The organism is Ochrobactrum sp. 19YEA23 (assembly GCF_029909865.1).
GTDB classification, from domain to species: Bacteria; Pseudomonadota; Alphaproteobacteria; order Rhizobiales; family Rhizobiaceae; genus Brucella; species Brucella gambitense.
The window spans coordinates 343,808-389,439 of the sequence record NZ_JASAMQ010000005.1 but is presented as its reverse complement, the minus strand read 5'-3'; the positions used below and the strand labels follow the sequence as shown (position 1 = coordinate 389,439).

Genomic DNA, 45,632 nt, shown 5'->3' with positions numbered 1-45,632 from the left:
AGCGCCCCGCCTCAGCGGTGTCGGGCTTCTAGTCCAGACCGTTCAGCCTGTCAACCCGTTTTTTTCAAGAAAATCACAATCTTATCAACCGTGCCCTCCTCAAATCCAAAACCAGATTTCCATCCGATCTTAGCCGCCCCACCTACTCACCTGCCAACACTAAGTCAACCGCTTTCACCGGAACTCAAGGACGAAGCAACCTGCCGCTAGCAGCGTCGCCGCCCTCGTTGTGGCGCTATATAGGCCCCCAACTCTCAAACTGTCAACACCACTTCCAACAAAAATCCGGTTTTCTTTTCCACAGGGATAAAGTCGGAAATTTACCACTTTTTAGCCCCGATGGGCACCCGATTCTGACACAGAGCGAACACGCCCGCAGAAAATGCGGCCCCGCGCTATCTATGGCCGGACCATTATAGAGTTGGCAGAGGATTGCATCTCTCTGCTAGCTTGGACCAGTTAGCGCTACACATTCTATATAAGGGGCTGCCTCATGTCCGAATTCACGCCAGTTATCGCATTGCACGGCGGCGCAGGTGTCATCCTCAAGTCCAAGATGACGCCGGAACGCGAAGCTGCCTTTCACACCAGTCTTAAAGCGTGCCTTCAAGCAGGTCTCGACATCCTGCAGAAAGACGGAACAGCGCTCGATGCTGTAACAGCGGCGGTCATGGCGCTTGAAGATGACCCTCTGTTCAATGCCGGACGGGGTGCCGTGTTTACCTCGGATGCGACTCACGAGATGGACGCGGCCATTATGGACGGCGCGACACGCAGCTGCGGTGCGATTTCCGGCATCTGCGGACCACGGCATCCGATTCTTGCAGCCCGCACGGTGATGGAGAAGACTGAACACGTTTTTCTCGCGGGCGAAGGCGCAAAGCAATTCTGCGAAACTGCCGGTCTTGAAATGATGTCTCCGGACTGGTTTTCGACCGAACCACGTCTGGCTGCGCTGAAGGCTGTCATGGACCGACGAAACCGGGGCCTGTCTGGTGATGACGATCCCGCCCGTAAGCACGGAACCGTCGGAGCAGTCGCTCTTGACCGCCAAGGCCATCTGGCGGCGGCAACATCCACAGGCGGCATGACTGCTAAAACACCGGGACGCGTCGGCGATAGCCCGATCATTGGCGCAGGAACGTGGGCCGACGATGCAACGGCGGCCATATCGGCGACAGGACATGGCGAATATTTCATTCGTTGGGCCGTCGGGCATGAGATTGACGCGCGCATGCGCTGGGCCAGTCAGCCCCTGCAACAAGCTGCGAATGATGTTGTGCGGGAACTGGGTGCAATCGGCGGCGAAGGTGGGCTGATTGCCGTGGATCGCAAAGGCAATATCAGCCTACCTATGAACAGCGAAGGCATGTATCGCGCCTGGTGCGGAGCGGACGGCGTCATTCACACCGCTATATATAAGGAAGAGCGGTACAATAGTGCCATATGATGTGAACGGATTCTCCTTGGAAGCCGAACGACGGGATATTTCACCCTGTCTTGTTCAGTGAAGAGCAAAATCCTACTCAGTTGTTCCCGAAGCGCGCAATTCATTATACTTTCGTCTGCATCCCGCCGATGCGCTTGCACCGAGTCTCTTTCTAACGGCTCGGAGCCAAGCCTGTAGATGCAGAAAATCGCCATGCCCAAAAGCGCCTCTCCGCTCAAATCCTTTCAGTCCCGGACTTTCCGCTCTCTCTGGTCGGCAACTCTGGTATCGAACCTGGGAGGACTGATCGAAGGTGTCGCCGCCGGTTGGTTGATGACCAGCTTGACCACCTCTCACGGGATGGTGGCGCTCGTTCAGGCATCCATGACCTTGCCGGTGATGATCTTCTCGCTCGCCGCCGGGGCATTGGCGGACAATTACGACCGCCGACGCATCATGCTGATCGCGCAGATGATGATGCTGTGCTTTTCCGCAATGCTGGCATTGTTCTCTTATTCCAATTTGTTGACGCCCTGGCTGCTGCTCAGCCTCACATTTCTGATCGGATGCGGCGGCGCGCTCTATAATCCGTCCTGGCAGGCATCGATGGGCGACATTGTTCCCCGCGAGCACTTGCCGGGGGCTGTTGCGCTCAACAGCATGAGCTATAATCTCATGCGCAGCATCGGCCCGGCTATTGGCGGCATCATCGTTGCGACGGCTGGCGCGGCCTTTGCCTTTCTCTTTAACGTATTCTGCTATTTCGCTCTGATCTTCGCGCTTTTCCGCTGGAAGAAAGTGACGCCGCGTAACCCGCTGCCGCGCGAATCCTTCGGCAGCGCCATGTCGGCAGGTTTTCGTTATGTAACCATGTCGCCCAATCTGTTGAAGGTTATGTTGCGTTCTTTCGCTTTCGGCTTCAGCGCCGTGGTGATTCTAGCGCTCCTGCCACTCGTTGCGCGCGATCAGGTGCAGGGCACCGCCATTACCTATGGCATTATGCTGGGCTTTTTCGGGTTCGGCGCGATCTGCGGAGCACTGCTGATCGGGCGGGTGCGCGATATTCTCAGCAATGAATGGGTGATCCGCGGCGCATTCTTTGCGCTCGCTGTCAGCTGTTTCTTCCTCGCCATGAGCAACCGGGTGTGGCTGAGCTGCCTTCTGCTGATGCCAGCAGGCATGGCCTGGGTGCAGGCCTTCTCGCTGTTCAATGTGACGGTCCAGCTTTCAACCCCCCGCTGGGTCGTTGGCCGCGCCTTGTCGCTATACCAGACGGCGACCTTCGGCGGCATGGCCTTGGGCAGCTGGGTCTGGGGTGAACTGGCCGATCTGCAAAGCGTATCGGGTGCGCTGTTTATCGCAAGCACCGTACTGATCGTCGGCGGGCTGCTCGGCTTCATCTTGCGCCAGCCCAATTTCGAATCGTTGAACCTCGATCCGACCAACGCCTTCAGCGAACCGCAGTTGCAGCTGGATCTGCGCGCGCGCAGCGGCCCAATCATGGTGATGGTCGATTATTTCATCGACCAGAAAGACGTGCCGGAGTTCCTTGCCACAATGGCGCTGCGGCGGCGCACCAGAATTCGTGACGGCGCCAAGCAGTGGGTGCTGCTGCGTGATCTGGAGAACCCGCGCATCTGGACGGAAAGCTACCATGTGCCCACCTGGATTGAATATATTCGCCACAGCCAGCGACTGACCCATGCGGATGCCGAGGTCGCAAAGCACCTTGATGAGCTGCATCGCGGCGACGGCCCTCCCCGTATTCACCACATGATCGAGCGGCAGACTGTCCCCACGCACGACGATATGCCCTTGAAGCCCTATCTTGATGCAACCTGACGAAGCATAACCGCAAACAAAAAGCCGCCCGATTGGGCGGCTTTTTTAATGCGATGCCACAAGGAAGCGATCATTCGCCCCACGGGCCGTGGAAATCGCCATCCTTGTCGATGCGCTTGAAACCATGCGAACCGAAGAAATCGCGCTGACCCTGAATGAGATTGGCAGTACCCAGCGACTGCGTGTAGCTATCGAAATAGTTGAGCGCCGATGCAAGTGCGGGAACCGGCAAGCCAGCAATCGCAGCTTTGGAAACGATGTTCCGCAAGCCCTTGGATGCCTTTTGCATACGCCCGACAAAAGCCGGAGCCAGCAGCAGGTTGCGGCTCTCATTGCCTTCGAAAGCCTGGGCGATATCATCCAACAGTTCCGAACGGATGATGCAGCCAGCGCGCCAGATGCGGGCCGTCGTGGCCAGCGGAATGTTCCAACCATGCTCTTTCGAGGCCGCTTCCATCACGGCAAAACCCTGCGCATAGGCCGCGATTTTGCCAGCAAGCAGTGCCTGCTCCAGATCGGCAAGGAACTTGGTGTGATCCGCAACATCAAGCGTGCGTGGCGCAGGCTTATAGATGCTTGCCGCTTCTTCACGCTCTGTCTTGAGCGACGAGAGCGAACGCGCCGCAACAGCAGCTTCGATTGCCGTTGCCGGAACGCCCAGCATCTGCGCTTCGATGGCGGCCCAGCGTCCGGTGCCCTTCTGTCCGGCTTCGTCGAGGATCATATCGACCATCGCTTTGCCGCTTTCCGGATCGGTGGTCTTCAAAACCTTGGCGGTGATCTCGATCAGATAGGAATCGAGCGGACCGGAATTCCATTTTTCGAACACATCGCCAATGGCCGGAGCCGACAGGCTGAGACCATCACGCAGGATGCCGTAGATTTCGGCGATCATCTGCATGTCGGCATATTCAATGCCATTATGGATCGTCTTGACGAAATGGCCCGCGCCGTCGGGACCGACCAGTGCACAGCACGGCTCGCCCTTATATTTCGCGGCGGCAGCGAGAAGGATGGGCGCGATGCGCTCATAGGCTTCCGGCGTTCCGCCCACCATCATCGATGGGCCATGGCGTGCGCCTTCCGCACCGCCGGAAACACCCATGCCCACAAAAGTCGGATCGTTCGGGCCAAGCGCCTTGAGGCGGCGGACCGTGTCGCGATAATCGGAATTGCCCGCGTCGATCATGATATCGCCCTTCTCGAGAAGAGCCTTGAGGCGGGTCGTTTCAGCATCGACGGGCGCGCCTGCCTTGATGAGGAAGATGAACGGGCGCGGCTTGCGCGTATTTTCCGCCAGTTCTTCGAAGGTGGCGCAAGGGATGATCTTGTCGCGCAGCGGACCAGCTTTATCGAGGAAAGCTTTCAGCACGGGCTCGTCACGATCATAGACAGCAATCGTGTAGCCTTTCTCGGCTATATTCAGCGCCAGGTTGGAACCCATCACGCCAAGACCGACCATTCCGATATCTGCTTTTTCCATTTTAGGCCCTTCAGAAATGCAACCAGCTGGCCTGTCGCGTGGCAATGGGGAGGCATCCACTGCAAACAGGCTGGAACCCGGCATATTTGGTTGTCGCGGCATTTCGACGACAACGGCTGATAATCTGTATCGTATTCCTTGATGATCTAGGGCAAATGACACAAAGTTGATAGACCCCGGCACCGGAAAAAATCCTTGTTCACTGCCGGTTGCCAACGCCACCGTGCTGCTGCAACAGTGGATTGAAACGAGAATTGCGGGCTGACCGCTTCTATCGGCGGTGGCGAACTTTCATCATGAGAATCAAATTGGGTATCGGTTCCAAACTTCTTCTGTCGAGCCTTGTCAGCCTGATCGGCTTGCTGGTCATGGCCGCCGTGACGGTGCATGCGCTGCGCGAACAGATGATCGATGACCGTGTCACCATGGTTCGCAACCTGACCGAAATCGGCCGCAAGATCATTCAGGAAGAATATGATCGCTTCCAAGGCGGCGAGATCAGCGAAGCTGCGGCCAAGCACAATGCCGTCGAAACGCTGCGCAAGCTGCGTTATGCCAATGACGAGTATTTCTTCATCGACGATTTCGACGGCAATTCCGTGCTTTTGCCGATCCGTCCGGATCTGGAAGGCACAGACGCGTCCACACTGGTCGATTCCGAAGGCCGCCATTACGTGCAGATGCAGATCGACACCGCCAAGTCCGGCGGCGGCGTGGTGCGTTATGAGTTCACCAAGCCCAATACAAATGTGAGCGGCGAGAAAATGGCCTATGTCATGCCGTTCGAGCCGTGGCAGTGGTTCATCGCGACCGGCATCTATCTGGAGGATGTGGATAGCGAAACCAAGGCAGTGCTTCTGCGCGCTGGCGGCATTCTCGCCACCATCGCCGTTGTCACCACAGCACTTCTGATACTCCTGTCGCGCAGCATCACGCGCCCGCTCGGGCGACTGACAGCGGTGATCGGGCAGCTGACCCGCCGCAAATACGATCTGACCGTCAAGGATCAGGATCGCCGCGACGAGATTGGCGATATTGCGCGCGCCGTGGAGATTTTCAAGAAAACTGGCCAGGAATTCGAGGTTCTGCAGGCGAAGATGCGCGAGCAGGAAGCCAAAGCACAAGCCGAACGCGAAGCCGCACTTGCCTTCGAGCGTGACAGCGCTCTGCGTCTCGAACAGACGGCGAGGCTGATTTCCATGGGTGAAATGGCCGTGAGCCTTGCCCATGAGCTGAATCAGCCGCTGGCGGCAGTCAGCAATTATTGCATGGGGTCGGTGCGGCGGCTGGAAGCAGGCACTGACGACCGCGCAGCGTTGCTCGACGCCATGAAGAAGGCGTCACGGCAGGCAAGCCGTGCATCCGGCATCGTGTCGCGTATCCGTGATTTTCTGCGTCGTAGCGAGCCGACCCCTCAGCCGCAAATCTTGCGGGAGATTGTCGAGGAGACCGCTTCCATCGCCGAGATCGAATCGCGCAGGCGCGGATTCAAGATCAAGGTCGACATTGCGAAAGACTTGCCCACTGTGCTGGCCGACCGCGTGATGATCGAGCAGGTTGTATTCAATCTTTTGCGAAATGCCATCGAGGCCACTTCAGCAATGCCCGCACCACGGCGCGATATCGTCGTTTCGGCCAGAATCAGTTCCGACGGGCAGGAAGTGGAAACAACTGTGCAGGACTTCGGGCAAGGCATTGCGGAAGACGAGCTCAGCAAAATATTCGACCCTTTTTATACGACCAAGGCCGAGGGCATGGGCGTTGGGCTCAATATCTGTCGCTCGATCATGGAGTTCCACCGTGGAAGGCTCTGGGCAGAGCCAAATCAAGGCCAAGCTCAAGGCCAGACTCAGGGCCAGACTCAGGGCCAAACCCAAGGAATGTCCTTTCATTTCACGCTGCCGGTAAGCGGCGCTCGTCAGGAAAATGCAGCATGAGTGAAGCGGTCTATGTCATCGATGACGATGAGGCCTTTCGGGATTCGCTCGTCTGGTTGCTGGAATCGAGTCAGTACACTGTCCGTGCTTTCGATTCGGCGGAAGCTTTTCTGGAGGTCGCATCACCAGACATGTCCGGCTGCGTGATCGCAGATGTGCGCATGTCGGGCATAACCGGCCTTGAACTGCACCGGCGCCTGCAGGCGCTTGGCGTCGATCTACCGACGATCATCGTCACTGGCCATGGCGACGTGCCGATGGCCGTCACAGCCTTTCGCGACGGCGTGGTGGATTTCATCGAAAAGCCGCTCGACGATCAATATGTTCTGGAGCGAATCGAGTTCTGTCTCGCCAAGGCGCGCGATAATGCGCGACTGCGCCAACAGGCGGATGATTTTGCCCGCCGTTACGAGAGCCTGACGCAGCGCGAAAAAGAAGTGCTGGAATATATTGTGGCAGGAAAGCTCAACAAACAGATCGCCGATCTGATGGATATCAGCATCAAGACGGTTGAGGTGCATCGCAGCCGCGTGATGGAAAAGATGCAGGTGACAAATGTGGCGGAGCTGGTTCGCCAGAAATTGTCATTCAGCGAAAGCGCAAAAAAGAAGCCGACGTAAGCCGGCTTCTTCAATTTTGCAGATCAGGATCAGTCGTCGAGCTGCTGACCGCTTCGGTCGGTCGTGCAGGCCACCGCAATCAGCGAGATGACGCCACAAGCCGCGATGAACACAGCAATCGGCAGATAGCTGCCATTATACTTGGCCAGCAGAGCCGTTGCGATCAGCGGCAGCGGACCGCCGACAATAGCTGCGCCCACCTGATAGCCGAGAGAAACGCCCGTATAGCGGACATCTGCCGGGAAGCTTTCAGCAAAGAATGTGCCAAGCACCGAACCGTAAGTCGACCAGATGATGGCGAAGCCGATCACGACGGCGAGCGTCGCCACGACCCACGAACCCTGATTGAGCAGCCAGAAGTAAGGCACCGTATAGATGACCATCGCGACTGTGCCGAGCAGGAAGACCTTCTTGCGGCCGATACGGTCGGACAGGCTGCCGAAATAGAGCATGACCGGAACAGCGATCAATGCGGCGATCAGCACCGAATTGAGAGCGTGAACGCGCTCGAAACCCAGTCCCACGAGATAGGAAACCGTGAAGGTTGCAAACAGGAAGAAGGTCGAGGTTTCGATGAACTTCGCACCGATGACGATGAGAACTGCGCGCCAATGCTTGGTCAGCGTTTCGAACAGCGGCACTTTCTTCGCGGTATTGGCAGCAGCCACGCGCTTGAAAGACGGGGTTTCATCAACGGTATTGCGGATCCACATGCCGATTGCGACCAGCACGATGGACAGCACGAACGGAATGCGCCAGCCATAGGACAGGAACGCTTCTTCCGTGAAGCCGAGAGCAAGGCCGGATGTCACCAGATTGCCGAGCGCCAAACCGAACAATGCGCCTGTCTGTGGCACTGCACCGTAGAAGCCGCGCCGGTTACGCGGGGAATATTCCACAGCCAGAAGCACGCCGCCGCCCCATTCGCCGCCAAGGGCGAGGCCCTGCAACAGACGCAAGAGCGTCAGGATGATCGGCGCCCATACGCCGATGGTGGCGTAGGTCGGCATCAGGCCGATCAAAACCGTCGATACGCCCATGATGGAAAGGGTGATGACCAGCGTCTTCTTGCGACCGATACGGTCGCCGATATGGCTGAACAGAATGCCGCCAATGGGGCGGATCAAGAAGGCCAGAGCGAAAGAGGCAAGCGCCAGAAGCTGGCTGGTGACCGGATCGTCGGACGGAAAGAACAGCTTTCCGAACACGATGGCCGACATGGTGCCATAAAGGAAGTAGTCATACCATTCGATGGTGCTGCCAACCGCGCTGCCAATCAGCGCGCGATGGCGGTCGCCATCGGTAATCAAAGTGTCTTTTTCTACGCGTGCAGAAGCCGCGCCCTCCAAGACGGTCATAGCATTTCCTCCTGAGTGGGCCGCTTACGCGGCCTTGTTTTTGAGAATGTCGAGCGCGACGTCGATGATCATGTCTTCCTGGCCGCCGACCATGCGGCGCTTGCCAAGTTCGATGAGGATTTCGCGCGTATCGACGCCATAGAGTTTCGAGGCGTTTTCCGCATGACGCAGGAAGCTCGAATAGACGCCCGCATAGCCGAGCGAGAGGCTTTCACGGTCCACCCGCACCGGACGGTCCTGCAACGGACGCACCAGATCGTCAGCTGCATCCATCAGGCCATAGAGGTCGCAACCCGTATCGATGCCCTTGCGGTTGAGAACAGCGATCAGACCTTCAAGCGGCGCATTACCGGCCCCTGCCCCCATGCCTGCCAGCGATGCATCGACGCGAACAGCGCCCGCTTCGATACCGGCAACGGCATTGGCAACGCCGAGCGTCAGATTGTGGTGGGTGTGAACGCCGATTTCAGTTTCCGGACGCAGCGCTTCGCGCAGCGCCTTGACGCGAAGCGTATATTGCTCCGGCAACAGCGCGCCTGCCGAGTCGGTTACATAGACGCATTCCGCGCCATAGCTTTCCATCAGCTTCGCCTGTTCGACCAGCTTTTCCGGCTCGGCCATATGCGACATCATCAGGAAGCCTATGGTGTCCATGCCCAGTTCACGCGCAGCCTCGATATGCTGGCGCGACACGTCGGCCTCGGTGCAATGGGTCGCAACACGAACCGAACGCGCACCGGCGTTGTAGGCTTCCTTCAGATCATGCACTGTGCCAATGCCCGGAATGAGCAACACGGTGACGCGGGCATACTCGCAGGCATCGGCAACTGCGCCGATCCATTCGACATCGTCATGCAGGCCAAAACCATAATTGAAAGTCGAACCGGCAAGGCCGTCGCCATGGGTGATTTCAATCGCGTCCACCTTGGCTGCATCCAGCGCCTTCGCAATGGCGACGACATCCTTCAGCGTGTATTGGTGGCGGATCGAATGCATGCCGTCGCGCAGCGTGACATCCTGAACATAGAGCTTATCGGGATTGGAGCGGGCCATTATGCAGCCTCCTTGGCAAGCGCTTTTGCTGCCCAATGATCGGCGGTGACCAATGCAGCGGATGTCATGATGTCGAGATTGCCGGCATAGGCAGGCAGATAATGTGCAGCGCCTTCCACCTCGAGCAGGATGGTCGTCTTCAGACCCGATACGAGCCCGATGCCCGGCACGCGAACCGGCGCATTATCGCCGATGACTTCGAACTGCACTTTCTGCTTCAGGCGATAGCCCGGCACATAGGCCTGAACCGTCTTAACCATTTCGGCAATCGAAGCCTCGATGGCTTCGCGGCTGCCGCCTTGCGACAAAACAAACACCGTATCGCGCATGATGAGCGGCGGTTCAGCAGGGTTGAGAATGATCAGCGCCTTGCCGCGTTCGGCACCGCCCAGATCACGGATCGCCTTCGACGTGGTTTCGGTAAATTCATCGATATTGGCGCGGGTGCCGGGACCAGCCGAACGCGACGAGATCGAAGCGACGATTTCGCCATAGACCACGCGGTCGGTTGCGCGCTTGACAGCATAGACCATCGGGATCGTCGCCTGACCGCCGCATGTGACCATGTTGACGTTGGGCTCGTCGATATTGGCATCGCCATTGATGGCGGGAATGGTGAAGGGGCCGATGGCGGCAGGCGTCAGGTCGATGACCTTCTTGCCGTCCTTCTGCAACAGCGCGTCATTATGCAGATGCGCTTTGGCCGAGGTTGCATCAAACACGATATCGATATCGCGATATTCCGGCATACGCATCAAGCCGTCGATGCCTTCATGGGTGACCGGCACGCCGAGCCGTGCGGCGCGTGCCAGACCATCCGAATTCGGATCGATGCCGACCATTGCGCCCATCTCGATATTCTTCGACGTGCGCATCACCTTGATCATCAAATCCGTGCCAATATTGCCGGAACCGATGATCGCGCATTTCTTCTTGGACATAGTGGGTCCTTTCTGATCTTCCTCAGGTCGCCACACCAGACGCCAAATGGGGAGGCTTGACCGGCGCGCGGATACGCGCGCTGCACGCCTTAAGCGGTGGTGTGGTGAGTCAGCTTGAAAGGACGCTGGACGGGGTGGGTCGTGGCTGAACGGATGCCAGAACCTGGCCCATCAGTTCGCACGTATCGCTCCTCCGGCAAATCCTCCCCATTTGCTTGACAGGGGGATAATAGGACGGAGGATACGGTCTAGATATTGGGGTTAACCCCTAGTGTTTGATCCAAAAGACGCCATGCCGGGCTGCAAATGGCAATTTCTGCGCTTCCGGTGCTCACGTACCTTTATGTACGCTGCGCTCCGGTTCTCGAAATCACCATTTTCGCCACGGCCTGCCACTTTTTGATGCAAACACTGCCACTCAGGCATTACTCGCATGGCGGTTGCGCCACAAATCGGCGGCCTTCTGGTGGAAGGCATCATAGCTGTCATTATCAGCGGCAGAAGCCGTCATCATGGCCATGGCCGCCGTCGCTATGACCGTGCCTTCGGCGCGCTTGTCGATAGCCGCGCCTGTCCAAACGCCGTGCCAATATTCAAACGAACTGAGGCTTGAATGCTTGTCGCTGCTTTCTTTGGAAAGCGTCGGCAGCTGCAAGGCGCTCGATTGCCCCTGCACGTAACGATATATGGTGTGCTTGCGATGCGGAACGAGTTCCGCCACATCGCGGCTGGTCGAGACGACCGAAACCGACTGCATGTCGAGCAGCCCAGCCGCATCTCGGTGCAGCTCGCGATAGGCAGGTTGCGACACGCCGAGAAACGACGATTTCAGCCCCATCGGGTTGAGAAGATGCACAAGACTGTTTACCGGCGAACGGGATTCGAACAGCGGATAAAGCGCCAGCAGCGCCTGCACTTGCGGTGCAAAACCGGCCATCGGCATGAAGCATATGCCATGTGCTCTCAGCGCGCCTTCCGCCATTTCATGCGATGTGGCAATGGGCAGATTGATCGCTTCCGCCGCAATCTCCAGCTTGCCCGCCAGTTCGCCCACACCACAACTGCCATGCATGAGCACCGGATAACCGGCGCGCGCGACAAGCAATGCAGCCAGCATGAACCAGGGCGACTGCGCGGAATTCGGAGACAGATAGGCGGGCCAGTCCAGCGCTGGCGTGTTGATGCTGGCATCGGCGGCATAGAATCGTCCCGATGCACGTGCCATGCCCGCAAGCTCCGGTGCGGTCAGCCCGCGGTAATGGATCAAGCGCAGAAGCGCGCTGATCTGCATCGGATCGGCTTCACCAGCAAAGATGGTTGTAAAGGCATCTTCCGCCTCATGCATTTCCAGCGGGCGGGTGTGTCCCACCTTGCGCCCAACGACGGCAATATATTTGGCCAACCGCCGTGTCGGGTCGTTTTCGCTCTGGATATCGGCAAACTGGGCGGCGGTATATTCCGCCGACGGATGGTTCTCCAAGTCCGTCACCTTGCGGATGGTCAATGGCGGCGGCGTCGCGATGGCGCTGCGATTCCATCCGTGATGGCCCGTACAGGCCGACACATGCGCGTTTTCAGAACCGGGCTTCATCAAGGCATCGGCTTCGTTGGCCAGACGGCGCAAGCGCCCGCGCAGAGCTTCAGCCTTCGGCGTAGCGATCATGGATCGACCGGAGCGGACAAAGATCGGATCGTCGAAATGTTCGCGAATCTGCCCAAGCAGGCGACTCATGGCAGGAATACTCAATCCCATCTGCTTGGCCGCGCCGCCGACGCTGCCTTCCACAAGAAGCGCATCAAGCGCAATCAGCAGTCGCAACTGGCCAAGACGAAGGTTCGCACCGTCATTGTCGGCCTTTTCCGCCGGCTTTGCGCTCTTTGCTCGCTTATCCGCCATCGCTTTTGCCTGCCCTCGCCAGTTGCGTTTTTTGAAACTTGGAACGCTTCTAAAACATGAAGATTGACGTCATCTTATTGCCATACATAAGGAGAGTAGAAAACTCAACTTTAGACGGTGGTGAAAAATGACCAGCTTGTTTTGGGGCTTGCGCGTCATCGGCGCGCAAGGCAGGCAGATGACCAGGGGAAAGCTAATATCCAGAGCGATCCTCGCTGGGACGTGTCTTTCAACCGCTCTCCTTGTAAGCGAGACCAACGCATTCGCGCAAGCAACCAGCGCCGCGACCAGCACGACCGAGGAAACCGAAGCCCAGAAGAAAAAGGCAGCGGAAAGCGAACAGGACACCGGCGTCGCATCCGACGGTACGGTCAAGCTGAACCAGATCGTGGTGACAGCGACAGGTTTCGAACAGAACATTACCGATGCCCCCGCCAGCATCACCGTTGTACCGGGCGAAGAGCTTGAAAAGGGCGCTTATCGCGACCTGACCGACGCATTGAAGGACGTGCAGGGTGTGGCCGTGACCGGTCCTGCCGCCGAGCGCGATATCTATATTCGCGGCCTTCCCGGCTCCTACACGCTGCTGCTCGTTGACGGCAAGCGTCAGAGCACCCGCGATGCCCGCACCAACGGCAATTCCGGCTTTGAACAGAGCTTCCTTCCGCCTGCAAACGCGATTGAGCGCATCGAGGTCATCCGTGGCCCGATGTCTTCGCTCTACGGTTCAGATGCGATGGGCGGCGTCATCAACATCATCACCAAGAAAGTGTCGGACAAGTGGAGCGGCTCGTTCACAGTGGACGGCATTGCCCAGCAGCACTCCAAGTTCGGAAACTCGCTTCAGGGCTCCTATTACATAACGGGTCCGCTGGTGCCGAACCTTGTCGGCGTTCAGCTCTGGGGACGCGGCCTGAAGCGCCAGGAAGACAAGATCGTCAGCGGCTCGCCCGAGCAGCAGGATGTCGATATTACGGGTCGCATCACCTGGACCCCGAACAAGGATCACGACGTTCAGCTGGAACTGGGCAAGACGCGTCTGCGCCGCGACAGCACTGTCGGCAATACGACGGAGAAGACCGCGACGGCTGTCGATTCCTACAACTATAATGACCGCGACCATTGGTCGATCAGCCATACCGGTCGCTGGGGTCCGACGACGTCGGAATTCTCCTTCATGCAGGAATGGTCCGAGCGGACCAACTTCAACTGGAGCAATGCGTCCAAGAGCTATGTCGAGAATCTTCGCTCTCCGCATGTGAAAAACTCGATCCTCGACGGCAAGTTCACCACGCCATTCGAACTTTACGGCGCTCACACGCTCGTCACCGGCGGCCAGTTCATGGATACGGTTCTCACCGACCAGAATCCGGGACGCCGTACGGGTCTGGACGAAGAATTCAGCGTGCGCCAATGGGCGCTCTTCGCCGAAGACGAATGGTGGCTGACGCCCGATTTCTCGCTGACCGGCGGTCTGCGCATGGATGATCACGAGGTCTATGGTTCGCATCTCAGCCCGCGCGGTTATGCGGTGTGGCACGCGACCGACCAGATCACCTTCAAGGGCGGCATTTCGACCGGCTTCAAGGCCCCCGATATCCGCACCATCGCGCCGGGTTATGCCTATACGACGGGCGGCGCCGGTTGCTCTTACGGTCCAACCGGCACGTGCGGCGTCATTATCGGCGATCCAAATCTGGAGCCTGAAAAGAGCACCAGCTACGAAGCCAGCGTGTTGTGGGACAATCAGGAAGGGCTGCGTCTCGGCGCGACCTATTTCTACACCAACTTCAAGGACAAGATTTCCAACGCGCTCGTTACCGACAGCAATGGCGATCCGGTTCGCTGGAGCGAAGATCCGAACTATCGCCTCTGGTATGCCTTCAACATCGATGAAGCCGTGCTTCAGGGCGTGGAGCTGACCTTCAACTGGGAAGCGACAGATACGATCACCCTTCGCGGTAACTACACCTATACGGACTCGGAACAGAAGACCGGCACCTATGCAGGCCTGCCGCTCGCCCGTACGCCGAAGCACATGGCGAGCCTGCGCGGCGACTGGGTCACTCCGGTTGACGGACTGAAGGCATGGGCCGCCGCCAATTATCATGGCGAGGAAACCAATGCCGGCGCTCGTATCGGATCGGCTGGAACACCGATCTATGCAGCGGACGGAAAGACCGTTCTGGCACGCAAATACAAGCCATATGCGACAGTCGATCTCGGCGGTTCCTATGACTTCAGCGAGAACGTGACGTTCAACGCAGCCGTCTACAACATCTTCGACAAGCAAATCGATGTCGACGAGTTCAACACGGTTGTTGACGGTCGCCGCCTTTGGGTCAGCATGACCTCCCGCTTCTGATCTGACGCAATATGACGCCAGCCGTTCATTAGGCTGGCGTCATTTTTTTGATTGAATGGATGCTCGATGAGCGCTCTGAAAAACATAAAGAAGAAGATGTGCCTGATGCTCGGCAGCATGCTTTTTGCCTCCACGGCCCAGACAGCGGAACCGGTGCGCGCTTTCTTCGATATGGAAGCCAACGGCATTTCCTATCGCATTTTCACCGCAGCGCCTGCCGAGGCGGCTCCCGTTGGCGGCTATCCCGTCATCTACATGGTCGACGGCAACCGCATGTTGCCGCTTGCCGCCGCAGAAATGGGCAAGGATGCAGAGCTGAAAGCCGTTCTGGTGGGTATCGGTTATCCGACCGATGTTCCGGAAGAAATCGTGCGTCTGCGCTATTTCGACCTGACCTCGGCGACCAGTGAACAGTTGACGCCCGATCCGGCCAACCAGCCAAAGACCGGCGGTCGCGATGCCTTCTTCGCCTTCATCGAAGGACAGGTGAAGCCCGAAATCGAAAAGCATTTCGTCATCGACAAGCGCAAGCAGGCGCTGTTCGGCCATTCACTGGGCGGGATGTTCACGCTCTATGCGCTATTCAATCACACCGATTCCTTCCAGACTTACAGCGCTGCCGATCCGTCGATCTGGTGGGATAATCATTCGATCCTGTCGGACAAGGATCGCTTCATCGCATCGTTCAAATTGGCTCCGCAGCCGCTGCGTCTGCTGATGGAAACCTCCGGCAAGCGCGGTTCCCGTCCCGGCCAATCGGCTAAGGACATTCAGCGCATGCGCAAGCTGCGCGGTGGGCCTTCGGGCGTGGATGTCTACAAGGAACTGGAACAACTGCCGCAGCTGGAAACAGCGTTCCACCGTTTCCCCGATGAGGGCCACGGCTCGATGATTCCGCTGACGGTGAAGGACAGTCTGGATTTCATTCTGCTCGACCGGAAGCCCGAACACACAGACAATTGAGCGTTTTTTATCCGTCGGGCTTTGACCTGCGGAAAACTGGACTATAAATCACAGGATTGACGAAAGGATTGTGCATCATGATGAATTTCGGCCAACATGTCGCCCGCCTCTGTGGCGCAGCCGTCATGGCTCTTTCTCTGGCATCCGTCGCCAGCGCTGCCGACATTACCGTCAAGCATGCGCAGGGTGAAACGGCAGTGCCTGCTTCCCCGGCCAAGGTAATCGTGCTCGATCTCGCGACGCTGGACAATCTCGACCGCCTCGGCGTCAAGGTTTCGGGTGTGCCGACACTGGTCACCGCTCCGGACTTCCTCAAGAAATACCAGTCCGACGATTATCCGAAAGTCGGCACGCTGTTCGAGCCGGACTATGAAGCCATCAATGCCGCCGAGCCGGATCTCATCATTGTCGGTGGTCGTTCGGCAGCCAAATATCCGGAACTCGCAAAGATTGCTCCGACCATCGATCTGACGGTTTCTGCAAAAGACCTCATCGGCGGCACCGAAGCCAATGTTGAAAAGCTTGGCCAGATTTTCGGCAAGGAAGCGGAAGCCAAGGCTGAGATCGAAAAGCTCAACGCCGATGTCGCCGCGCTGAAGCAGAAGACTGCTGGCAAGGGCACGGGTCTTCTGATCCTCACCACCGGCGGCAAGATGAGCGCCTATGGCCCCGGCTCGCGCTTTGGCATGCTGCATGACGCCTATGGCGTGACGCCTGCCGCAGCCGACCTGACCACCAAGGGTAATCACGGCCAGCCGATCAGCCAGGAATTCATTCTCAAGACCAACCCTGACTGGCTGTTCGTGATCGACCGCGACGCCGCTATCGGTCGCGAAGGCAATTCCGCCCAGCAGGTTCTCGACAATGATCTTGTTCGCCAGACCACGGCAGCGAAGAAAGACCAGATCGTCTATCTGAAGTCGCAGAACTGGTATCTCGTCGGCGGCGGCCTCAATGGGCTGCACGGCACCATCGACCAATTGTCGGAAGTCTTCGACAAGGCAAAGTAAAAGTCAGGCACTTTCTGACCCAGTCACCCAGGCTGTCCGCCATGCCGGACAGCCTGACGCATGACAAGGCAAGAGAACAGGACAAAGCGTGAAGGGACTAGCCGCAGCCATTGTTGTTGTCGCCGTGCTGGCTGTCATCAGCCTGTTTATCGGGGTCGGCGACGTCTCACTGCATGCACTGATTTACCCCGGTGAAAGCGCGAGCGACAGTCCCGGCAGTGCGCTTGAACTGCTGTTTGTCAGCCGCATTCCGCGTACCATCGCCATTGTGCTGGCGGGCATGTCGATGGCCGTTGCAGGCATGATCATGCAGATGCTGACCCGCAATCGTTTCGTCGAGCCTTCGACGGCGGGAACCGTCGAATCCGCCAGTCTCGGCATTCTTCTTGTCATTCTTTTCGCGCCGGAAGCGCCGGTCTTCGTCAAGATGCTGGTCGCTTCGGTAACCGCAGTGGCGGGAACGGCACTGTTTCTGCGCATCCTGCACAGTATCCCGCTTCGCTCCGTGCTTGTCGTCCCGCTCGTCGGCATCATGCTCGGCGGAGTTATCAGCGCGATCACCACCTTCATCGCCTATCGCTTCGATCTCTTGCAATCGCTGAATTCGTGGACGACTGGCGATTTTTCCGGCGTGCTACGCGGACGTTATGAACTGCTGTGGATCGCCTTCGCGCTCACCGTCGTCGCCTATATCGCCGCCGACCGGTTTACAGTTGCGGGGCTGGGCGAAGATTTTACCACCAATCTCGGCCTGAACTATCGTCGCGTGGTGACGCTCGGCCTCGTCATCGTATCGATGGTCAGCGCATCGGTGGTCGTCACGGTCGGCATGATTCCGTTTCTCGGCCTGATCGTGCCCAATGTCGTCAGCATGTTCATCGGCGACAATATGCGCCGCGCTTTGCCGTGGATCGCAGTTCTCGGCGCGGGCCTGGTGCTCGCCTGCGATATCGCCGGTCGCCTGATCCGCTTTCCCTATGAGATCCCCATCGGGACGATGATGGGCGTCGTGGGCAGCGTCATCTTCCTCTATCTTCTGTTGCGGCGGGGTTCGCGCCTTGCTTAAACGTCCTGCGATCCTCATCCCCGTTCTCGGTGTGATTGCCCTTCTTGCCGCCGTCGCCTTCATGACGATTGGCGCAAAGGGCAGTTGGTCTTTCATCCTGTCCTTCCGCGGCACAAAACTGGCCGCCATGGTGCTGGTGGCCTATGCAATCGCCGTTTCGACCGTGCTGTTTCAGACCGTCACCAACAATCGCATCCTGACGCCCTCCATCATGGGCTTTGATGCGCTCTATATCCTGATCCAGACCGTCATCGTCTTTTTCTTCGGGGCGGTGCATATCGACTGGATCGGGCCGAACATGCGCTTCGTCACCGAAACCGTGGTGATGGTGCTGTTTGCGGGTTCACTCTATTACTGGCTGTTTTCAGGCGCGGCGCGCAGCCTTCATCTGGTGATGCTGGTCGGCATTATTTGCGGCGTGTTCTTCCGCAGCCTGTCCAATCTCATGCAGCGGATGCTCGATCCCGACCTTTTCGCTGTCTTGCAGGACCGCTTCTTTGCCAGTTTCAACACGATCAACGCCGATATTCTGACGCTCTCGGCGATTATCGTCGCTGCCGTGTCGCTCTATGGCTGGCGGCTGTTGCATGTGTTCGACGTGCTGGCGCTTGGACGCGAGCCCGCAATCAATCTCGGCGTCGACCACCGCCGAGTGGTGCGGCTCATCCTGCTGATGGTCACCGTGCTTGTCGCCGTTTCGACCGCGCTCGTCGGACCGATCACCTTCTTCGGACTCTTGGTCGCCAATCTCGCTTATATGCTTGCCGGCTCGGGGAAACATCGCGTCGTTCTGCCGATTGCCGTTCTACTTGCCATCATTTGCATTGTCGGTGGCCAGACCATTCTCGAACGGGCCTTTGCCTTCAATACCGCGCTCAGCGTCATCATTGAATTCCTGGGCGGTCTCGTCTTCATTATCCTTCTTGTCAGGGGAAATGCACGTTGATCGAAATAAGCCAAGTCAGCAAATCCTATAGCGGCGCGCTTGTCGTCGATGACGTGTCCCTGCGCTTAACCGCGGGCGGTGTGACGTCGATCATCGGTCCCAATGGCGCTGGCAAATCGACGCTGCTTTCCATGATCAGCCGCCTTTTGCCGATGGACAAGGGCCGCGTGACCGTGGACGGTCTCGATGTCACCACCACATCGGGCGATGTGCTGGCAAAACGACTGTCGATTCTGCGACAGGAAAACGCCATCAATTCACGCCTGACCGTGCGCGACCTCGTGACATTCGGGCGCTATCCCTATTCCAAGGGCCGACCGAACAGCGAAGACCGCAAGCATGTGGAGCAGGCCATCGGTTATCTTGGCCTTGAAACGTTGAGCGAGCGCTTTCTCGATGAACTGTCCGGCGGCCAGCGCCAGCGCGCCTTTGTGGCAATGGTGCTCTGTCAGGATACGGACTATGTGCTTCTTGATGAGCCGCTGAACAATCTGGATATGAAACACGCGGCATCGATGATGAAGCTGCTGCGCCGCGCTGCCGATGAGCTTGGCAAAACGGTCGTGCTGGTGCTGCACGACATCAACTTTGCCTCCTGCTATTCCAACCACATCGTTGCCATGCGCAATGGCAAGGTCGCCCATCAGGGCACGCCGGACGAACTGATCCATCCGGAAATTCTGAGCAACATTTACGATATGGAGATCGCAGTCGAGATCATCGGCGGGAAGCGCATCGGGGTCTATTACCTGTAAATAGACTATCTATTCGCTCGATTTCGTGCAAAAGCATGCGCAACCAACCATTGGCGACTATCGGTGGAGTGTTCATGCTGACGAAGAAGGGCAAATATGGTTTGAAAGCACTGGCGCATCTTGCCTTGCTTGAACCCGGCGAAAGCGCTTTCGTCGCCGAGATTGCTTCCAAGAACAATATCTCCAAGAAATTTCTCGACGCCATTCTGCTGGAACTGCGCAATGACGGCATCCTGCGTTCCAAGAAAGGCCCCGGCGGCGGCTATAGCCTTTCCAAACCGGCAGCCGATGTCACGATAGGCCAAGTGGTCCGCGTTCTCGACGGACCGCTCGCACCCATCCGCTGCGCAAGCCGCATGGCCTATCAGCCTTGCGAAGATTGCGACGATCACCGCGCCTGTCAGGTGCGCCGGTCGATGCTCCTGGTGCGCGAAGCCATTGCTGGTGTTCTTGATTCCATGACGCTGGAACAGTTCGCCCGCAACGGTGGCCTCGAAGACGACAGCACCGCGCCGGAATGGGCCAAGTTAAGCGCCTGACAACAGGTCCAGCAACCGGTAGCCGCCATTGTGATAAACAAGCGGCTCGCCGCCGCCCGCCACGATTTTCAGAACACGACCGATGATGATGGCGTGGGTGTGCCGTTCGATGACGTCTTCCACGGCGCAATCAACGGCGGCCAGAGCGCCTGTCAGTGCAAGCGCGCCGCTTTCCAGCGTATACCATTCCGCATCGGCATAGCGCGCAACGCCCTTGATACCATCCTTGCCCGCAAAGCGGTCCGCAATCGGCTGCTGTGCAGCCGACAGCACATTGACGCAGAAATGGTTATGGCGGCTGATGGCGGGCCAGACCGACGAACCGCGATTGATGTTGACGATGATCGTCGGCGGATCGACCGAAAGCGCGGTCGCCGAGGTGACGGTCGCACCGGTGCGTCCATCGCCAAAGCCGGCGGTAACAACGCTGACGCCGCCAGCCAATTGCCGCATTGCAGCCTTCAGCTCATCGGGTGAAACAGCAATATCCGCTGTATCTTCCACCAGTCTCAACGCTTTTTCGCCCATGCTTGCCACCATCATTTCATTGCGGTCATCGCCTGTCCGATTGATCGGCCAGACGTGAAGGAATGGTGTCACGCTAAGCCGCGGCGTTCAAAGCCGACGGCTGCCTTCTCACCCCGAATAGGGAAAGCATTTTCTATTTTCTACAAAACGAATGGAATTAATCCGCTCGCAGCGCAGTCAGCGTTGCGTTCTTTTTGTATGATGCTCGGCGAGATAGGCCCGGTCGTCCTGCGTTGAAAACAGCACGGAAAAGACGATGCCGATACCCGCACCGAGCAATGTGTCCAGCACCCGCTCCGACACCATATCAACCCCGTCCAGACCGGGCGCAGCGATATAGGTCATCAGCAGCGCCATAGGGGTGACCAGAATTTGCCCCAGAGCATAATTGGAGCCGATGATCACTTCGGTTGCAAATTGCAGGAGCGCCAGTATCGCAATCAGCGTCCATATGGACGGGGCATGCGTCAGGATCATCCAGGCAACGACAGCGCCTAGAAGCGTGCCGACCATGCGCTGCAAGGCGCGGTTCATATTGATATGCAGATGCGCGCCCTGCATCACGGCAACAGCACCCATCGCCGCCCAGGCAGGATGAGCGACACCCATGGCGTAGACGACAAACGCTGCCACGCCCGCGCCGAAAGCAACGCGCGCGGCGGCTATCAGCCGGTGACGGACTGGCCGCAACGGTTCGGCGGGGAAAGGTTTTTCCGGGCTGGCCTGATGGCGGAAATATTCCGTCAGCATACAGATCACGCAGGCCAGCAGCGCGACAAGCGCAGTGGAAGCCGTGCGTTCCATCGTCTGCTGCAATGTAACAGCTTGGCTCATCGATGCGCCAGCAGCGAATATGAAGATCAACGCTCCGGGAGGGCCAAAATTGCCGGTGGTGGTCACAAAGCAAAACACGCCGCACAGGACAGCCAGCAGCATAAGCTGCACCGCCAGCGGCGCACCCGCTGTGGCGACAAGCGACATACTGAGCACGGCCAGCGTCTGACAGATGGCGCAAAGAAGCACGACATGGTTGCGGCTTGCCTGCGGTGCGAAGCGTCCAAACAGAGCAACCAGAGCGCCAAGCGAAGCAAAGCCGATCAGGTGCGACCACGGCGAGAGATAGACGAGCGGCAGGGCGATGACTGCCGTGGCTGCCGACTGAAGCCCCGCGAGCGACGAATTGCGAATGGAAGGCTGCTGCGAAAGCGCAACGCTCTCCTGAAACTGTTGCGGTTTCAAAAGCTGGCGCGCGGCGTCCAGCCTGCGGGCCGACGTCGTCAACGAGGTTTCGGTGCTCATTCTCCGGTTTCCTGTGAGCGTCTCAGCTGGTTGGCCGCGAGGCGCTTCTCGATAGAGTCAAAATGGTCAAGCATGGCAGCCAGATCCGCATCGGAAATATCCGCCAGCATGTCTTCCTCCCCCTTGGCCAGTTCACGCCGGATTTCGGTCACGCGCTGCTCGCCCTTTGGCGTGAGGAAGATTAGCCGTGCGCGGTTGTCGTTCTCATCGACCCGGCGCTCGACCAACTCCTGACGACTCAAAATGTCGAGAAGCCGCACAAGGCTTGACCCGTCGATGCCGACCAGCGCGGCGAGTTCCTTCTGCGTCACGCCACCCCCGGTGGCCTGAAGATGAATCAGCGGCACCCAGGTGGCATCGGACAGCCCCGCTTCGGCAAGCCGTGCGTCAAGCGCTCGCCGCCAGCGCCGGGCAAGCAACGAAAAGCGGATCCCGAACTGGGATCGTGGAGAAGATGAATTGGATTGCATAACTGCAATAAAGCATGAATTAATTTGATTTGCAATTCAAATTAATTCAGTTGAAACGAATTTCACCATCGGAATTCTCATGTCGAAATTTTTCGGATAGCGCTTTCGGGGCGAGCTGCCTATCATCAATCAATACTTCACCCGAAGGCGCGAAAATTACACCGACGGGCTGCATTACCGAAACATCTCCCCGCACGAAGGAAACAAAGACAGCAACCATGGCAGCTCTCGTGTCGTCGGAAAATGGAGTGGGGCAGAAGGCAGCGCGCTTTCTTGGCCTGATACTGATCGCCATTCTCGGCTATAGTTTCTGGCTCAATGAAAGCTGGCTGACGCTCTGCGCCGGACTGGCGATTTTCCTGTTCGGCATGCAATGTCTTGAAGAAGGCTTGCGCAATCTGGCAGGCAGCGCCTTGGAACGCATGCTGGCGCGCGGTACGTCCACCTCGTGGAAAAGTCTGCTGGTCGGGCTGGTCGGCGCAACGGTGATGCAATCGAGCACGCTTGTTTCGCTGATGACCATCGCCTTCATTACCACCGGCCTCATCTCACTCGCCGCGGGCATATCCATCATCTTCGGCGCAAATTTGGGCTCGGCAACCGGAATATGGCTGCTGTCGCTGGCCGGACAAAATTTCAGCCTGTCGTCGCTGGCGCTGCCGCTGATGGTGTTCGGCGTGCTGGCGAGTTTCTTCGGCCCGAAAATCAAGGCCATCGGGCGCATTCTGCTCGGCATCGCCTTCATTTTCCTCGGCATTGACGGCATCAAGCAGGGGTTTTCCGTCGTCACCGAAAATTTCGATCTCGCCCAATACAGGATCGACGGCTGGCTTGGTCAGGTCATCTTCGCAGGCATCGGCCTCGTGCTGACCCTGCTGCTGCAATCGACCCATGCGACCCTGATGCTGACGCTTGCAGCACTTGGTCTGGGACAAGTCGATCTCTGGCAATCGGCTGCTATCGCCATCGGGGCCAATGTCGGCAGCAGTGTCACCACCGGCATTGCCGGTGCACTCGGCGGCAACCGCAGCGGCCAGCGGCTGGCGCTAGCGCATGTGATTTTTAATGTCGTCACCGCCTGTATTTCGCTGATCCTGATGGGCATGCTGGTTCGCCTTGCGGTGTGGCTTTCGCAGGCAATGGGTGTCGGGGACAATCAGCTGATCCAGCTCGCGATCTTCAACAGCGAGTTCAACATTTTGGGCGTGCTGATCTTCTGGCCCGCCCTTGTTCCGTTCACCCGGTTTCTGGAACGCGTGCTGCCAGACAGGCCGGAGCCTCGTGTTCTCATTCCGGCGGGCTCGCCTGATCTTCCAGAAAACGCGCTGCGCGCCCGTTACCTCGACAAGTCGGCGCTCAGTTCGCCCGAAACGGCCGCACAAGCGCTCGTGCACGAATTGCAGCATCTTGGCCGCCTGAGCGTCGAGGTTATCTGCCACGCGCTCTATCTGCCGGTCAGCGAAATCAATCGCGCCAGGCATGACGACGCGATCATGCGCGCGGCACCGGATGTCGATTATGTCGATGCGGACCTGCTTTACCGGCTTTATATCAAGGGCGTCTACGGCGACATATTGAGCTTCATCGGCAAGGTTGATCCCGGAAACAACACGGACCAGCAGAATTTCTGGATGACAGGCCAGGTCCTTGCGCTGCAAATGGCGGAAATCGTCAAGGACGCCAAGCATCTCCAGAAGAATCTCGGCTTCTATCTCCGGCAGACCAATTCACCCGCGCGGGACGCCTATGTGGAGCTGCGCGAACATCTGGTCAACGTACTGCATGAGGTTCGCGTGTTGAGCCGCGCCGATGCCGCCAGCGACAAATGGGACGCCCACCAGCAGGCTTTCATCGAGAAGGTCAAAGACTTCGAGCGAGACTTCGGCGCAAAGCTGTTTGAGGCAAACCGGCAGGAGAAAGTCAGCGGCTTGCAGCTCAGCTCGCTTCTGAATGACCTTGGCTATGCCAGACGCATTGCAAACGGGCTCAACACGCTTCTGACCATTCGCAAGCGGTCGCTCAACGACCCGCTGCACAATCTCTCCGGCCTCTTCGAGGAAGACACGCCGCTGGTTCAGATATAACGAAACGCCGCCTTTCAGGCGGCGCGAATATCCAGACCGCCATTCTCGACGATGAAATCGATCACCTCCTGCACGCCGTGGCCACGATGCAGGTCGGTGAAGCCGAACGGGCGTTTGCCGCGCATGCGCGCAGCGTCGCTTTCCATCACCTCGAGGTCCACCCGCACATAAGGCGCAAGATCGCTCTTGTTGATGATCAGAAAGTCCGAGCGCGTGATACCCGGCCCGCCCTTGCGGGGAATTTCCTCGCCCTGACAGACGGAGATGACATAAAGCGTCAGATCAGCGAGATCGGGTGAGAAGGTGGCGGCAAGATTGTCCCCGCCGGATTCGATAAACACGATATCCAGATCGGGAAAGCGCCGGTTCATCTCGGCAATGGCCTGAAGATTGATGGACGCATCCTCACGTATTGCCGTATGCGGGCAACCGCCGGTTTCCACGCCCATGATGCGGTCTTCGGATAGCGCCTGATGGCGCGCCAGAATATAGGCGTCTTCCTGCGTATAAATATCATTGGTGATGACAGCGACCGAATATGTGTCGCGCAGCGCCTTGCAGAGCTTTTCAGTCAGCGTCGTCTTGCCGGAGCCGACCGGCCCGCCGATACCAATCCTGAGCGGTCCATTCTTCTGTGTCATGAGCGAAAAAGCCTCGAATGCTGTGTTTCGTGTTTCATGGCCATGATGTCGGCGATGAAAGTTGCCGAACCAAGGCCATCCAGACTGGATTGTCCGGCGCGCATGGCAGTTTCTGCCAGCGTGTTTTCCAGCGCGGCCATGGTAGTGGTCACACCACTTTGCCCCGTTACCGACAGGCGAATCGACGCCTGCAACAGGTTGATGCAGAAAGCCTGCAGAAAGGCAGCCAGCGTGGAGCCGAGCGGAACACCATGCGCCCCTGCCACTGCGCCGACCGCCACCGGATAAGCACAGTCGCCCGGCAGCTGATCGAACACCGGCGAAGGCCAGCTGCGCGCAGCCGACAGAAAAGCCCCGCCTTGCAGCATGGTTTCCATATGTCGTTCCCGCGAACCTGCCAGCGCCTCCGCCAGATCGGCCACCTCGCGCAAATCCTCGCCCGCCATCGCCTGCCGCCAGCTTGCCGCGCACAGGACCGCATCGTTCCAGCCCGAACCGCGCGTGACGAGCCAGTGCAGCCAGTCCTTCAGCTCTGCCGCATCGGTGACGAAGCCGTCATGCACCGCCCGTTCCAGCCCGTGGCTATAGCTGAAGGAGCCGACCGGAAAGACCGGCGACAGCCACGCCATCAACCGCAAAAGAGCGGTGTTGGGATCAGTCGTGATGGTGGTGGTGATGGTCATGATCGTGCGTGTGGTGATGGTGACCATGTTGCGAATGACCGCCCGAATAGGCCCCGCGCAGCGGGCTGAAAATCGCGACCACATCGGTCATGGTTGCGCCCAGCCCTTCCAGCATTGCCTTGATGACATGATCGCGCAGAATGAAGATGCGGTCCGTCTCAATCTGCGCCGCCAGATGGCGGTTGCCGATATGCCATGCAAGCTGCGCAATATGCAGCGGGTCGCGCCCGTGAATTTCATAAAGCTCTTCACTGGCGGCGCGGATTTCAATCTCGCGCCCATCGTCCAGAACAAGCCGGTCGCCATGCTCCAGCACCACCGGATCGGCAAAATCGGCAAGCACCTTCTCGCCATTATCGAGCGTGATTGCCTTGCGGCGCAGATGGCGCTCGTCACGCTCCAGCACGGCATGCGCTGCCGGGACAGCGTCGATCACTTCATGTGCGCGGATGATGTCTACTGCTCGAAACATTTTCTACCTCAGTTCTCAGAACAGGAAATAACGCTGCGCCATTGGCACCACATCCACCGGTTCGCATGTCAGAAGCTCGCCATCGGCGCGCACTTCATAGGTTTCCGGATCAACTTCCATTTGCGGCATGGCATTATTGAGGATCATCGACTGCTTGCCGATGCCGCCTCGCGTATTGACGACCGCCGCCATCTGCTTGTCGACGCCGAGCCTCTCGCGCAAGCCGCCATCGATTGCCGCCTGCGAAACGAAGGTGATCGAGGTGTTGGTCCGCGCCTTGCCAAAGGAGCCGAACATCGGGCGGTAATGCATCGGCTGCGGCGTCGGGATAGAACCGTTCGGATCGCCCATCGGCGCCGTCGCAATCCAGCCGCCAAGCAACACCATATCCGGCTTGACGCCGAAGAAGGCCGGGTTCCACAAGACCAGATCGGCACGTTTTCCGACTTCAACCGAACCGATCTCATGCGACATGCCATGGGCAATGGCCGGATTGATTGTATATTTCGCCACATAGCGACGGGCGCGGTAATTGTCATTGCCCGGCTTGTCATCCGGCAGACTGCCGCGCTGGCGCTTCATCTTGTCTGCTGTCTGCCAGCAACGGATGATCATTTCGCCAACGCGGCCCATGGCCTGACTGTCGGACGAGATGATCGAGAAAGCGCCCATATCATGCAGAATATCTTCCGCCGCGATCGTTTCCTTGCGAATACGGCTTTCCGCAAAGGCGATATCTTCGGGAATGGCCGGTGACAGGTGATGGCAGACCATCAGCATGTCGAGATGTTCCGCGACCGTATTGATCGTATAGGGCCGCGTTGGATTGGTCGAAGCGGGCAGGACATTGGGATACTGGCAGACGCGGATAATATCGGGCGCGTGACCGCCGCCTGCGCCTTCCGTATGGAAGGAGTGGATCGTGCGGCCCTTGAAAGCATTGAGCGTGTCTTCCACAAAGCCGCTTTCATTGAGCGTATCGGTGTGGATCGCCACCTGCACGTCGAAATGGTCAGCGACAGACAGGCAATTGTCGATAGCCGCAGGCGTCGTGCCCCAATCTTCATGCAGCTTGAGGCCGCAAGCGCCTGCCAGAACCATTTCCTCCAGCGCACCCGGCAATGAAGCATTACCCTTGCCGAACACGCCGAAATTCATCGCCATACCGTCGAAGGATTCAATCAGCCGCGCAATGTGCCATGGCCCCGGCGTGCAGGTTGTCGCCAGCGTGCCATGCGCGGGGCCGGTGCCGCCGCCCACCATGCAGGTGATGCCCGCATTCAGCGCCTCATCCACCTGCTGCGGCGAAATGAAATGAATATGCGAGTCGATGCCGCCCGCCGTGACAATCTTGCCCTCGCCAGCAATAATTTCGGTACCCGGGCCGATGATGATCGTGACACCCGGTTGCGTGTCGGGATTGCCCGCCTTGCCGATACCCGCAATACGTCCGTCGCGTAGCCCGATATCGGCCTTGTAGATGCCAGTGTGGTCCAGAATGAGCGCATTGGTGATGACCGTATCGACCGCCCCTTGCGCCCGCGAAAGCTGGCTTTGGCCCATGCCGTCGCGGATAACTTTGCCGCCCCCAAATTTGACCTCCTCGCCATAGGTGGTGAGATCGTGCTCGACCTCAATGACGAGTTCCGTATCGGCAAGGCGCACCTTGTCGCCGGTGGTGGGGCCGAACATCTGCGCATAGGTGGCGCGACTGATCTTGGCTGGCATGAAATTCTCCGTCGGCGCTGGCGACTTGTGTTTACGCATTATCCTGCGCAAAACCGCTACGCACTTTTGCTGGAAATGCTTAGAGCTTACCCATGATTTTCTGGCGGAACCCGTAGACCTCACGCTTGCCGCCGAGGGGAACCAGCGTCACATCGCGTTCCTGCCCGGGCTCGAAGCGCACGGCGGTGCCAGCGGCAATATCCAGCCTGCAACCGCGCGCTTTTTGCCGGTCGAATGACAGTGCCGCATTTGCCTCGTAGAAATGATAATGGCTGCCAACCTGGATCGGGCGGTCGCCGGTATTGGCGACCTTGATCGTGACCGTGGGTTGCCCCTCATTCAGTTCTATGTCGCCGTCAAGCGTGAAGATTTCGCCGGGGATCATGGTGCACCTCAACCAGCCATCAGCATCAGACCGCCGAGCGCCGTAGCGCCGCCAGCGACGCGCAGGGCGAGGCGTCCGCTTGGACCAGCGGCCAGACGGCCAACGCCAAGACCGATGGCGATGCCCGCGGCGTGGAGCAGAGCCGTGGCCAGTGCAAAACCTGCCGCATAATCAAAGAACGCCGCAGCGCCGATTTCACCGCCATGCGCATGACCGTGAAAGAAGGCGAAGAAACCGGCAATCGCTGCACCAACAACCGGCGAGACAGGCAGCGCCAGCGCAACGAGAAAGCCAAGCACGACCACTGAAGCCAGAATCACCGGCTCGACGAAAGGCAGCGGCATTCCGATGAGTGCAGCCAAAAAGCCAAGCAGCATGACGCCGACAAAAGCCGCAGGCACGACGAAAAGCGCCCGCCCGCCCAGCATCGTGGCCCAGAGACCGACGGCAACCATTGCCAGAATATGATCCGCACCGAAAAGCGGATGCGAGAAACCGGCAGCAAACGAACCGTGCTCGGCGGGATTGAGATGGGCAAAAGCCGGGCTTGCAATGAGCGCAAAACCTGCTGCCGTCAGAACCGTCATCTTCTTCATCTTACACCTTTTTAAAAAACTGAAATTCAAAATCAGCGGATCGGCTCGTGCACCGTGACGAGCTTGGTTCCATCCGGAAATGTCGCCTCGACCTGAATGTCGTGGATCATTTCGGCAACGCCCGCCATCACCTGTTCGCGCGTGATGACATGCGCGCCCGCTTCCATCAGGTCGGCCACAGTGCGCCCGTCCCGCGCACCCTCCACGACGAAGTCGCTGATCAGGGCGATGGCTTCCGGATGATTGAGCTTCACGCCGCGCTCCAGACGGCGACGGGCGACCATCGCCGCCATGGCGATCAACAGCTTGTCTTTTTCTCTGGGCGTCAAATTCATGACTTCGTTCCGAACCTTCTCATTAGACACGGCCCGGTGGCCGCAAATTCAAATTGACCAAACTTTAGGCAGTCCTGCCTTTCCATTGAGCAGCGCCAGCAAAGGAGCGAGGCGCTTGCGCAAGGCATAACTGTCCGGCGCATAGAGCCGCACGCCAAGTTTCGAGGCGCCGCCGACCTGCCAGACGCTGGCGCCGCCCTCGTCGCCGATGATGGCGCGCACGGCCTCCAGCTGCCTTTCGGCCTGCGCCGAAACCAGCAGCACCGTGGCAACGGCAAGCCCGCCATCCGCGACCGCTCTGGCCCGCAATTCAGCGGCAACATCAGGCCCAAGGCGGAACTCTTCCGCATGAACCAGACGCCCGCCGAGCCGCACCCGCCAGCGGTCGCTGAACGATGCCTGTTCGACCTCTTCACCCATGGCGAGACGTCCGAACACAGTGGCCTCGACCAGCAGCACTTCCGCCCCTTCATCCATCTCGACATCCAGCTCCCGGGAGAGCACGGAGCGGTTGAACAAAATGGTTTCCTGCGGGAGCCATGCAAGACGCGTGCCTTTTTCTACCTTGATGTGTGTTTCGATGCGCGCTTCACCGCCGCCCGAGCGATAAATGCGCTCGCAGGCCTGCGTGGTGATAACGGCGGAAGCGCCTTCCTGCAGTTTCACATCCCAGCGCAGCCGGTCCCCGCCGGTCAATCCTCCGGATGTGTTGATCAGGATGGCTTCCAGAGGATCATTCGCCACCTGTGGCATACGGATTTTGGCGGCGCCTTCCTGATAAAGCCGGGAAATGCGGGAGCGTCCGTCCTTGAAACGAACCGTCAGCCCGCCCACGCCATTGACGCGCTGCGAGGCAAGTTTTTCCAGATTACCCTTATCGATGGACATAAACGCTGCTTTCGAACCCCGCAGAACAAATCAGATTGCAGGCGAAAGTTACGGCAGGTCTTTCTCGGCGGAAAGCGGGCTCGAAAAAAATTTAGCGGGCCCGTGTGAGGCCGCGACAGATTGCGGGTTCAAAACAGTGAATACACGTAAAAATAAATGTTATTATTGAAATTCAACTTCACATATATGCATTGGTGGCAACTTATACACAAGAGTGTCAAGAAAGCTTCAAGCAACTGAGAAAAGCCTGTTACATTTGAGGCCTATTCCCCGCCCTCAGTTTCAGTCTGGCTGCCGGATTTCCAGCGGCCGCTACGGATCGGGGAAAACATGCTTATCAACCGTCGTCATGCTTTGGGCCTCATGGGCGCTGCCGCTGGCACGTTCATCATGCCGGGGATTGTCCGCGCCAATCAGCGCCGCTCGGTCACCGTCGCCGTTCAGAAGATCACCAACAACAACACGCTCGACATCTGGAACGAGCAGTCGAATGTCGGCGAGCGCGTTTTCTTCCCGAACCTTTGGGAAGGCCTGATCCTGCGTGACTGGATGGGCAATCAGGGTCCGGTTCCGGGCCTCGCCACCGAATGGAAGCGTCTCGACGACAAGACCATCGAGCTGAAGCTGCGTCAGGGCGTGAAGTTTCACAATGGCGATGAACTGACCGCCGAAGACGTGGTCTTCTCCTTCTCCGACGAGCGCCTGTTTGCCGGCACCGAGCCTGCTGGCGGCAAGACGCTTTATGAAGCGAATTTCAAACCGCAGACGGAAAAAGAACTGCCTGCCGCCATTCCCGGCGTTTCGCGTCGTCTCTGGCCCGCGCTGCGCGGCGTCGAGGCCGTCGATAAATATACCGTCCGCTTCCACAATGCGACGCCGGACGTCACGCTTGAAGGCCGCCTCTATGCCTTTGGCTCGCAGATCGCCAACAAGCGCGCCTGGGATGAAGCCAAGTCCTATGCCGAATGGGCGCGCAAGCCGGTCACGACCGGGCCTTACAAGGTTGCCAGCTACAAGCCGGACGTAGAACTCATTCTCGAAGCCCATGACGAATATTGGGGCGGCCAGCCGCCGCTGCAGCAGATCCGCTTCGTCGAAGTGCCGGAAGTTGCAAGCCGCGTGAACGGCCTGATCTCCGGCCAGTACGATTTTGCCTGCGATCTGCCGCCAGACCAGATCGGCACCGTTACCGCCAATCCGGGCCTCGAAATCCAGAGCTCGACCATCTGGAACCACCGCATCACCGTGTTCAACACGCAGAACGAAATCCTGCGTAATCCGCTCGTGCGTCGCGCCATGACCCATTCGATCGACCGTCAGGCGATTGTGGATGCGCTGTGGGCCGGTCAGACGGTTGTACCGGCCGGCATGCAGTTTGAAAGCTTCCGCACTTCCGACATGTTCATCGATGACTGGCAGCCGCCGAAATTCGATCCTGAACTGGCGCGCGATCTCTTGAAGCAGGCCAATTACAAGGGCGATGCTATCCCTTACCGGCTGCTGAATAACTACTACACCAACCAGACGCCGACGGCGCAGGTTCTGGTGGAAATGTGGAAGCAGGTCGGCCTGAATGTCGAGATCGAGATGAAGGAAAACTGGGCGCAGATCCACGATCCGGAAGGCGTCAAAGGCGTTCGTGACTGGTCGGCATCCAACAACATCAATGATCCGATCACGCCGCTGGTGGTCCAGTTCGGCCCGAATGGTGAAGCGCAGCAGAAGAAGGACTGGTCGAACGACGAGGTCAACAAGCTGTCGGTCATCATGGAAACATCCACCGACCGCGACCAGCGCAAGAAGGCCATCAAGCGCATGCTGGAAATCTGCGAGCGCGAAGACCCTGCCTACAATGTTCTGCATCAGAATGCCGTGTTCACCGGCATGAAGAAGGAACTGAACTGGAAGGCCGCACCGGCATTCGCCATGGATTTCCGTTCCACCAACTGGGACGTCTGATCCGCTGATCAAGGCTGGCATTTCACAATGCCAGCCTTTTCATTCTCAATGAAATTGCATCGATAATCGCAAAAGACCGCGATTGACCGACAGAAAGGGACGACCGTGGCATTCGTCTCCATCCGGGACTTGAAGGTCTCTTTCAGCGGCGTACAGGTTCTGCACGGAATCGATCTCGACGTGAACCGTGGTGAAACGCTGGGCCTCGTCGGTGAATCCGGCTGCGGAAAGTCCGTAACCTGGCTTGCAGCCCTTGGGCTTCTCCCCGGCAAGGCTTCTGTGTCAGGCTCGGTCGAGGTGGACGGTCAGGAACTGGTAGGCTCCACCCGCTCCGTCAAGGAAAGCGTTCGCGGCGGGCGTATCGCCATGATCTTTCAGGACCCGAGTTCGTCACTCAATCCTGTCAAGAAAGTCGGCCATCAGATCGTTGAATCGCTGTCGTTGCATCGCGGCCTGAAAGACAAGGCCGCGCGCAGCGAAGCCGTCCAGCTGATGGAACGCGTCGGTATCCCCGATGCGGCCCGTCGCTTCGATCTCTATCCGCATGAGTTTTCTGGCGGCCAGTGCCAGCGCCTGATGATCGCCATCGCGCTCGCCGGTCAGCCTGACGTCCTCATCGCCGACGAACCCACCACCGCCCTTGATGTAACCATTCAGGCGCAAATTCTCGATCTTCTGGACCAGATTCGCCGCGAAACCGGTATGGCAGTGGTATTCATCAGCCACGATCTCGGCGCGGTCAGCCAGATATGCGAACGCGTTTGCGTCATGTATGCCGGGCGTATCGTTGAAAGCGGAACGACGGTCGAGCTGTTCGACAGGCCACAGCATCCCTATACGCGGGGACTGTTCGAAGCCATTCCGCGCCTTGACGGCGGGCGTGAGCGCCTTCGCGCCATTCCCGGCACTGTGCCCGATCCGCGCAATCTGCCAACAGGCTGCGCATTCGCACCGCGCTGCGCGCAAGTTGGCGAAACGTGCACAACGGCAATGCCCGATCTTCTGATGCGAAACGGCCAGAAGGTCGCCTGTTTCCACCCCCATGCGGAAAGCGCGGGATCGCACGTCTATCACAGCCGCACAATCCTGACAGAAGGGGCTCTGGCATGAGTTTCCTGCTTGAAGCAAACAATCTGGTACGGGTTTACCGCAGCGACGGGCTGTTCAAGAAAGCCGATCCGGTCAAGGCCGTGGATGGTGTCAGCCTGCGCGTTCAGCCCGGCGAGACGCTGGGTATCGTCGGTGAATCCGGCTGCGGCAAATCCACACTCGGGCGCATGCTGCTCGGCATTGATGACGCCACCGAAGGCGAGGTTCTGTTCGACGGCAAGCCACTGCCGCGCCGCCACACAGCCGGCTGGCGCAAGCTGCGGGCCCAGATGCAGCTCGTCTTTCAGGACCCGCTGGCGGCGCTGGATCGCCGCCTGCCGATTGCGGCACAGATCGGCGAGCCACTGCAAATTCATGGGCTAGCTTCCGGCGCGGAACTGAAGGAACGTGTCGGCGAACTGATGCAATCTGTCGGGCTGCGCCGCGATCAGGGTGAACGCTATCCGCATGAACTGTCCGGCGGTCAGCGCCAGCGCGTCATCATCGCCCGCGCCCTTGCAACCAGCCCAAGGCTGCTGGTCTGCGACGAACCGGTTTCTGCGCTCGATGTTTCCATTCAGGCGCAGGTGGTCAATCTCCTGCGCGACCTTCAGGAGAAACACGGCATCGCCATGGTGTTCATCAGCCACGATCTGAAGGTCGTGCGCAACATCTGCGACCGCGTCGCGGTCATGTATCTCGGCAAAATCGTCGAAGAGGCAAGCTCCGGCGTGATCTTCGAAACACCCCAGCACCCCTATACCAAGGCATTGGTGTCTTCCGTTCCGATACCGGGCAAGAAATTCAACCAGCGCATGATCCTGAAGGGTGAACCGCCAAACCCCGCAAACCGCCCGAGCGGTTGCGTGTTTCACCCCCGGTGTCCGGTGGCGGGCTTTCAATGCCCGACGACGATGCCCGATCTGGAATCAACCGGCTTTGACCGGCGCACGGCTTGTCATTTCGTTGAGCCAGCGAAAAGCGCTGCGTGAGGCACCCATGATTACCTTCATAGCGTCCCGTCTCTTCCGCGCGCTGATCACCGTCTTTCTGGTGATGACCTTTGCCTTCGTGGTGCTGCGCATGTCCGGTGACCCGGCGCAGATTATGCTCGGCCCCGATGCGCCACAGGAATCCATCGATGCTTTCCGCAAGGCCTGGGGCCTCGATGATCCCATCTGGCTGCAATATCTATCCTATCTCAAGGGCATATTGAGCTTCGATTTCGGTATCTCTATGCGCGACAAGGCACCGGCTATCGATCTGGTACTGCAACGTGTGCCTGCCACGCTCCAGATCACCATTCCGGCGCTGATTATCAAGCTTTGCCTCGGCATTCCGGCAGGCGTCTATGCCGCACTGCACCGTCAGGGCATCGCCGACCGCGGCGTCATTACTTTGTCGATCCTCGGCTTCACTGTGCCGTCTTTCGTGCTCGGTCTGGTGCTGGTGCTGATCTTCTCGGTACAGCTCGGCGTGCTGCCATCCGGCGGCAGCGATACGTGGGTCCATGGCATTCTGCCGACCCTCACCATCGCCATTGGCGGCACTGCCATTCTCGCGCGCTTCTCGCGCTCGGCCATGATCGAAGTGCTGGGACAGCCTTATATCCGCACGGCATCAGCCAAGGGCATCAGCTGGAACGATGTGGTGTGGAAACACGCTTTGCCCAACGCATCGGTACCCATCGTCACCATTGTCGGCTTCATGGTCGGTGCATTGATTGCCGGGGCGGTGGTTGTCGAAACCATCTTCTCATGGCCCGGCATTGGCCGCCTTCTGGTGGTGTCAGTCGCCAATCGAGACCTCGCCGTGGTGCAGTGCCTACTGCTGATTATCGCAAGCTGCATGGTGATCTCCAATCTCGTGGTCGATGTGCTCTACGGCGTTCTCGACCCGCGCCTGCGCACTAAAGCCGCGCATTGAGGTGGACGCAATGACCGATACCGCTCTTTCCCCCGCCGCAACCGTCAAGGCGCCCGCGCTCATCACGCGCCTGCGCACCACCATGCCGATGAGCGTCGCCTTTGCCTGTTTCTGGCTTGCGCTGATGTTGTTCGTTGTGATCTTCGCGGACTATCTGCGGCCCTATTCCATCACCAAAATGGACCTGATGGCGCGCCTTGTCCCGGTGGGATCACCGGGACACTGGCTCGGCACGGACGAGTTGGGCCGCGATGTTTATTCGCGTCTGATCCAGTCGATCCGCGTCTCGCTGGTGATTGCCTTTGGCGCAACGATCCTTTCTGCGGTCTTCGGAACCTTGCTGGGCTTTCTCGCCGCCCGCTTTCGCGGCTGGGTCGAGCACATTGTATTGATGCTGGCCGACTTTCAGGCCGCCCTGCCCTTTATGGTGCTGGCGCTCGCGGTGCTCGCTTTCTTCGGCAATTCCATGCCACTGTTGATCGGCCTGATGGGTTTCTACGGCTGGGAGCGTTATGCCCGTATCGCACGCGGTCTTGCCATTTCCGCCGGGGCGCAAGGCTATGCCAGCGCAGTGGTACAGCTCGGTGCAACGCCATTTCGCGTTTATTTCCGTCATATCCTGCCCAATGTCGCTTCGACGCTGATCGTCTCCATGACGCTGACATTTCCGGAAATCATCTTGATGGAATCCGGCCTTTCCTTCCTCGGTCTCGGCGTTCAGCCGCCGGAATCGTCGCTTGGCAATATGGTTGGGTTCGCGCGCGAATATCTGACACGTGCGCCGTGGATAATGCTGGCTCCGGCACTGGTGATCGTTCTGACCACCCTCTCGATTTCGCTTCTGGGTGACTGGCTTCGCGACAAGCTCGACCCCACTGTTCAGTAAGGACACAAGACATGAAAAAGATCATGGCCCATCGCGGCGCTCGCAACCTGTGGGCGGAAAACTCGCTCACCGGCTTTCGCAATGTTCTGGAGCTCGACATCGACAGTGTGGAGTTCGACCTTCACCTGACCGATGCCGGTCAGATACTCGTCATTCATGACGCCTCGCTCGACCGTACCACCACGGGTTCCGGTGACGTGCGCGCGCTCGATGATGCCGGTCGCCGTGCGATACGGCTGAAAGACGAACAAGGCACAGTTACCGCCGATTACATCCCCACCTTCGAGGAAGTGCTCGATGTCTTCGCTGAGCGGCCGGACGTGCTTCTCTATGTCGAACTCAAGTCCGGCGCCGACGGTAAACCCTATGACGGCCTCGTGGAAAAGGCCGTGGAAATCATCCGCGCCCGCAATATTGGCGACCATGTCGTGCTGCATTCCTTCGACCGCAGCGTGGTTGAACATTGCGCGGAAATCGCGCCGGAAATCGACCGTCTGATTTCGCTCAACGCACAATGGGTGGAGCGAAATGGCGGGCTGGAAACCTTCTTCCGCAGCGTCGAACCTCTGGTCCGTTATGTGGGCGTGCACCACGAATTGTTCGAATCCGAATTCGACCGCATCACGTCGCTGTTCCCGAAGGATCGCCTTGGTGTCTGGACGCTCAATGATCGCGCACTGATCGACCGCTGGATGGAGCGTGACGTTGCCTACATCACCTCCGACAGTCCTGATCTGGTGATCGCATCGCGACTGGCACTGGCTGAAGCTGCAGCCTGACACATATCACCTGAACAACGGTTTTGCCTGCACATCAATCCGGAGGCGAGGCAGGACCGCTCTATCCCTATGGCTTCCGGTCAATCCAGGAAATTGATTATGTCCGACCTGCCGCTTCTCGGCGCAGCCGTGCCGCTGTCTTACCTCGAAGAAAATCTCGATTTCATCCTGTCGGAAAACCGCGATCTGGAGATACAGGATTTTGTCCATGTTGCTCTCCTGAAAGCCGACTGGAAGACGCCTGCAAGCCGCATCAAGACCTTGCTCGACGGCTACAAGGGCCGCCTTGGCATCCACGGTCCATTCTGGGGTCTCAACTTTTCCAATCAGGACGAAGACATTCGCAAGATCGTCACTGAGCGTTATCTTCAGGGACTGGAAGTCTGTGAATTCATCGGCGCAACGCAGATGGTGATCCACAGCCCTTACAATTTCTGGACCTATAACAATATCGACAACTTTCCGGAAAGCGGCCCGCAGATCGTGGACTATGCCCATGAAACGCTGGCTCCAGTCGTCAAGCGCGCCGAGGAAATCGGCTGCACGCTGGTGATCGAAAATATCGAGGACATCGACACCGACGCGCGCTGCCTGCTCGCAGACAGCTTCCAGTCGCCAGCCGTCGCCGTTTCGGTCGATACCGGCCATGCCCATTTCACCTATGGCTCGCTTGGCGCGCATCCGGTCGATTATTTCATCCGCCGTGCGGGCAACCGCCTGCAGCATGTCCATCTGCAGGATGCGGACGGCCACGCGGATCGTCATTGGGGCATTGGTGAAGGCACTATCCGCTGGCATGGCGTTTTCGCCGCTCTTGCCCAGCTGGAAAGCAATCCGCGCCTGATCCTCGAACTGCGCGACAAGAACAAGATCATGCCGTCGGTCAAGTTCCTGCAGGATGCAGGTCTGGCACGCTAATACCTGAAGCAGAGCGCCGAGCAATCGGCGCTCTGCTATTTCTAGAGCGGTTCCTGTTTGACGGAATCGTCGGAACCGCTCTAAGTTTTTGTTTTTACACATTTCCGGACGCAAAACCGCTTCGCACTTTTGCTGGAAATGCTCTATTCAGCGGCGACCTGCGTTATCGGCCAGTTGCGGCCTGTATGATAGGCTGGCAGGCGTGCGCTCTTTCCGCTGATCTTTTCGCGCAGTGTCCCTTCGCGATATTCGGTCTGGATCAGGCCGCGCTGTTGCAGCACCGGCACCACTCCATCCACGAATTCCGGCCACCAGCCAAGCGTCGTCACCGGGACAATGTTGAAGCCATCGACACCCACATCGACATAACGCTGGATCTCGTCTGCCACCTGTTCCGGCGTGCCGGCAAAACGGCCCGACACAGTTTCCTTGAGAAGGTCGCCGAAGGTGACGACGCCGCTTGGTGCAGCCTGAATGAAGGCCCGCACATTGCCGCGCACATAATTGGTCTCCAGAATTTCATCGAGCCGCCGCGTCGGATCGATGTCAGAGAGATCGACGCCCATGCCGCCGCTCCAGAACGACTGCAACGCCTCGATGCTCAACCATTCCTTCAGCTCACGGCGCTTGCGATGCGCCTCCTCTTCCGTCGCGCCGATCACCGGCGCCAGAGAAACGATGAATTTGAGGTCGTCCGGCTGGCGGCCAAAGGCAACAGCGCGCGCGCGTATATCCTCAATGTCCTGCCGTGCGCCTTCCGGCGTCCGGGCAGGAATGAAGGTCGCTTCGGCATGTTTGGCTGCAAAATCGCGCCCAGCTTCCGACGCCCCTGCCTGAAACAGGAAGGGCGTGCGTTGCGGCGACGGCTCGACAATATGCGGACCCTCGACACGGTAGCGCTCGCCCACATGATTGATTGTGTGCACCTTTGCCGGATCGGCATAAATCTCGCGCTCGGCATCGGCCTGCAGCGCATCATCTTCCCAGCTGCTTTCCCACAGCTTGTAGACGACTTCGAGATATTCCTCGGCCCAGGCGTAACGGTCGTCATGCTGCGGCAGCGCTTCCAGACCGTAATTGCGGGCCGCGTTGTCGAGATAGGACGTGACAATGTTCCACCCGACACGACCGTCGGTGAAGTGATCGAGCGTCGACATCTTGCGGGCGAAGCCGAAAGGATGCTCCTGCAAGACCGAACTCGTCACCGCAAAGCCGATATGTTTCGTGGCGGCGGCCAGTGCCGAAACAAGGCTTGCCGGATCGTGGCTCGGAAACTGCATCGCCGTGCGGATCGAGGTTTCCTTTCCACCGCGAAACTTGTCGTAAACACCGGCGACATCCGCCAGAAATACCGCATCGAAGAAGCCGCGCTCGGCTTCCTGCGCAAGCTCGATCCAGGGATGGAGCTTTTTGAAATCCACCTGATGGCGGCCATTGGGATGTCGCCAATAACCATGGCTGTGGTGGTTCGGCGTGACATGCGCGAAGGCGTTGTAGATGATCTTTTTCATGCTGCATCCGCCTTTGCCAGTTGACGCTCTTCGCCAGCCTGCGTGTTCCTGGCAGGACTGGTGCCCCAGATATTCTGCGGCCCATTGCCATTGACCACATAATCGCCGATTTGCCGCTCGCGATAGATCAGGGGATTGTGCGAGGAAATCGCCCGCGCATTGCGCCAAAGCCGGTCCAGACCGCGCGACTTGCTGAGCGCCGATGCGCCAAGTCCGCCGAACAGCAAGGTCGTCGCCTCCAGAATCTGGGTGGCTGTCGCGACCTGTGCCTGAAACACTTCGACATCGAGCCGCACGCGATCGTCTTCCGTGGCTTCGCCCTTCAGCAGCCTTTCGAAGAACCGCTCAATCGTCGCCGTCGCGGTTATAGTGGCGACATTGGCACCGTAGACCTTGGCAAAGACCGAGCCAACGACTTGCAATATCTGCGGGTCTTCCCGCGCCGTATCGGCATTGCCATGGGCATAAGTGCGACGGCGTTCGGCAATATAGGTGGCCGTCTCGCTCGCAGCTGCGCGTCCGATACCGGACAGTGTCGCCAGATGCGTCAGCTGATAGATAGCCGACAGATGTTCGGCTCGTGTAAGCGCCGAAACGAAATCCGCTTCGTCGAGCTTCACATGGTCGAAGATGGTGGTGCCGCTCGCCGTCAGCGCCTGACCGAAGCCATCCCAGTCATCGATGATGGTAAGCCCTTCCGCCTTGGTGGAAACGACGACTGTTACCCAAGCATCGTTTCGCCCGGCAGTGACGCCGATCCAATCCGCATAATAAGCGCCGGTCGTATAGAACTTGCGGCCATTAATTTCAGGGCCTTCGGGTCCGTCTGTCACAACGGTTGCAAAGCTGCCGTGGCGGGAATCTCCCGGCTCCGTATGGGCTGGCGAAAACCAGTCACCAGCACCGGCAAGCGTCAGCCAGCGTGCGCTCCAAGGGCTGGCCGGATCGGGCAGCAGTGTTTCGATAAAGCCGAAATGACCGCGCAGAATCTGCGCAAGATTGGAATCCGCCTCCGCCAGTTCGATCAACAGCGCGAAAAGCGTGACAAGGCTTGCACCATAGCCGCCATGTTCGCGCGGAACACGGATCGCGCCGAACTTTTCAGCGCGCAGCCATTGCAGCTCTTCGACCGGCAGGATGCGGTTGCGATCCCGCTCCACCGCACCAGCGCGGATTTTTGCGAAGATCGGCCGGAACCGGGCTGCCAGCGTCTCGAATTGCGCATCCGGCACGTACGGCCAGATTGGCTCCAGCGCCACCTGTTGGGACTGTGTCATGCTAACTCCTGTATTGCATTGAGGTGTGCGCCTTGGTCCGCAGGCTGTTGCACCCGGCGGATGGGCAGAACGGATTCGATAAGCTTGCACGTGGATGGGTGCTTGCCGCTGGCAAAAAGGTCGACGGCATCGAAGGTTTCCAATATCCGGCCTTGTTCCATGACCGCGACGCGATCGCAGAGAAACTCGATAACCGGCAGGTTATGGCCGATGACGAGATAGGTCAGATTCAGGCTCTCTCTGAGATCGAGCAGCAGATTGAGAATTTGCGCCTGTATCGAGACGTCGAGCGCCGATGTTGGTTCATCGAGAATGACAAATTCCGGATTGACGGCCAGCGCACGGGCAATGCCGATGCGCTGGCGCTGTCCCCCGGAGAACTCATGCGGATAACGATTGAGATGTTGCGCACGCAACCCGACACGCTCCAGCGTATCGGCAGCCTGCTCCAGCGCCTGCTTGCGGCCTTGCACCAGCTTGAGGCGAAGCGGCGCGGCGATCAGCTGTTCTCCCACCGTCTTGCGCGGGTTGAGGGATGCGGTACTGTCCTGAAACACGAACTGGAACCGGCTGCGGAATCGGCGATTGGCCTCGGCGTCCAGCGTGCCTATATCCTCTCCCAGAAAGCGGATTGAACCGCTGGTGACGGGGATAAGCTTCGCCGCAAGGCGCGCCAGTGTCGATTTGCCGGAACCGGATTCGCCGATGAGCCCGAATATCTCGCCCCGACGCACATCGAGATTGGCATCGCGCACGGCAGGGATAGGCGCTGCCTTGCCGCCGAAGAACCCCGAATGGCTGGCGAACTCCTTGTGAATGCCTTCAAGGCTGAGCACCACCTCGTCGGAACGCGGGTGTACTGCGCCCTGATCGGCCCCAGCTGCGGTCGGCACGCCGATGCGGCGCGATGCAGACGGATTGGCAATGCGATCGCCGACGACCGGCACTGCATTGATGAGGCGGCGCGTATAATCGTTCTGCGGCTCGGTCAGCAGTTGCGTCGTCGGCCCTTGCTCCACGATCTTGCCTGACTTCATCACAGCAACGCGCTGGCTGAGATAGGACACCACACCAAAGTCATGGGTGATCATCAGGATCGCCGTACCGAATTCCCGGTTGATATCCAGAAGCAGATCGAGAATCTGTTTCTGGATCGTGGCATCGAGCGCAGTCGTCGGCTCGTCAGCAATCAACAGCTTCGGATTGTTCATGATGGCAAGCGTGATCATCACACGCTGCCGCATGCCGCCGCTCAATTCATGCGGAAAAGAGCGCAACACACGCTCCGCATTGCGGATTCCAACCTTGTGCAGCCAGCCGAGCGCCTCTTCCCGCGCCGCACTGGCGCTCAACTGCTTGCGATAGCGCAGGTTTTCTTCGAGCTGCTGGCCGATCCGGAACGACGGATCGAGAGAGGTCAGCGGGTTCTGGAAGATCATGCTGACGCCAGCGCCACGCACGCTGTTCAGCGCGCGCTCGGAAAGATCCAGCAGTTCCTGCCCTTCAAAGCGGATGCTGCCGCCAAGCCGTGTGCTGCGCTGCGGCAGCAAGCCCATGATGGCCGAAGCCGTCACACTTTTGCCTGAACCGGATTCGCCCACAAGGGCCACGATCTCGCCCGGCTCGATCCGGAAGTCGATATTTTCGACCGCCGTATCGTAACGGTCGCGATTGGCAAAGGCGACGGTAAGGCCTTTTACGTCCAGAAGCGTCATATCAGTTCTTTCCAGATATTCGTCATCGGCGCGGATCGAGAAGATCGCGCAGGCCGTCGCCCAGCCAGTTGAAAGCCAGCGCAACAGCGACAATCACCAGAGCAGGAACAGTGGCCACATGCGCCGATCCGAGGATCAATACCTTGGAGCCTTCCGACACCATGCGCCCCCAATCGGCTGTCGGCGGCTGCGCGCCAAGACCGAGAAAGCTGAGACCCGCCGAAAACACGATCATGCCGCCAACCATCGTGGTGCCGTAAACCAGCACCGAGGTCGCAACATTAGGCAAAATCTCGCGGAACACGATTTCAAACTGCGATGCGCCCAGCGCCTGCGCCGCTTCAACATATTCCTTGTCGCGTTCTGCGCGCACTTCGGCATAGACGACGCGGGTGAGATAGGGTGTGGCGCTGAAGATGATGGTGAGACCGACAGTCCAAAGGCCAGGGCCAAAGGCGGTGGCAAGCCCGATAGCAAGCAGCACCATCGGGAAGGCGAATGCCAGATCGATGACGCGCATGATGAAAGCTGCGAGCTTGCCACCCTTGTAGCCCGCAGCAAGACCAAGCGCGATGCTGAGCAGCACCGCCGCCCCAACTGGCAGAACACTGACCAGCAGCGAAGAGCGTCCGCCCCAGATCACCCGACTCAGAATGTCGCGCCCCTGCGCATCCACGCCAAGGACATGATCGGGCGTGCCAAGCGGTGCGAGACGCAGCGCCGCGTCGGCGACATTCGGATCGTATGGCGCAATCCAGGGCGCCGCTACGGAGACCGCCACGACGGCAAGAATGAACACCAGACTGGCCAAGACCAGCCTGTCACGTGTCAGGCGATGCCAGCGCAGGGATGCGGTTGAGCTGCCCAACTCGCGGGACAGGATGGTTTGCGTGGTTTCCACGATAGCCATTAGAAGTCGCCTTTCATCAGTTGGAGCCGCTCGCCGTCCGGGACAGCCGCGGGTTCAGAAGGTCGAGGGCAATGTCGGTGAGGAGATTGACAGCCAGGAAGCAGCCGGTAATCAGCATGGTGCCCGCCTGAATCATCGGGTAATCGCGGCCTGCCGCAGCGTTGTAGAGCTGCGTGCCGATGCCGGGCCAGGCAAACACGTTTTCGACGAAAATCACCCCGCTCAGCAGATAGCCGATCTGCAAGCCGGTCATGTTGATGACAGGGCTCAGCAGATTGCGTCCAACATGGCGGCGCACAATGGAGGCTTGAGGAAAGCCCAGCGCACGATAGGTGCGAATGTAATCGGAATTCATGATATCGATCACACTGGACCGCACCATGCGGGCGAGGATCAACATCGAGATGATCGCCGCCGACAGAGCGGGCAGCACCAGATGCCGCAGAAGATCGGCAATGCTCTGATCGCCACGCGCATTGTACATGCCCGAGACCGGCAACCAGCGCAGCTGGACGCCGAAAATCCAGATCAGGATCAGGCCGAGCCAGAACACCGGAAGATTATGCGCCACCTGAACCAGCAGCATGACGACACGATCGCCAAAACTGCCTTGGCGCAGACCCGAGAAGAGGCCGATCAGCGTGCCGAACACGAGGCATATCAACACCGCTGCACCCGTCAGAATCAGCGTATTGGCGAAAGCACGACCCAGAACACTGGCAACCGGCACGCGCAAGGCCAGCGAGTTGCCCCATGTGCCGGAGATTAGATCCTTGATCCAGACGCCGTACTGGACCAGCAAAGGCTGGTCCAGACCGTATTGGGCACGGATGGCATTGATCGATTCCTGCGAGACCTGTCCGTGCAGCGCGTTGCTGATCGGGTCGCCCGGCGCAAGCCGGACGGCAACGAAGACCAGCGCCGAAATGACGAAGAAGACCGGGATCGTCTGTAGGACGCGATGCAGGATATAACGTGTCATGCTTCAAGCCAGACCGTGCTGAGATCGTAGAAATTCTGCGCCGGTGCGTTGAAGCCGCGAACATTGGCAGCAGCGGTGAAATAGCGCGTGAAGGTCAGCAGAGGCAGGATCGCCGATTTTTGCTGAAGCACCCCGTTGGCCTGCTTCCAGAGTGCAATCGCCTTGGCTTCGTCGGGTTCGCGTGTGGCGGCGGCGATGAGCTTTGCCGCGTCCTCGCCAATGGCGTCCTTGCCGCCATGACCGAGAATATATCCCTGATAGACCAGCTTGAGCCAATAGGGGGTAATGAAACCCCACTCCATCGCAAACAGCGCAACATCATCCGGCAGCTTGCCAAGATTGGCGGTATAGGTCAGCCATTCCTGCGAGACGATGCTGACCTTGATGCCGATCTTAGCCAGATCGCGCTGGATCCACTCGATTGTCGGCTGGTTGGCTTCATCGGTGATGATGGTGAAGGCAATCTCGCCATCCTTGAAGCCTTCCTCGGCCAGAAGCTTGCGGGCAGCTTCAGGATCATAGGCATGGTCGCGCTGCGCCGGATCATAGGCAGTATTGCCGATATTCAGAATGCTGTAAGACGGCAGCGCATGGCCGCGGAAAAGCGTCTTCGCAATGCCTTCGCGGTCGATGGCCTGTATAATTGCCTGCCGGATCTTGGCCGACGCGGCATATTTATTCGTGAAGTGCCAGCCGAGAAAAAGCTGACCCGCGCCAGTGCTGTCCAGCACCTGATAGCCCGCATCCGTCAGCGTTTCGACGGCATCGGTCGGGGTGCGTGTCAGAATGTCGATCTCGCCAGATTGCAGCGCCGAAAGGCGGGTGGAATCATCGGTGATCGGGCGGAAGATAATGCGCTCGACACGCGCCTTGGCGCCCCAATAGTCATCGTTGCGCTGCAGAACCGTCTTTTCATTGCGAATACGTTCGACAAATTTCAGCGGCCCAGTGCCGGTCGGATGTTCGGCCAAACCGTCCTGCCCATAGGTGCGCAATGCCTTCGGGCTGAAAACGCCTGATACGTAATTGCCTTGCGGCAGCATGCGCGGAAATTCGCGGAACGGCTCACTGAACACATATTCCACCGTATGATCGTCGATGATGTTGAAGGCGGTCAGCGTGCCATAGACGTTCTTCATCGTCGCGCCAGCGCGAACGTCGTAGAACTCGAAATCCTTGTCGGTAAAGCGACGGATATTGAAGTGCAGTGCGTCGGCGTTGAAATCCTCGCCGTCATGGAACTTCACGCCACGCCGCAGCTTGAACTTGAAGCGGGTGAAGTCGTCATTGGCTTCATAGCTTTCCGCGAGCGCGGGCACCAGCGGCGGCGCACCATCCTGCGAGGTGACGCTCAGATCTTCGGCCAG

The 45,632-nt window shown here is 58.7% G+C and carries 42 protein-coding genes (1 of these 42 cut by a window edge); 19 read left to right on the top strand and 23 right to left on the bottom strand.

Annotation, left to right across the window (positions count from 1 at the left end):
* Positions 1 to 493: 493 nt before the first annotated feature.
* Both QBD01_RS15665 and QBD01_RS15660 read left to right on the top strand, forming a co-directional pair.
* A complete protein-coding gene (locus QBD01_RS15665) occupies positions 494 to 1,450 on the top strand; it encodes an isoaspartyl peptidase/L-asparaginase (protein WP_280993563.1) in 957 nt (318 codons plus the stop codon).
* Between the two features lie 192 nt (positions 1,451 to 1,642).
* The gene (locus tag QBD01_RS15660) at positions 1,643 to 3,271 is read left to right on the top strand and encodes an MFS transporter (RefSeq protein WP_280993587.1); all 1,629 of its coding nucleotides are present in this window, start codon (positions 1,643 to 1,645) and stop codon (positions 3,269 to 3,271) included.
* Positions 3,272 to 3,341: 70 nt separating this feature from the next.
* Here QBD01_RS15660 and gndA read toward each other — a convergent pair whose 3' ends face one another.
* Complete coding sequence (gndA, locus tag QBD01_RS15655) at positions 3,342 to 4,754, bottom strand: NADP-dependent phosphogluconate dehydrogenase (RefSeq protein ID WP_280993562.1); 1,413 nt, start codon at positions 4,752 to 4,754, stop codon at positions 3,342 to 3,344.
* A gap of 296 nt (positions 4,755 to 5,050) precedes the next feature.
* On the opposite strand from gndA, the gene QBD01_RS15650 reads away from it, so the two are divergent.
* Together QBD01_RS15650 and QBD01_RS15645 are read left to right on the top strand one after the other, a co-directional pair.
* Positions 5,051 to 6,691 carry a cache domain-containing protein gene (locus QBD01_RS15650; protein ID WP_280993561.1) on the top strand — a complete coding sequence of 547 codons (1,641 nt, stop codon included), beginning with the start codon at positions 5,051 to 5,053 and terminating at the stop codon, positions 6,689 to 6,691.
* A complete protein-coding gene (locus QBD01_RS15645) occupies positions 6,688 to 7,311 on the top strand; it encodes a response regulator (RefSeq protein ID WP_280993560.1) in 624 nt (207 codons plus the stop codon). Before QBD01_RS15650 ends, QBD01_RS15645 begins: the two co-directional genes overlap by 4 nt.
* 29 nt (positions 7,312 to 7,340) lie before the next feature.
* Here the strand turns inward: QBD01_RS15645 and QBD01_RS15640 are convergent, their stop codons facing one another.
* From QBD01_RS15640 to QBD01_RS15625, 4 genes are all read right to left on the bottom strand, one after another.
* Positions 7,341 to 8,669 (bottom strand): MFS transporter, encoded by a 1,329-nt coding sequence (locus tag QBD01_RS15640; RefSeq protein ID WP_280993559.1) that lies wholly within the window; start codon positions 8,667 to 8,669, stop codon positions 7,341 to 7,343.
* A 24-nt stretch (positions 8,670 to 8,693) separates the two neighbouring features.
* On the bottom strand, positions 8,694 to 9,722 hold the full coding sequence (gene dmpG, locus QBD01_RS15635) for a 4-hydroxy-2-oxovalerate aldolase (protein ID WP_280993558.1): 1,029 nt from the start codon (positions 9,720 to 9,722) through the stop codon (positions 8,694 to 8,696).
* Positions 9,722 to 10,663, bottom strand: coding sequence for an acetaldehyde dehydrogenase (acetylating) (locus tag QBD01_RS15630; RefSeq protein ID WP_113534992.1), 942 nt, complete (start codon positions 10,661 to 10,663; stop codon positions 9,722 to 9,724). The genes dmpG and QBD01_RS15630 overlap by 1 nt, the downstream gene beginning before the upstream one ends.
* A gap of 418 nt (positions 10,664 to 11,081) precedes the next feature.
* Positions 11,082 to 12,560, bottom strand: a complete 1,479-nt coding sequence (locus QBD01_RS15625; protein ID WP_280993557.1) for a glycosyl transferase family protein — start codon at positions 12,558 to 12,560, stop codon at positions 11,082 to 11,084.
* A gap of 127 nt (positions 12,561 to 12,687) precedes the next feature.
* On the opposite strand from QBD01_RS15625, the gene QBD01_RS15620 reads away from it, so the two are divergent.
* The 7 genes from QBD01_RS15620 (at position 12,688) to QBD01_RS15590 (ending at position 20,204) form a co-directional block, all read left to right on the top strand.
* Positions 12,688 to 14,925: a TonB-dependent receptor domain-containing protein gene (locus QBD01_RS15620; RefSeq protein WP_280993556.1), complete on the top strand. Its 2,238-nt coding sequence runs from the start codon at positions 12,688 to 12,690 to the stop codon at positions 14,923 to 14,925.
* A gap of 66 nt (positions 14,926 to 14,991) precedes the next feature.
* Positions 14,992 to 15,888, top strand: coding sequence for an alpha/beta hydrolase-fold protein (locus QBD01_RS15615; RefSeq protein WP_280993555.1), 897 nt, complete (start codon positions 14,992 to 14,994; stop codon positions 15,886 to 15,888).
* 77 nt (positions 15,889 to 15,965) lie between these two features.
* Positions 15,966 to 16,898: a siderophore ABC transporter substrate-binding protein gene (locus QBD01_RS15610; protein WP_280993554.1), complete on the top strand. Its 933-nt coding sequence runs from the start codon at positions 15,966 to 15,968 to the stop codon at positions 16,896 to 16,898.
* 88 nt (positions 16,899 to 16,986) lie between these two features.
* The gene (locus QBD01_RS15605; protein ID WP_280993553.1) at positions 16,987 to 17,964 is read left to right on the top strand and encodes an ABC transporter permease; all 978 of its coding nucleotides are present in this window, start codon (positions 16,987 to 16,989) and stop codon (positions 17,962 to 17,964) included.
* Entirely contained in the window at positions 17,957 to 18,910 is a 954-nt protein-coding gene (locus QBD01_RS15600; RefSeq protein ID WP_280993552.1) for an iron chelate uptake ABC transporter family permease subunit, read from the top strand. The genes QBD01_RS15605 and QBD01_RS15600 overlap by 8 nt, the downstream gene beginning before the upstream one ends.
* On the top strand, positions 18,907 to 19,665 hold the full coding sequence (locus tag QBD01_RS15595; RefSeq protein WP_280993551.1) for an ABC transporter ATP-binding protein: 759 nt from the start codon (positions 18,907 to 18,909) through the stop codon (positions 19,663 to 19,665). Before QBD01_RS15600 ends, QBD01_RS15595 begins: the two co-directional genes overlap by 4 nt.
* 74 nt (positions 19,666 to 19,739) lie before the next feature.
* On the top strand, positions 19,740 to 20,204 hold the full coding sequence (locus tag QBD01_RS15590; protein ID WP_280993550.1) for an Rrf2 family transcriptional regulator: 465 nt from the start codon (positions 19,740 to 19,742) through the stop codon (positions 20,202 to 20,204).
* Here the strand turns inward: QBD01_RS15590 and QBD01_RS15585 are convergent.
* From QBD01_RS15585 to QBD01_RS15570, 4 genes are all read right to left on the bottom strand, one after another.
* Positions 20,193 to 20,732: a flavin reductase family protein gene (locus QBD01_RS15585; RefSeq protein ID WP_235889900.1), complete on the bottom strand. Its 540-nt coding sequence runs from the start codon at positions 20,730 to 20,732 to the stop codon at positions 20,193 to 20,195. The two genes, QBD01_RS15590 and QBD01_RS15585, sit on opposite strands and share 12 nt — an antisense overlap.
* 177 nt (positions 20,733 to 20,909) lie before the next feature.
* Positions 20,910 to 22,031 (bottom strand): FUSC family protein, encoded by a 1,122-nt coding sequence (locus QBD01_RS15580; protein WP_280993549.1) that lies wholly within the window; start codon positions 22,029 to 22,031, stop codon positions 20,910 to 20,912.
* Positions 22,028 to 22,450 (bottom strand): MarR family transcriptional regulator, encoded by a 423-nt coding sequence (locus QBD01_RS15575; RefSeq protein ID WP_280993548.1) that lies wholly within the window; start codon positions 22,448 to 22,450, stop codon positions 22,028 to 22,030. Before QBD01_RS15575 ends, QBD01_RS15580 begins: the two co-directional genes overlap by 4 nt.
* A 97-nt stretch (positions 22,451 to 22,547) precedes the next feature.
* Positions 22,548 to 22,721, bottom strand: a complete 174-nt coding sequence (locus QBD01_RS15570; RefSeq protein WP_280993547.1) for a hypothetical protein — start codon at positions 22,719 to 22,721, stop codon at positions 22,548 to 22,550.
* Here QBD01_RS15570 and QBD01_RS15565 point away from each other — a divergent pair.
* On the top strand, positions 22,720 to 24,585 hold the full coding sequence (locus QBD01_RS15565; RefSeq protein WP_280993546.1) for a Na/Pi symporter: 1,866 nt from the start codon (positions 22,720 to 22,722) through the stop codon (positions 24,583 to 24,585). The two genes, QBD01_RS15570 and QBD01_RS15565, sit on opposite strands and share 2 nt — an antisense overlap.
* Positions 24,586 to 24,599: 14 nt before the next feature.
* Here the strand turns inward: QBD01_RS15565 and ureG are convergent, their stop codons facing one another.
* The 8 genes from ureG to QBD01_RS15525 all read right to left on the bottom strand — a co-directional run bounded on the left by ureG (position 24,600) and on the right by QBD01_RS15525 (position 30,313).
* The gene (gene ureG / locus QBD01_RS15560) at positions 24,600 to 25,226 is read right to left on the bottom strand and encodes an urease accessory protein UreG (RefSeq protein ID WP_280993545.1); all 627 of its coding nucleotides are present in this window, start codon (positions 25,224 to 25,226) and stop codon (positions 24,600 to 24,602) included.
* Positions 25,223 to 25,909, bottom strand: a complete 687-nt coding sequence (locus QBD01_RS15555) for an urease accessory protein UreF (RefSeq protein ID WP_280993586.1) — start codon at positions 25,907 to 25,909, stop codon at positions 25,223 to 25,225. Before QBD01_RS15555 ends, ureG begins: the two co-directional genes overlap by 4 nt.
* Positions 25,881 to 26,381 carry an urease accessory protein UreE gene (gene ureE / locus QBD01_RS15550; RefSeq protein ID WP_280993544.1) on the bottom strand — a complete coding sequence of 167 codons (501 nt, stop codon included), beginning with the start codon at positions 26,379 to 26,381 and terminating at the stop codon, positions 25,881 to 25,883. Before ureE ends, QBD01_RS15555 begins: the two co-directional genes overlap by 29 nt.
* 15 nt (positions 26,382 to 26,396) lie before the next feature.
* A complete protein-coding gene (ureC, locus tag QBD01_RS15545) occupies positions 26,397 to 28,109 on the bottom strand; it encodes an urease subunit alpha (RefSeq protein WP_280993543.1) in 1,713 nt (570 codons plus the stop codon).
* A gap of 79 nt (positions 28,110 to 28,188) precedes the next feature.
* Positions 28,189 to 28,494, bottom strand: a complete 306-nt coding sequence (locus QBD01_RS15540) for an urease subunit beta (RefSeq protein ID WP_078338389.1) — start codon at positions 28,492 to 28,494, stop codon at positions 28,189 to 28,191.
* An 8-nt stretch (positions 28,495 to 28,502) separates the two neighbouring features.
* Positions 28,503 to 29,090 (bottom strand): HupE/UreJ family protein, encoded by a 588-nt coding sequence (locus QBD01_RS15535; protein ID WP_280993542.1) that lies wholly within the window; start codon positions 29,088 to 29,090, stop codon positions 28,503 to 28,505.
* 32 nt (positions 29,091 to 29,122) lie between these two features.
* Positions 29,123 to 29,425 carry an urease subunit gamma gene (locus QBD01_RS15530; RefSeq protein ID WP_078338387.1) on the bottom strand — a complete coding sequence of 101 codons (303 nt, stop codon included), beginning with the start codon at positions 29,423 to 29,425 and terminating at the stop codon, positions 29,123 to 29,125.
* A 48-nt stretch (positions 29,426 to 29,473) separates the two neighbouring features.
* Complete coding sequence (locus tag QBD01_RS15525) at positions 29,474 to 30,313, bottom strand: urease accessory protein UreD (RefSeq protein WP_280993541.1); 840 nt, start codon at positions 30,311 to 30,313, stop codon at positions 29,474 to 29,476.
* Between the two features lie 330 nt (positions 30,314 to 30,643).
* On the opposite strand from QBD01_RS15525, the gene QBD01_RS15520 reads away from it, so the two are divergent.
* From QBD01_RS15520 to QBD01_RS15490, 7 genes are all read left to right on the top strand, one after another.
* Positions 30,644 to 32,272 (top strand): ABC transporter substrate-binding protein, encoded by a 1,629-nt coding sequence (locus QBD01_RS15520; RefSeq protein ID WP_280993540.1) that lies wholly within the window; start codon positions 30,644 to 30,646, stop codon positions 32,270 to 32,272.
* A gap of 105 nt (positions 32,273 to 32,377) precedes the next feature.
* The gene (locus QBD01_RS15515; protein ID WP_280993539.1) at positions 32,378 to 33,382 is read left to right on the top strand and encodes an ABC transporter ATP-binding protein; all 1,005 of its coding nucleotides are present in this window, start codon (positions 32,378 to 32,380) and stop codon (positions 33,380 to 33,382) included.
* Positions 33,379 to 34,353 (top strand): oligopeptide/dipeptide ABC transporter ATP-binding protein, encoded by a 975-nt coding sequence (locus QBD01_RS15510; protein WP_280993538.1) that lies wholly within the window; start codon positions 33,379 to 33,381, stop codon positions 34,351 to 34,353. Before QBD01_RS15515 ends, QBD01_RS15510 begins: the two co-directional genes overlap by 4 nt.
* Before the next feature lie 7 nt (positions 34,354 to 34,360).
* A complete protein-coding gene (locus QBD01_RS15505; RefSeq protein ID WP_280993537.1) occupies positions 34,361 to 35,287 on the top strand; it encodes an ABC transporter permease in 927 nt (308 codons plus the stop codon).
* A gap of 10 nt (positions 35,288 to 35,297) precedes the next feature.
* Positions 35,298 to 36,173 carry an ABC transporter permease gene (locus QBD01_RS15500; RefSeq protein ID WP_280993536.1) on the top strand — a complete coding sequence of 292 codons (876 nt, stop codon included), beginning with the start codon at positions 35,298 to 35,300 and terminating at the stop codon, positions 36,171 to 36,173.
* An 11-nt stretch (positions 36,174 to 36,184) separates the two neighbouring features.
* On the top strand, positions 36,185 to 36,952 hold the full coding sequence (locus QBD01_RS15495; protein ID WP_280993535.1) for a glycerophosphodiester phosphodiesterase family protein: 768 nt from the start codon (positions 36,185 to 36,187) through the stop codon (positions 36,950 to 36,952).
* A gap of 99 nt (positions 36,953 to 37,051) precedes the next feature.
* Positions 37,052 to 37,870 (top strand): sugar phosphate isomerase/epimerase family protein, encoded by an 819-nt coding sequence (locus QBD01_RS15490; protein WP_280993534.1) that lies wholly within the window; start codon positions 37,052 to 37,054, stop codon positions 37,868 to 37,870.
* 143 nt (positions 37,871 to 38,013) lie between these two features.
* Here QBD01_RS15490 and QBD01_RS15485 read toward each other — a convergent pair whose 3' ends face one another.
* The 6 genes in view from QBD01_RS15485 to QBD01_RS15460 are tightly spaced (at most 16 nt apart) and all read right to left on the bottom strand, a layout consistent with a single transcriptional unit that may run on beyond the window.
* Positions 38,014 to 39,381 (bottom strand): LLM class flavin-dependent oxidoreductase, encoded by a 1,368-nt coding sequence (locus QBD01_RS15485; protein ID WP_280993533.1) that lies wholly within the window; start codon positions 39,379 to 39,381, stop codon positions 38,014 to 38,016.
* Complete coding sequence (locus QBD01_RS15480; protein WP_280993532.1) at positions 39,378 to 40,658, bottom strand: acyl-CoA dehydrogenase; 1,281 nt, start codon at positions 40,656 to 40,658, stop codon at positions 39,378 to 39,380. Before QBD01_RS15480 ends, QBD01_RS15485 begins: the two co-directional genes overlap by 4 nt.
* Positions 40,655 to 42,457 carry an ABC transporter ATP-binding protein gene (locus QBD01_RS15475; protein ID WP_280993531.1) on the bottom strand — a complete coding sequence of 601 codons (1,803 nt, stop codon included), beginning with the start codon at positions 42,455 to 42,457 and terminating at the stop codon, positions 40,655 to 40,657. The genes QBD01_RS15480 and QBD01_RS15475 overlap by 4 nt, the downstream gene beginning before the upstream one ends.
* Positions 42,396 to 43,283 (bottom strand): ABC transporter permease, encoded by an 888-nt coding sequence (locus QBD01_RS15470; protein WP_280993530.1) that lies wholly within the window; start codon positions 43,281 to 43,283, stop codon positions 42,396 to 42,398. Before QBD01_RS15470 ends, QBD01_RS15475 begins: the two co-directional genes overlap by 62 nt.
* A gap of 16 nt (positions 43,284 to 43,299) precedes the next feature.
* On the bottom strand, positions 43,300 to 44,265 hold the full coding sequence (locus tag QBD01_RS15465; protein ID WP_280993529.1) for an ABC transporter permease: 966 nt from the start codon (positions 44,263 to 44,265) through the stop codon (positions 43,300 to 43,302).
* A protein-coding gene (locus QBD01_RS15460; RefSeq protein WP_280993528.1) for an ABC transporter substrate-binding protein crosses the window boundary here: on the bottom strand, positions 44,262 to 45,632 show its 3' portion. It continues 246 nt past the right edge of the window; the window shows 1,371 of its 1,617 coding nt (coding positions 247-1,617); its start codon lies beyond the right edge, outside the window; its stop codon occupies positions 44,262 to 44,264. The genes QBD01_RS15465 and QBD01_RS15460 overlap by 4 nt, the downstream gene beginning before the upstream one ends.

Excerpts from the sequence above, each read along its gene's own strand:
- QBD01_RS15495 (WP_280993535.1), top strand. The coding sequence starts at position 36,185 with ATGAAAAAGATCATGGCCCATCGCGGCGCTCGCAACCTGTGGGCGGAA.
- QBD01_RS15610 (WP_280993554.1), top strand. The coding sequence starts at position 15,966 with ATGATGAATTTCGGCCAACATGTCGCCCGCCTCTGTGGCGCAGCCGTC.
- QBD01_RS15620 (WP_280993556.1), top strand. The coding sequence starts at position 12,688 with ATGACCAGCTTGTTTTGGGGCTTGCGCGTCATCGGCGCGCAAGGCAGG.
- QBD01_RS15665 (WP_280993563.1), top strand. The coding sequence starts at position 494 with ATGTCCGAATTCACGCCAGTTATCGCATTGCACGGCGGCGCAGGTGTC.
- QBD01_RS15640 (WP_280993559.1), bottom strand. The coding sequence starts at position 8,669 with ATGACCGTCTTGGAGGGCGCGGCTTCTGCACGCGTAGAAAAAGACACT.
- QBD01_RS15565 (WP_280993546.1), top strand. The coding sequence starts at position 22,720 with ATGGCAGCTCTCGTGTCGTCGGAAAATGGAGTGGGGCAGAAGGCAGCG.
- QBD01_RS15585 (WP_235889900.1), bottom strand. The coding sequence starts at position 20,732 with ATGGGCGAAAAAGCGTTGAGACTGGTGGAAGATACAGCGGATATTGCT.
- QBD01_RS15525 (WP_280993541.1), bottom strand. The coding sequence starts at position 30,313 with ATGTCCATCGATAAGGGTAATCTGGAAAAACTTGCCTCGCAGCGCGTC.
- QBD01_RS15625 (WP_280993557.1), bottom strand. The coding sequence starts at position 12,560 with ATGGCGGATAAGCGAGCAAAGAGCGCAAAGCCGGCGGAAAAGGCCGAC.
- QBD01_RS15465 (WP_280993529.1), bottom strand. The coding sequence starts at position 44,265 with ATGACACGTTATATCCTGCATCGCGTCCTACAGACGATCCCGGTCTTC.
- ureC (WP_280993543.1), bottom strand. The coding sequence starts at position 28,109 with ATGCCAGCCAAGATCAGTCGCGCCACCTATGCGCAGATGTTCGGCCCC.
- QBD01_RS15540 (WP_078338389.1), bottom strand. The coding sequence starts at position 28,494 with ATGATCCCCGGCGAAATCTTCACGCTTGACGGCGACATAGAACTGAAT.
- QBD01_RS15660 (WP_280993587.1), top strand. The coding sequence starts at position 1,643 with ATGCCCAAAAGCGCCTCTCCGCTCAAATCCTTTCAGTCCCGGACTTTC.
- QBD01_RS15490 (WP_280993534.1), top strand. The coding sequence starts at position 37,052 with ATGTCCGACCTGCCGCTTCTCGGCGCAGCCGTGCCGCTGTCTTACCTC.
- QBD01_RS15555 (WP_280993586.1), bottom strand. The coding sequence starts at position 25,909 with ATGACCATCACCACCACCATCACGACTGATCCCAACACCGCTCTTTTG.
- QBD01_RS15510 (WP_280993538.1), top strand. The coding sequence starts at position 33,379 with ATGAGTTTCCTGCTTGAAGCAAACAATCTGGTACGGGTTTACCGCAGC.
- QBD01_RS15580 (WP_280993549.1), bottom strand. The coding sequence starts at position 22,031 with ATGAGCACCGAAACCTCGTTGACGACGTCGGCCCGCAGGCTGGACGCC.
- QBD01_RS15630 (WP_113534992.1), bottom strand. The coding sequence starts at position 10,663 with ATGTCCAAGAAGAAATGCGCGATCATCGGTTCCGGCAATATTGGCACG.
- QBD01_RS15650 (WP_280993561.1), top strand. The coding sequence starts at position 5,051 with ATGAGAATCAAATTGGGTATCGGTTCCAAACTTCTTCTGTCGAGCCTT.
- QBD01_RS15590 (WP_280993550.1), top strand. The coding sequence starts at position 19,740 with ATGCTGACGAAGAAGGGCAAATATGGTTTGAAAGCACTGGCGCATCTT.
- QBD01_RS15505 (WP_280993537.1), top strand. The coding sequence starts at position 34,361 with ATGATTACCTTCATAGCGTCCCGTCTCTTCCGCGCGCTGATCACCGTC.
- QBD01_RS15570 (WP_280993547.1), bottom strand. The coding sequence starts at position 22,721 with ATGGTTGCTGTCTTTGTTTCCTTCGTGCGGGGAGATGTTTCGGTAATG.
- ureG (WP_280993545.1), bottom strand. The coding sequence starts at position 25,226 with ATGACACAGAAGAATGGACCGCTCAGGATTGGTATCGGCGGGCCGGTC.
- QBD01_RS15645 (WP_280993560.1), top strand. The coding sequence starts at position 6,688 with ATGAGTGAAGCGGTCTATGTCATCGATGACGATGAGGCCTTTCGGGAT.
- QBD01_RS15615 (WP_280993555.1), top strand. The coding sequence starts at position 14,992 with ATGAGCGCTCTGAAAAACATAAAGAAGAAGATGTGCCTGATGCTCGGC.
- QBD01_RS15535 (WP_280993542.1), bottom strand. The coding sequence starts at position 29,090 with ATGAAGAAGATGACGGTTCTGACGGCAGCAGGTTTTGCGCTCATTGCA.
- QBD01_RS15520 (WP_280993540.1), top strand. The coding sequence starts at position 30,644 with ATGCTTATCAACCGTCGTCATGCTTTGGGCCTCATGGGCGCTGCCGCT.
- gndA (WP_280993562.1), bottom strand. The coding sequence starts at position 4,754 with ATGGAAAAAGCAGATATCGGAATGGTCGGTCTTGGCGTGATGGGTTCC.
- dmpG (WP_280993558.1), bottom strand. The coding sequence starts at position 9,722 with ATGGCCCGCTCCAATCCCGATAAGCTCTATGTTCAGGATGTCACGCTG.
- QBD01_RS15485 (WP_280993533.1), bottom strand. The coding sequence starts at position 39,381 with ATGAAAAAGATCATCTACAACGCCTTCGCGCATGTCACGCCGAACCAC.
- QBD01_RS15500 (WP_280993536.1), top strand. The coding sequence starts at position 35,298 with ATGACCGATACCGCTCTTTCCCCCGCCGCAACCGTCAAGGCGCCCGCG.
- QBD01_RS15480 (WP_280993532.1), bottom strand. The coding sequence starts at position 40,658 with ATGACACAGTCCCAACAGGTGGCGCTGGAGCCAATCTGGCCGTACGTG.
- QBD01_RS15530 (WP_078338387.1), bottom strand. The coding sequence starts at position 29,425 with ATGAATTTGACGCCCAGAGAAAAAGACAAGCTGTTGATCGCCATGGCG.
- ureE (WP_280993544.1), bottom strand. The coding sequence starts at position 26,381 with ATGTTTCGAGCAGTAGACATCATCCGCGCACATGAAGTGATCGACGCT.
- QBD01_RS15470 (WP_280993530.1), bottom strand. The coding sequence starts at position 43,283 with ATGGCTATCGTGGAAACCACGCAAACCATCCTGTCCCGCGAGTTGGGC.